The sequence below is a fragment of the Amycolatopsis antarctica genome (assembly GCF_002262875.1).
Lineage (GTDB): Bacteria > Actinomycetota > Actinomycetes > Mycobacteriales > Pseudonocardiaceae > Amycolatopsis > Amycolatopsis antarctica.
Map to the genome: position 1 here is coordinate 1 of NZ_NKYE01000008.1, position 57,671 is coordinate 57,671.

Sequence of the window (57,671 nt, forward strand, 5' to 3'; positions counted from 1 at the left end):
GACCTCGGCATCGCGCATCACCCGAAGAAGCCCCCGCGCCGACAACGAAGACAGTCGAACACCGGTCAGACCCCCGTGATCAACCCGCACCGTTTCCCGAGAATCCATATCAAGAATCGCAGCCAACTGAACCTCACCAGATCCCCCATCGATCATGAACCCATTCTACCGACACCCAGACACTATTCCCATCACACCATCGAGTAGACACGAATACGAATGTGCCATTCGTACGGACCTCGACAGTCGAGCAATGCACGATGCCATGAAAACCGTTCCACAGGCGGCGATGATCGCGGAGCAATGGTGGTATGCGCCGCCGTACCGGCCGTCGGTGACGACAATACCCATCCCTGTAAAGCAATGCCGAGCCGACGCTACAGTGCGGCGAGACCGCATGCCGGACACGTACCGCAATGCCCCCTACGCGACATAGCGCAGCGCCCCACCCATCCCATGCAGCCAGACACCCCCCGGCCCGGTCAGGAATCAGACAGCAATGCCGCCCGGAGCCACGCGCGGACGTTCAAAGTTGCCGAGAGGAAAGCGGACGCCACAACAGGGAACGACGCCAACCGCGACACGGCCGAGCGAACGCGACAACCAACCCGCACCGAAGAAAACGGGACCGAGAAACCCGTCCCGTGGGGAACTGGCGCTGGTAACCAGCAACGGCGAACGCCCCGAGGGCCGACAGTGTCACACGGCCCGCCGAAGGCATACCCGAAACCCGAGAACACCCCGATAATACGAAACCACCAGAGCGACGACCACCCCAACTGAAACCATCCAGCCAAGTCGACAAACCCCTCAACACGATCAATCCCCAACGCCACCAACGATGCCTTTCGCCACACACAGAACCGTGCCCCGAAGATCCGACACGAAGTACGGTATCCGCCTGTTACCGAAGAGAATCCGGCTCCGCGGCGCGGATTCCGTCACGCCGCCAGAATACCGCCAGAAGTCGTTCACGATCGTCCAAAACGAGTACGGCCGCGAGTACCGTGTAAGTGATCGCAAAGTATTTCACCATCGGGTAATCGAACGCAAAATCCATCAGGGTGATGTTCAACGAGACCGCGAACAACGCGAGTGCACCGAGCGTCGCGGTCCTGCGCGAGAGCAGCAGCAGCGCGGGAATCAACTCGAACAGACCGGTGAGCCGACCGTAGACCGGGGAATAGCCGTAGAACGCCCAGACCAGCGAAGTACCGTCGACGGTGTCCTTGTCCATCACCCAGTCGCCGTAGTTGTACTGCCCGCCGAGCAGCTTCACCCCACCGTAGAAGACGAACACGGCGGCCAGTACGAAACGAATGGTCGTCATGATCCGCGACACCACCCTGCCGGACCCGGACTTCGTCATCGTGATCGTTTCCCTTCGAACTCAGGCATGTCGGACGCCGTCAGTGTCGCCCGCTCGCGCATGCCCCCGGCTCATCCGCGCGGGCCGAACCGGTGGCCGAAGGCAGGAGGCTCCTCCTCCCCGGGTAGGAGGCCGGATACCCAGGGGTGGGTTAGGTTCGGCTGGTGCCGATGACCAGAGGGGTACCGCGTCCGCACGCCGCCGGATACGGCTGGCTGCGACTGCTTCCGGTGCTCGCGGCCATCGGCTACGTCGGCCTGCTGCACACCCCGGAGATCGAACCGTCCATCTGGGACTGGGGAATCGCGCTCGCCTCCGGCTCACTCGTCGTCGCCGGGGGCCGCTACCCCCTGACGGTGACCGCCGTCCAGAGCGGCATGCTCGCTCTCGCCGTCGCCGTCGCCCCCATGGCACCGGGAATGGTGCAGATCCTGGCGGGGGTGGCCCTCGCCGAACTGGCGTTCCGCCGTTCCGGCCTGCCGGTGTACGTGGGTACGACACTGCTCCTCGCGGCGAGCGCCTGGAATCACTTTCCCGGCTACACCCTCGCCGCCAATGTGATGATCACCGTTCTGGAGGTGGCGCTGCCGCTGTTACTGGGCTCGTATCTGCGCTCGGCCCGGGAGCTGGCGCGCGCGGCCGAGCAGCGGGCGGTGGACGCGGAGTTGAGCCGCGAACGGGAGGCCACGGCGGCGCGTGCCACGGAGCGGGCGGCGGTGGCCCGGGAACTGCACGATGTGGTGGCCCATCACGTCGCCGCCATAGTGCTGCGGGTAGGGGTCGTGCGGCACGTGGTGCCCAGCGCCGACGCCCGGATCACCGAGGCGCTGGAGGATGTGCACGCCATCGGCGGCCAGGCGCTGGACGATCTGCGCGGGCTCGTCACCGCCCTGCGCGATCCGGGGTCGGTCGGTGCGCACGGGTTGCTCACCGGTTCCGATCTGTCGGCGGCACTGGACATGGTGGTGGCGCGGACCCGGCAGGCCGGTGTGGAGGTGGCCGCGAAGGTCGAACCCGGCGCGGTCGAGGGACTCGGGACCGCGCACCGGCACGCCGTGTTGCGCCTGGTACAGGAAGGACTGACCAACGTGCTCAAGCACGCCGGGCCCGGGGCGAGTGCGACCGTGGACATCGGCCGGGAACCGGGCAGCCTCCGGGTCGCGATCTCGGACGGCGGTGGCGCCACGGTCCCGGCCGCCGGGTCCGGTGGGCACGGCCTGCTCGTGATGCGGGAGCGGGTGGAGCTGCTGGACGGCTCGCTGCGGGCGGGGCCGTCCGGTTCCGGCTGGGCGCTGCGCGCGGACCTGCCGCAGGAGACCGCGGTGGCGGAGCCGGCATGGTGATCCGCACGCTCCTCGTCGACGACCAGCACCTCGTCCGGGCGGGCCTTCGGATGCTCTGCTCGGCCGCCCCCGACATCGAAGTGGTGGGCGAGGCGGAGACCGGCGGGCAGGCGGTCGCCGTCGCGGGCAGGCTGCTGCCCGATGTCGTGCTGATGGACCTGCACATGCCGGGTGTGGACGGCATCACCGCGACGCGGCGAATCCTCGCCGCACGCCCCGCCGTCCGCGTCCTCGTACTGACCACCTTCGACGACGACGAGCACCTGTTTCCAGCGCTGGAAGCGGGTGCGTGCGGCTTCCTGGCGAAGGACACCGCACCGGAGAAGCTGCTGGACGGAGTGCGCGCGGCGGCGGGCGGGGAGAGCCCGTTCAGTCCGGACGTTCTGCGGCGTGTGGTCCGGCAGGCCGTGACGGCACACGCCCCGCCGCGGACCGCGGCGGACCCGGTGCCGCTGACCGGGCGGGAACGTGAGGTGCTCACCCTCGTCGCGGCCGGGCGCTCGAACGCGGAGATCGCCGAGGAGTTGCATATCGGGATCACCACGGTCAAGACGCACGTCACGAACCTGATGGCGAAGACGGCCAGCCGGAACCGGGTGCACCTGGCCGTCAGCTACGGCCGGTTCGGGGTGCCTCCGGCGGGCTGAGCCGGTTCACTCCGCCGGTGCGAACAGCTCCAGCGCGATGTTGTCCGGGTCGCGGAATTCCAGCAGGTGCCCGGCTCCGATGTCCTTGACGGGTTCGTGGGCGACGCCGAGACCGTCCAGTCGCTCGGCCGCGGCGTCGAGGTCGGCTCGGGCGGGCACGGCGAAGCTCAGATGGTCCAGGCCTGCCCGGTCCTCGTCGAACCGGTCGTCGCCGGGCGCGACGGGCCGCAGCCCGAACAGTCCGCCGGGGACCTGGTAGATCACGCCGCCGTAGAGGAAGGCGAGCTGTTCCCGGGTGGCCTCGTCGGCGCCCTCGGGCATTTCGAAGGCGATGTCGAATCCGAAGACCTGGTCGTAGAAGGCCCGGGAGCGGGCGATGTCGCTGACGGTGAGGCGGACGTGTGCGTATCCGGTGACGGGGATTGCCATATGCAGATCGTCGCATCGGTACCACCCGGCCGCAGGACGGCGACATCGGGGGTGGGTCAGTTCAGCGGCCGGGTGCCCTCCGGGAGAGCGCCGCCGCCGATGACGTCGGTGGCGAAGTCGGCGAGTGCGGTGAGTGCGACGCGCTGGCTCCACGGGCCGTAGGACACGCGGGCGACACCGAGGTCCCGCAGGGTCGCGAGCGGGAGGCTGCCGGGCACGCCGATCAGCGTCACCCGCTGCGGGCCGAGCGCGTCGACGAGCGCGGTGACGGTCGCCAGGTCCGGTTTGCCGGGGAAGAACACGACGGGCGCGCCCGCTTCGAGGTATGCCTTGCCGCGCTCGATCGCGTCGGCCAGGACATCGGAGGGGTCGCGGTCACCGGCCTTGAGGAAAGCGTCGGTGCGCGCGTTCAGCACGAACGGAACCCCCTCTGCCTCACCGGCGCGCACGACGGCCTCGACGGCGGCGACGGCCTCGGGCAGTGGCTTCATCTGGTCCTCGAGGTTCGCCCCGACGATGCCGGCGCCGATGGCCTTCCGGGTCGTCTCGCCCGGATCGCCGTAGCCCGCCTCGAGGTCGGCGCTGACCGGCAAGTCGGTGGCGGCGGCGATCCGGCCCACCGCCTCGATCATCAGGTCGACGGGGATCTGTTCGCCGTCCTGGTAGCCGTAGGAGGCGGCGATGGAGTGGCTGGCCGTGGCGAGCGCGGTGGTGCCGTCGAGGTCGGCGATCACTTTCGCGCTGATCACGTCCCAGACGTTCACCACGGTCAGCAGTTCACGGGCGAAGTGCAGGTCACGGAGGACGGCGGCCTTGCCGGGATTCGGGCTCATAAGCTCACTGTAGGCGGACCGGCCGACCACCGCCGGACCGGAAAACGGCGGCACACGGCCGTTCCCGGGGATCAGTCGCCGGAACCGGTGGCCGTGGCGCCCTCCCGTCCGTGCGCGACCGCGAACACCAGCAGCAGCGCCAGCAGCACGCCGCCCGCGACGTACGGCGCGAGCGGATCCACCTCGTACAGCGCCGTGGCGGCGAGTGGCCCCAGCACGAACGCCACCCCGTCCGCCGAGGCGAGGTAGCCGGCAACGGTCCCCTGCGCCTCGGCGGGGACGAGCAGCGTCGGTGCCGACATGAACCCCGAGGACGCGAGTCCGATCCCGGCACCGGAGACGGTGAGCGCGACGAACATGGACGGAAGGTCGTCCAGCAGCACCAGTGCGGTGAACGCGAGCAGACCGGCCAGGGTGCCGGTCCAGATCAGCCTTCGCGGCCGCCAGCCGAGGCGGGGAACGACGACGAGCTGCATCAGCACCAGGCCGCCGCCCATCGCCATCAACAGCAGTCCGGTGCGCGCGGCGGCGGCCTCCGGGGCGAGCCCCAGCCTGTCCTGCAACAGAAACCCCAGGGTCACCTGGGAGACGGTGAGGGTGAGGAAGGTGACGAACGCGAACAGCAGATAGGGCCACACCCGCCGGTCGAACGGGCTCAGTCTCGCCGGCTCGCGGGCCTGTTCCGTCAGCCGTTCGGGGCGCAGTACCGCGGCGAGCAGCAGACCGGCCGCCAGCACGAGCACCGCGGGCACGTACAGCGGGACGCGCAGGTCGATCCCGGCGAGCAGCCCGCCCAGCGACGGCCCGGCGACGACGCCGATGCCGACACAGGCGCCCAGACCCGCGATGCCGCGAACCCGGTCGCGTTCGCCCTGGGTCATCGCGGACACGTACGACTGCGCGACGACGGGGACCGCGGAGCAGGTGACCCCGAACACCACGCCGCGGGTGGCGACGAGCAGCACCAGGCAGGTCGTCGCGCCCAGCACGCCCGCCAGTCCGGCTCCCGCGGCGAGGGCGAAGGCGAGCAGCGCGAGACCGGAACCGAGCACGGAGCCGACCATCATCCGTTTGAGACCCCAGCGCTGGCAGTACCGGCCCCACACGGGACTGAGCACGACGCCGAGCACCGCCGCGGTGGAGACGACCACGCCGACCGCGAACGGGGCCAGCCCGAGTTCCCGGGCCAGAGCGGGCAGCAGCGGGGTGAGCAACTGCTGCCCGGTGAACACGGCGGCGACCCCGGCGTAGACGGGGACGAGCCGCGAGCGCGTGCTGCGGGCCGGTGCCGTACCGACGGCGGTCACCGCGGCCCACCCCACTCCACGGCCACGGGGTCCTCGGCCAGCGCCGCGTAGCCGCCGAGCACCTCGAACCAGCGGTCGGCGAGTTCGGCTATCCGGCCGTCCGGGAACAGTCTGCTCGGCCAGAACCAGCGGGCCGCGAGTGTCGGTCCGTCCTCCCGGTCCTCCACCGCGACGGTGAGCATCAGGCTGCGGTGGAAGGACATCGCCTCGTCGGCGCCGCCGCCCATGGCCGCTCCCGCTTCACCGGTGGGTTCCCAGCAGGCCGTGCGGTCGCCGACGGGGAACCGGCCGAGGTAGTTGACCGCGATTCTCGGGTCGCCCAGTTCCGCGAGCACCGGAGCCGTGCGCGGGTTCAGGTAGCGCAGCAGGCCGTAGCCGATCCCGTTGCCGGGCAGGGAGGCCACCTGGCTCGCGACCCGGCGCGCCGCCTCGATCAGCCACGGCCCGTCCGCTCTCCCGGCAGCGGGCCGGCCCCCACCGGGATCCAGCACCAGCGGGAACTGGGCGGTGAACCAGCCGACGGTCGATGAGGGTTCGATCCCGGCGGCCAGCGGTTCCCGTCCGTGTGCCTGAAGGTCGACGAGGACGTCCTCGCGTCCGTTACCGCGCCATTCGGCGAAAGCGACCGCGAACGCGGCGTAGAGCACGTCGCGCAGGTCCACTCCGAACAGTGCCGGTACCCGCAGCAGTGCGGCGGTCCGGTCCCGCGGCAGGTCCTTCGGAAGGGCGCCCGCGGCCGAGAGCGTGTCGGCCGCCCGGTTCAGCGGCGGTGTCCCGGGCAGCGAGTCCGGGCCGTCGAACATCCCGGTCCACAGGTCCAGTTCCTTCTCCCGTAACGGTTCCATGGCCTCGGTCAGCAGGTGTTCGGCCCAGCGGCGGTACGGGGTGCCCGATCGTGGCAGTTCCGGTGTGCGCCCGGACGCCGCGGCCTCGTACGCGCGGGCGAGATCGGGCAGCAGGATTCGCCAGGACACCCCGTCGACGACCAGGTGGTGCAAGAGGACGAGCAGCCTGCCCTGCTGACGCGGGCCCGCGTCGAGCCAGACGACACTGAGCACCCGGCCCGCGTCGGGGTCGAGTTCCTCCTGCCGCCGCACCGATTCCCTTGCCAGCACGTCGATCCACTCCTCGCTGGTCGCCGCCCCGGACGGGACGCGGGCGAAGTGGTCGCTCGCGCGCACCGAGCCCGGTTCGCCGATGGTCAGCGACCATTCGCCCCCGTTGCGGTCGAGCCGCATGCGCAGGGCGTCGTGCCGGTCGGTCACCGACTGCAGGGCCGCGACGATGTGGTCCGGCTCCGCCTGGGCAGGGACCCGTACCGCCATCGACAGGTGGTAGGCGCCGATCGGGCCCCCGTCGTCGCGCATCCGCTCGATGATCGGGGTGGCGGGAAGATCGCCCCAGCCCTCCTCGGACTCGAGCTCGGGGGCGGCACCGGTGGTGGCGGTGACGACCTCGGCGAGCGCGGCCACGGTGCGCCGTTCCAGTACGTCGCGAGGGCGGAGGGCGAGGCCGTTGCGGCGGACGAGTTCGACGAATCGGATGGAGACGATGCTGTCGCCGCCCATGGCGAAGAAGTCGTCCTCCACGCCGATCTCCGGTAGCGCGAGGATCTCGGCCATCATCGAGCAGAGCGCCGCCTCGGTAGGTGTGCGCGGCGCGGCCGCCGAGGACAGTGCGCCGAAGTCGGGCGCGGGCAGCGCCGCGCGATCGAGTTTTCCGTTGGTGGTCAACGGGAACGCCGCGAGCGCAACGTACGCGGCGGGCACCATGTGCGCGGGCAGATCCGCCGCGGCCCGTTCGGCGGCGGCAGCGGTGTCCGCGTCCGCGGGGGCGAGGTAGGCGACGAGGCGTTGCGCGCCCGGACGGTCCTCGCGGACCACGACCACGGCCTGCGCCACACCCGGTGCGGAGGCGAGCACCGACTCGATCTCACCTGGTTCGATCCGGAACCCGCGCAGTTTGACCTGCTGGTCCGCCCGGCCCTGGTACTCCGGTTCGCCGCGCGGCCCGTGCCGGACGATGTCCCCGGTGCGGTACATCCGCTGCCCGGGGGCTCCGAAGGGGTCGGCGACGAAGCGGCCGGCGGTCAGCGCCGTCCGGCCCAGGTACCCGCGGGCGAGACCGGGTCCGGAGACGTACAACTCCCCCGCGGCACCGGGCGGCACCGGCCGCAGGAACCCGTCCAGTACGTGCGTGCGCAGGTCCGCGATGGGCGGCCCGATCCTGCTGCCGGTGGCGCCGCGGGTGTCGGCCGCGGTGAGTTCGGTGTGGGTGACGTGCACGGTGGTCTCGGTGATGCCGTACATGTTGACCAGCCGCGGTGCGTCCTGCTCGTGCCGCGTGTACCAGTCGCGAAGTCTGCCGAAGTCGAGCCGCTCCCCGCCGAACACGACGTAGCGCAGGCTCAGCCGGGACCCGAGTAGCGGGTCGGCGGCGTCCGCCCTGGCGAGTTGCTCGAACGCGGACGGCGTCTGGTTGAGCACGGTGACCCGCTCGCGGACCAGCAGCCGGAGGAACTCCTCGGTGTCCCTGGTGACCGCGTGCGGGACGACGACGAGCGTGCCGCCGTGCAGCAGTGGTCCCCAGATCTCCCAGACGGAGAAGTCGAACGCGTAGCTGTGGAACAGCGTCCAGACGTCCTCGTGGCCGAAGTCGAACAGGTGGGCGGTGGCGTCGAACAGGCGCAGCACGTTGCCGTGCGGGACGACGACACCCTTGGGCCTGCCGGTCGACCCGGAGGTGTAGATGATGTAGGCCCCGTTGTCCGTGCCGAGCGGGCCTGCCCGGTCGGCGTCGGTGAGGTCGGTGCCGGGGAACGTGTCGGCCGCGGGGCCGGCGGGGTCGAGGACGGGGACGCCGGTGCCGGCGGGCATGGCTCCGGTGGCGAGCACGCACACCGGGGCGGAGTCCCGCAGGACGAACCGGATCCGCTCGGCCGGGTAGCCGGGGTCGACCGGCAGGTAGGTCGCCCCGCTCTTCAGTGTGGCCAGCACGGCGACGACGAGTTCGGCGCGCCGCCCCACGGCGAGGGCGACCACCCGCTCCGGGCCGGCGCCGTGGCTGACGAGCAACCGGGCGAGCCGGTTCGCGCGGGCGTTGAGCTCGGCGTAGGTCAGCTCGCGGTCACCGTCCACCACCGCGACGGCGTCCGGAGTGGACAGTGCCAGTGCCTCGAACCGGGCGGTGATCGTGCCGGTGTCCGGCCGGGCAGCCGGCACGGGCGCCGCGGCGGGGAGCAACCGTCCCACCGGGGTGTCGCCGTGTGACGCGATGTCGCCAAGCACCCGGTGCAGTGCGTCGGCCGCCGGTTGGACGAGCCGTCCGGGAACGCTCTCCGGGCGGTACCGGAGCCTGATCTCCAGTCGTTCGCCGGGGATGACGACCACGGTGAGGGGGTAGTGGCTGTCGTCGCCTCCGTGCAGGCCGGTGACGGTCAGTTCGCCGGAGGCGGAGCGCAGCGCGTCCTCGTCGAGCGGGTAGTTCTCGTAGACGTAGAGCGTGTCGAACAGCTCGCCCGCTCCCACCTCGCGCTGGATGTCCGCGAGTGCGATGTGCTGGTGGTCCAGCAGTTCCGCCTGTTCGTTCTGGAGCCGGGTGACGAGGCGGGCCAGGGACTCACCCGGGTCGATCCGTGCCCGGACCGGAACGGTGTTGATGAACAACCCCACGGTCTCGTCCGCGCCGGGCAGTTCCGGTGGGCGGCCGGAAACGGTGGTGCCGAAGACGACGTCGCTCCGGCCGGCCAGCCAGCCCAGCACCACCGACCACACCGCCCGCACGGCCGAGTTGACCGTCACTCCCCTGCCACGAGCCCATTCCACCAGCGACGAGGTGACTCCGGCCGGCAGCACCACGGACTCCTGCACCGCCTCCCCCGAAGGTTCTCCCTGAGCGAGGATCGTCGATCCGTCCACATCGGACAGTGCGGCGGACCACGCGGCGAGCCCGGCCGTGGTGTCGCGTGTGGACAACCAGCGGAGGAAGTCACCGAACGAGGGTGCGGGCGCGGTGGCCGCTCCGTCGTGGGCGGCCAGCAGGTCGCGCACCAGCAGAGGCATCGACCAGCCGTCGGCGAGCAGATGGTGCACGGTCAGCACCAGCCGGGATCGTCCTGAGTCGAGCCGCACCAGGGCGCATCGCGCCAGTGGTGCCGATCCCACGTCGAACCGGTCCGCACGGTCCGCGGCCAGCAGTTCGTCCAGCGCACGGTCCGGATCGTCCACATCGGACAGATCTCGTTCCTCCCACGGCACCGGGACGCGGGCCGAGACAACCTGTACCGGATCGGCGTCCCCGTTTCGCACGAAGGACACCCGCAGCGCGGCATGCCGGGCGAACAGCGCACGCACGGCCGAGCGCAGCCGGGCACCGTCCACCCGCCCGGCCAGGTCCACCCCGAGCTGCACCAGGTAGTCGCCGCCGGGTTCGCCCGCCAGTGCGTGGTAGAGCAGGCCGCGCTGCAAGGGCGTCACCGGCCACACGTCGGCCAGGTCCGGGTTCGCCGCCTCCAGTTCCTCCACCCGCGGGATCGTCAGCGGGACGAGGGGGAAGTCGGACGGAGTCCGCCCGCCCCCCGCCGTACGGGCGTGTGCCACCAGTCCGGTCAGTGCCGCGAACCAGCCCTCCGCGAGTTCGCGCACGGCGTCGTCCGGCAGCACGTCCCCGGCCCAGGTCCAGCGGGCGGTCAGCACGGGGCCGTCCGCGTGGTCCTCGGTCATCGCGTTGACCGCGACGGGGTACGCCAGGGGCATCGCGGCGTCGGATCCGCCGGCGAGCGGGCCGAACGCCGGGTCCGGCATCCAGTCCGCGGCCTCCGGCATCGGGAACCGGCCCAGGTAGTTGAAGCCGATCCGGGGGCGGGGGCGGGCGGCCAGCTCGGGCGCGGTGTCCTCGTTGAGATGGCGCAGCAGCCCGAATCCGAGGCCGTTGTCCGGTATCGCGGCCAGTTGCTCCTTGACCCTCTTGATCGCCCTGCCCAGCACGGCCGCACCGGATTCGACCTCGGCGGGAGTGACCGTGCCCGGTGCGAGCCGGACCGGGAACTGGGTGGTGAACCAGCCGACGGTGCCGCTGAGGTCCAGTTCCCCGGTGACGTCCTCGCGCCCGTGGCCTTCCAGCTCCACCAGCACCTCGTCCCGGCCGATACCGCGGGTGCGCCGCCACTCGGCTATGGCGAGAGCGAGGCCGGTGAGCAGGATGTCGTTGACGCCCGCGTGGTACGCGGCGGGCAGGGTGGTCAGCAGCGCGCGGGTGTTCTCGGCGGGCAGGCTCACCGAAAGCGTGCGCGAGGAACCGACGGTGTCCCGCCGGGGGTCGAGCGGCCGCACGCCCGGTTCCGGGTCGGGACCGTCGAGGATCGCCTTCCACAGCGGGAGTTCCCGCACCCTGGCCGCCTCGTACGCCTGATCGGTGAGAGCGCTCGCCCAGTGCCGCAACGAGGTGGCGGGCGGCGGGGTGCCGATCGCGCCGGTGGCCCAGGCGTCGGCGAGTTCCGGCAGCAGCACCCGCCAGGAGACACCGTCCACGGCGAGGTGGTGCACCATGAGCAGCAGCCTGCCCTGCCGGTCGGCGCCCGCGTCGAACCACACCGCTCGCAGCATCACTCCCGCCGCCGGGTCGAGCCCGTTCGCGGTGGCGGCCGCGGTCTCGTCGACCAGTGCGCGCCAGGCCTCGTCGTTATCGGCGACGGCGTGGGCCCGCACCGTGGTCAGGCAGCCGGCGGCGCGGATGCTGCCACGCGGGCGCGCGTCGAGCCGCCAGCCGTCATCGTGAACCAGGCGCAGTCGCAGGGCGGCATGCCGGTCCAGCAGGGCGTCGAGCGCCGTGGTGAGTGCGCCGGCACCGGCCGCGGCGGGCACACGCAGTACCACCGACTGGTGGAACCCGGGGATCGCGTCCGGCCCGAGTCCGGTCAGCCAGCTCACGATCGGGGTCAGCGGCACGGGGCCGTCCTCGGCGGGGCCCCTATCAGGCCGGGGGCCGGTCCCGTCCCGCGCGACGCGGGCGAGCGCGGTGACCGTGCGGTGCTCGAACACCTCCCGCGCGGTGATGATCAGACCGGCCTCGCGGGCACGGCCGACGACCTGTATCGACAGCACGCTGTCACCGCCAAGGGCGAAGAAGTCGTCCGTGGCACCGACCTCGGCCCGGCCCAGTACCGAGGCGACGGCGTCGGCGAGCACACGTTCGACCGGGGTGCCCGGCTCGGTGCCGCCGGACGTCTTCTCCCCGGCCGGGGCCGGAAGCGCGGCGCGGTCGATCTTCCCGTTGCGGGACAGCGGAAACCGGTCGATCAGCACGAAGACGGCGGGGACCATGTACTCGGGCAGAACCGCAGCGGCGTGCGCCCGCAGCGCCTCGGATCCGGGCACAGCGCCCGGTGCGGGCACAACGTGGGCGACGATCCGCGCGACTCCCGGCACGTCCTCGCGCACCGTGACGCAGGAGGCGGCCACGGTGGCGGCCTCGTTCAGCGCGGCCTCGACCTCGCCGGGTTCGATCCGGTATCCGCGGACCTTCACCTGCTGGTCGGACCGGCCGAGATACTCCAGGTCCCCGCCGGGTGCACGGCGGACCACGTCGCCGGTGCGGTACATCCGGGTGCCCGCCGGGCCGAACGGGTCCGCGGTGAAACGGTCCGCGGTGAGCTCGGGTCTGCCCAGGTAGCCGAGGGCGAGCTGGTCTCCCGCGAGGTAGAGCTCCCCAGCCACCTCGTCCGCCACCGGGCGCAGGAACGGATCGAGCACGTAGCAGCGCGTGTTCCACACCGGCGTGCCGATCGGCGGGACGAGCGCCGGGGCCGGCAGTGAGCCAGGCGGCGGTGTCCAGGCGGTCACGTCGACGGCCGCCTCGGTGGGGCCGTACAGGTTCCACAGCCGGGCGGGGAAGTTCTCCTGGAACCGGGCGGCGAGGTCCGCGGGCAGCGCTTCACCGCTGCAGATGACCGTGCGCAGGGTGTGGGCGCAGTCCGCCGCCGCCGGCTCGGCGAGGAAGGCCCGCAGCATCGAAGGGACGAAGTGCGCGACCGTGACCCGCTCGCCGGTGATCAGCCCGGCGAGGTAGGCGGGGTCCTGGTGGCCGTGGTGTTCGGCGACGACCATCGTCGCCCCGCAGGCGAACGGGCCGAAGATCTCCCAGACGGAGACGTCGAAGGTGGCCGGGGTCTTGTGCAGTACCCGGTCGCCGGGCCGGATGTGGTCGTGGGAGCGCATCCACAGCAGCCGGTTGAGCAGGGCCCCGTGGGTCACCACCACGCCCTTCGGCCTGCCGGTGGAGCCCGAGGTGTAGATGACGTACGCCGGGGTCGCGCCGGTGATGGGCGCGCCGCGTTCCGCGGCGCCGAGGTCGTGGCCGGGTCGCGCGCGGATCGCGGCCGCGGTGTCCTCCTCGTCGAGGCGCAGCAGTCGGTCCGGTGACCCGGCGGCCACAGCGGGTCCACCGGTCACCACCAGCGCGGGCGCCGCCTCGGCGAGGATCCCGGCGAGCCGGTCGGCCGGGAACTCCGGAGCGAGCGGCAGGTAGGCGGCACCGGCCTTGACGGTGGCGAGTGCGCTCACCACGAACCGCGCGGACCGTTCGATCAGCAGGGCGACGGTGTCCCCGGGGCCGACACCGCGCGCCAGCATCGCCCTGGCCAGCCGGTTCGCCCGCGTATTGAGCTCCGTGTAGGACAGCCGCAGGTCGCCGTCGACGATGGCCTGCCGGTCGCCGCCGGTGGCGGCGTGCTCTTCGAACAGCGCGGTGACGGTGGTGTCCGGCAGTGCGGTGACCGTGGACGGGTGCGGGTGCGCGGACTGCCCGAGGTCCAGTGCCGCGACCGGCCGATCCGCGGTACGCGGCAGACCGTCCAGCACGCGCAGCAGTGCGCCGACGGCGCGCGCCGCGATACCGGACGGCACCGCGTCCGGCCGGTGGGTGACGCGGATGCGCACCGTCTCTCCGGGCATGACGACGATGCTGAGCGGGTAGTGATTGACGTCGTGGCCGTCCACCCCGGTCACGGTGAAGTCCGCGGTGGCGCCCCAGCCGTCCGGGCCGACGGGGTAGTTCTCGTAGACGTACAGCGTGTCGAACAGCTCGCCCGAGCCCACCTCACGCTGGATGTCGGCCAAGCCGACATGCTGGTGGCCGAGCATTTCCGTCTGCTCGCCGTGCGACCGGGTCACCAGCTCACCGAGCGATTCGGCCGGGTCGAGCCGGACCCGCACCGGGACCGTGTTCACGAACAGGCCCACGATGTCGTCCACGCCTGGCAGTTCCGGCGGCCTGCCCGAGACGGTGGTGCCGAACACGACGTCCGATCGGCCCGACAGCCATCCCAGCACGACCGACCAGGCGGTCCGCATGACGGCGTTCACCGTGACCCCCTGCCCTCGCGCCCACTCCGTGACGGCGGCGGCCGTCGCGGCGGGCAGCACCAGGGTGTCCTGCCGCGCCGGAGCGCCGGGCGTCCCGTTCCCCAGCAGCGTCGGTCCGTCCACATCGGACAGTTTCGCCGCCCACCCGGCGAGATGTCGTGCGGTGTCCTGCTCCCCCAGCCAGGACACGAAGTCGGCGAACGAGCCTGCGGGGTCGAGGGCTCGCCCTTCATACGAGGCCAGCACGTCGCGCAGCAGCAGTGGAAGGGACCAGCCGTCGAACACGAGGTGGTGCATGGTGAACACGAGCCGGGCACGGCCGGGGGCCGATCGCAGCAGCACGCACCGGGCCAGCGGTGCCGTTGCCACATCGAGCCGTACCTCGCGGTCGGCGGCCAGTACGGTTTCCATCGCGGCATCCGGGTCGTCCATTTCGGACAGATCCCGTTCGGTCCACGGAACCGAGACCTCCTCCGCCACCACCTGCACCGGTTCCCGGTCGCCCTCCAGCACGAAGGACGCCCGCAGTCCCGGGTGCCGCGCGAACACGGCCTGCACGGCCGAGCGCAGGCGTGCGCCGTCCACCTCACCCGCGAAGTCCACGCCGAACTGCACCAGGTAGTCGTCCGCGGCGGACTCGTCGAACAGCGAGTGGAACAGCAGACCGCGCTGCAACGGCGTCACCGGCCACACCTGAACTCCGTCCCGCCTGCGGGCGGGCCCGCGAGCCGGACGTCGCGCGGGCGCGGCGGGCCCGGCACCGGCCACCGGTCCCTCCGGCACCGCCACGGCGGCCTCGGCCAGCGCGGCCACCGTGCGCGCGGTGAAGATCTGCTGGGTGGTCACCTTCAGCCCGTGCTCCCGCAACCGTCCGGCAAGGCGCAGGGACAGGATGCTGTCCCCGCCGAGCGCGAAGAAGCTGTCGTCCGCACCCACCGTGTCCAGGCCGAGCAGTTCGGCGAACAGAGACCGGACGAGCCGTTCACGCTCGGACCCCGGCGCCCGGTAGGGCGAGTCACCACCGGGGCGTGGGCGTGGCAGCCGGGCCCGGTCGAGCTTGCCGTTGGGGGTCACCGGCACGCGGTCGAGCAGGGTGATCGTGCCCGGCACCATGTACTCGGGCAGGCTGCGCGCGGCCCGTTCCGCGAGCTCCGCCACCTCGACCGTGCCCGCGGTGCGCGTGGGAACCACATAACCGAGCAGCCGGGTGGGACCCGACTCCGGCTCGTCGACGATGACCACGGCGTGCGCGACGTCGGGATGCCCGCCGAGCGCGGCCTCGATCTCACCGAGTTCGATCCGCCTGCCGCGGATCTTGACCTGGCCGTCGTCACGGCCGATGAACTCCAGCATTCCGTCCTCACGCCAGTGCACGATGTCGCCGGTCCGGTACAGCCGGGACCCCGGCGTGCCGAACGGGTTGGCGACGAAGGCCGCCGCGGTCCCGCCGAGACGGTTCAGGTACCCGCGGGCCAGTCCGTGCCCGCCGATGTACAGCTCGCCGCGAACCCCGACCGGGACGGGACGCAGCGCGGTGTCCAGCACGTACACGGCCCCGTTGGCGATCGGCAGTCCGATCGGCGGGGTGCCGGTCCCGGTGAGCGCACCGCTCGTCGTCGCGAAGATCGTCGTCTCGGTAGGGCCGTACCCGTTGTGCAGTTCGACCCGCGAGACCCAGCGCTGAGCCAGCTCGGCCGGGCATTCCTCACCGCCGACCATGATCGTCATCCCGGACGGCAGCTCGGCGGGTTCGACGGTGGTCAGCACCACCGGTGGCACCGTCACGTGCGTCACGCCGTACCGGTGCACCAGCCGGGGCAGCTCCGGGCCGGCCGGTGGCGGCCCGCCCGCACCCACCACCGCGGCCGCGCCGGTGAGCAGCGCCGAGACGAACTCGGACACCGACATGTCGAAACTCGGCGTGGTGAACTGCAGCACCCGCGAGCCTGCCTCGATGCCGAACCGCACCACGTGGGTGTGCACCACCGACGGCAGCCCGGCGTGGGTCACCAGCACGCCCTTCGGCCTGCCGGTGGAACCGGAGGTGTAGATGATGTAGGCGGGGTTGCCGGGGTCGAGCGGTCCGGGTAGTTCCTTCCGGGTCAGGTTCGTCCCGGAGTGGGTGGCGAGCTCGGCCGCCTGCGCGGGGTCGTCGACCAGCAGCCGATCGGCGGGCAGGGAGGGCGTGGCAGCGGCGATCGCGGTGGTCGTCAGCGTCACCGCGGGCGCGGCGTCGGCGAGCATGTACTCCACCCGGGCGGCCGGATAGGCCGGGTCCACCGGCAGGTAGGCCGCGCCGGTTTTCCAGGTCGCCAGCACGGCGACGATGAACTCGGCCGACCGATGCAGGGCGAGGGCCACCACGGTCTCCGGGCCGGCGCCGCGTTGCACGAGCAGCCGGGCGAGCCGGTTGGCCCTGGCGTTCAGCTCGGCGTAGGTCAGGTCCCCGGTCGCGGTGACGACCGCGGGGCGCGCCGCGTGCAGCAGCACCTGCCGTTCGAACAGCTCGCTCGCCGTGCCACCCGGAAGCTTTACGGCGGTGTCGGCGGCGGCGTCGAGGAACTCGTGTTCGGCATCCGAGAGCAGTGGCAGCCCCGCGACGGTGGTCCCGGCTCCGGTGGCCGCGACATCCTCGAACAGGCCGGTGATCCGGCCGGCGTGCCCGGCGACCTCGTCACCGGTGTAGGCGGCGTCGTCGGCGTCGACGTCGATGCGCAGGCCGTGACCGTCGGATCGGTCGTAGAACGACAGGGCGATGTCGTCCACGACTCCGGTCGACAGGTTGTGCGCCGTGGCCGGGCACGGGCCGAACCGCAGGTCGTAGTCGAACGCCATGATGTTGACGATCGCCGAGCAGAGCGGGCCGGGGTGCTCGCCGGACGAGGCCGCCCTGCGCATGTCCTCCATCCGGAACCGCTGATGCCGCAGGGCGGAACCGATCGCCGTCCCGGCACGGGCCGCGAGGGCGGCCACATCCATCCCCGGCTCCACCCGGACGCGGATCGGCAGCACGTTGGACAACATGCCGGGGGTAGCGCGGGACTCCGGCGCCTGCCGCGCGGCCACCACGAGGCCGATCACCTGGTCCGGTGTTCCGGTGCAGCGGTAGAGGTAGGCCGCGGTGAGCGCGACGATCATCGACGAACGGCGCACGCCGGCACCCGCGCACACCCGGTCGAGGGCATCGCGCTGCCGCGGCGGCAACCCGTTGGTCACCCGGCGGAATCCACCCTGCCCGGAGGGTCGCCTGCTCAGCGACACCGGTTCCGGCAGCGCCGCCAGCTCGCGCGTCCAGAAGTCACGATCGGCGTCGAGACCGCCGGTCCCGGCGTAGTCGCGCTCGGCATCATCGAGGGCACGCATGGTGCCGAACGGGCACGGCGGCACCCCGGTGCCTTCGGCGAGCGCCGTGTACACCCTCGCCACCCGGCGGGCGATCAGTGAGACGCTGACACCGTCGACGACGAGGTGGTGGTACCGGCTGAACCAGAGGTGCCGGTCGTCGGCCACCCGGAGCAGCGCGAAGCCGAACAGCGAGTCGCCGGTGAGGTCGGCGGGCACGGCGTACTCGTCGCGCATCCATCCCCGGGCCGCCGACATCGGATCCGCCTCACCCCGCAGGTCGGCCACGGTCAGCGGAAACCCGGAACGGTCCCGGTCGACGCGGACCGGCTCGCCTCCGGACAGGGCGAACCCCGCGTTCAACGTGCCGCATTCCGCCACCGTCCTGCGCAACGCACGCTCGAAGAGCGTGGGGTCGAACTCCCCCTCGATGTCCAGGTACTCACCGACGTTGTAGCCGGGGCTGTCCGGGCGGATCGACTGCGCGAGCCAGATCTCCCTGGCCGCTGGGTACAGGGGTCGTGCGGCGGAGTCCCGAGTGGGCACGGTGGATCGGCCTCCCTGGTCGCCGGTCGCCGGCGGGATCGGAGCGAGTGGAATGTCTGCGTCGACGGCCCGCGGAACGCGGAAACGGGGTGCCGATTTCTCGCGTCACCGGGCGCGTCACTGCGAAATGGGACACCACCACGAAGAGAAGATCCGGAACGACACGGATCGACGGGCAGGAAACCGATCCGACGACCTCACCACGTTCTGGAAGTGGTATCGGACGACTCCCATTTGCTCTGCCACACCAGGGATTTTCGGGCAGATCCCAACCTCAGGCAATCATCCCGCGGCAATTCGGCTAATTCTGACCATCCCGGACCGAACGGGGATCATCATTTTTGATGACATTCTCCTCGCGGCCTCACCCTGGCCAGGCCGGAGGCTCGGACAGGAAGTGCGGTTCGATGGGATTCCGCGAGCGGGAATCACCATTCCCGCGAATCCGCACACACGCCACCACCCCCGTCAGGTGGCCCGCGCGGTCCTGGCACACCGGGCGTGGCCACCTCGACGGGCTGGGCGTCGGTGATGACACCGTGCGTGCAGGAGGCGCTCCGGACTTTGCCGGCCACCCTGGCCGGGCCCGGTCATGAGCGCATCCGCAGGCGGCGGGCATCCGCGCCACTCATACCGTCCACAGTGGACTTTCGCCGGGCAGGATCCGGGCGGTGAACGCCGCGTGGGCACGCCGTCGGCTGGTACGGCGCACCCACGCGGCAGCGCAGGGGCGCGGGGGTCGCTCAGGCGCTCTCGTCCAGCCCGTTGACCGCCGCCATGCGCACCGATTTGTGCATACCCGGGCGGCTGATCAGGGACAGGTTGAGAGCGTTGCACACGGCCGCGGTGCGGTTGTCCGCGTTCAGCTTTCGCAGCACGTTGGCGACATGGGTGTTCACCGTCCCGGTGCTGATGTGCAGGGACCTCCCGATGGCCGCGTTCGACTTGCCGTCGGCCATCAGGGTGAGCACGATCTGTTCGCGTTTGGTGAGTATGTCCACGTTCTGCGCGCGAACGGTGAGCAGGTCCAGCACGCCGTGGTCGAGCCGGCGCAGCAGGGTCGGCGAGACGAACAGCTCACGGCGGGCGGCCGCGTGCACGGCGGCACCGATGTCGAAGACCGTGTCCTCGGGCAGGGTGATCCCGCAGGCCCCGCCTCGGACCGCTTCGGACACCTGATCGGTGTCGGCCTCGCACATCACCACGAACGGCACCGGCGGGCGCCCGTCCTCGGCCGCGAGCCGGTCCCAGTCGACCGCGCTCGCCCCGCCGAACCGGATCAGCCAGACGTCGATCCGCTTGCTGTCCGGATCGGACAGCGCCTGCGCCGCGGAACGCGCCTTGACGATGAGCCTGATGTTGAAACGTTCCAGAGCGAGGCCGAACAGGTGGTTGTCGTCCTTCTCGTCCCTGGAGACGAGTCCTACCGAAAGCATGTCAGTACCGCCTCGTAGCCGTCGTCGCGTACCTCGTCGCCTCTACCCTGGCGGAACCTGCCATGGCGGAACCTGCCCTGGCAGAATCCACCGTCGCGTCATTCGCGGCCGGCGTGGCGAGGCGGCACCGGGCCCGCGCTGTCCCGCCGCGCCTCGGATCGCGGACTCCCGCGGCTCCCGGGTGCGGCGGTGGGGCACATCGCCTCGCGTCGGCGGGTCTCGCGCGGCGGCCCGCGAGCTCGGGCGTCATGGACGTTCGTGGCGCACGGGACCGAGGAGCGGTCCCCCGGAACGCCGGGGCGGGCTCTGGCCGGTGACCAGCAATGGCTGGCATCTTCGCCACCTCTCTTTACGCTCACACGAGCGAATTGAGATTAATCCCTCACGAAGTAGGTACCCACATTGAAGAACTTCGTCCCATTGCACGTCAACTTTTTGGGTGATTTTGCCCATAAACTGCTCGAATGAGCGGGCCTCTGTGTATTCGGCTGGACGGCCCACTCCGCGCACGCTTCCACCCGAGCCTCCTCCGCGACTCCAGCGTTACCAGCGCAAACTCCGCGACGCGGCCGCGAACCGAACGTGAGCACCGTCGACGATGCGCTGATTTGGTCACACAGAACGATTCCAGCCAACCGGAGCGGGCTCCCGCCCGCCCGGCCGGACAGCCGGACGTGAACCCGCCAACATGTGTCGACCAGACCTGGACTCTGGTGCCCGAGGCGCGCTCACCTGTGCACGCCAATCATCGCGAGCCTGTCGCCACAGCCTGCCAGGCCGGAGAGTGCAGGTCCGCGCGCATTCCCGGCAGCGCACACTCGCCTTTAGGAACATGCGACAAGACGGCTTGATCGTCCCAGGTAATCCCAGTTCACAGCGTGACGATCAACCGAAGTCGGAAGAATCGCGCAGACCGTCGACGGACCACGGCTCGGTGGATAAGTACAACCCGTATGGCAATCGGCGCCGGGAAGGCTCGAATGAGCGAAACGGGGGCGGTTGCCGCTCATTCGCCCGGGGGCGCGCGGCTAGCGCCGGGCAATCATGACCGGTGCGCTCACCGTGTTCGCCGCGAGGGCTACGCGCGCGCCGGTATCGACGCCATCGCCGGGGAAGCCGGCGTGTCGACCCGCACCATCTACAACCACTTCCTGGACAAGGCGCAGTTGTTCCGAACAGTCATCCAGGAGAGCACCGTCCACGTCGCCGAGGCGAAGATCGCCATCATCTCGCGCTGCCTGGACGAGGTCACCGATTTCGAGGCGGACCTGATCGATCTCGGCCAGGCACTCTCGCAACCGATGTCCCGCTACGCGGAGCACTTCTCCCTTGTCCGCCAGGTGAACGCCGATTCCGGTCACATCCCCCGCGAGGCGATCGAAGCGTGGCAGGAGGCCGGTCCCGCACGGGTACGCCGGGAACTTGCCGCCCGGTTCCGGAAGCTGTCCGCATGCGGCCTGATGCACACCGAGGACCCCGACTGGTCCGCCCCGCACTTCATGACCATGACCTCGGCGGCGCATCCCGCCTTCCAGTGCCACGCGCCGACCGTGGACGAGCTGCCCGACCTCGTCGCCGCGGGTGTCCGTACCTTCCTGCACGGTCACCTGAACCGAGAGGCCCGGCTCGATCCGTCCTGAGTGGACCGAGCGCGTCCGTCCACTCAGGACACGGATGGCCCGGGTGCCGAAACACGTCCTGCGGAGCGGACGGCCCCGATACCGGCGACGACGACCAGCGCTGTACCGGCGGCCTCGGCCACGCGCAGCGGCTGTCCCAGTACGACCAGTCCCGCGAGGGCCGCCATGGCGGGGGCGAGGCTCATCAGCACAGCGAACGTCGCGGCCGGGATCCTGCGCAGCGAGGCCATTTCCAGGCTGTAGGGCAGTGCGGACGAGAGCAGCGCGACGGCCGCACCGAGCCCGAGGACGGACGGATCCAGCAGCGCCTGCCCCGCCCCGGCGATGCCGCCGGGCAGCACGAGTACCGCCGCCACCGTCAGGGACAACGCCAGCCCGTCGGTTCTCGGGAAGCGCCTGGCCGTCCGCGCGCTCAGCACGATGTAAGCGGCCCAGCTCGCACCCGCGCCCAGTGCGAACAGCACGCCGGCCGGGTTCAGCGTGCCGAGGCCCCCGTGGCCGAGCAGAGCGACGCCGGCCAGCGCGAGCACCGCCCACAGCCACGCACTCGCCCGGCGCGCGGACACCACCGACAGGGTGAGCGGGCCGAGCACCTCCAGCGTCACCGCCGCACCCAGCGGGATTCGGTCGATCGCTTGGTAGAGCATCGTGTTCATCGAGGCCAGCGCCGTCCCGAAGGCGAGCACCAGTCCCCATTCCGCACGGCCGTAGCCGCGCAGCCGGGGCCTGCACAGCAGGAGCAGAACCACCGCGGCGAGCCCCAGTCGTAACGCGACCACCCCCAGTGAGCCCGCGGGCACGAACAGCAGCACGGCGATCGCGGCGCCGCACTGCATGGAGAACTGGCCACCCAGCACCAGGCCGGCGCCGACCAGATCGTCCGTGGGCAGGGGTTGCCGGACCACGGGAGCGGGGCGAGTGGGCACGGAGCGAGCGGGGGCGGCCATGGCGGTGACGCTATGCGCGCACGCGACTGCGGAGAAATGCCGTTTCACCCCGGTCTATGCTTGGCGGGCATGACGGTAGAGCTGCGTCACCTGCGGAGCTTCCTCGCGATCGCCGAGGAACGGAACGTCACCAGGGCCGCGGCCCGGTTGCACGTCGGACAGCCCGCGCTGTCGCGGACGCTCGCCCAACTCGAACGGCACCTCGGCGTCCGCCTCGTCGACCGTTCCACCCGGCATCTCGAACTGACGCCCGCGGGCCTGGCTTTCCGGGAGCGGGCGGCAGCGGCCGTCACCTCCGTGGACCGGGCGCTCGATCCTGTCCTACTGGGACGACTGCCCCTGCGGCTGGGACACGCCTGGGCGGCTCTCGGCAGGGACACCGTCGCGCTTCAGCGGAGCTGGGAGCGAGAGCATCCGGACATACCGCTGCGGCTGCTGCGGATCGACGAGCGCGCCGCCGGACTGACCACCGGCGAGGTAGACGTAGCCCTGCTGCGTGGTGCGCACCCGGAACATCCCGGGGTGCGCAGGGAAACGCTGACCAGCGAGCCGCGCATGGCCGTGCTCGCCGCCGATCACGCGCTGGCCGAGCGGGACGAACTGGAGCTGGCGGACCTGCGCACCCAGGCGATCGCCATGAACACCGTGGCGGGCAGCACCGAACTCGGTCTCTGGCCCGCCGAATCGCGTCCCGTCCGTACGGTGCCGGTAACCAACACCGACGACTGGCTGGCCGCGATCGCCGCCGGCCACGCCGTCGGGGTGACCAGCAGTGCCACCGCGGACATCCATCCACATCCCGGCGTCGTCTACCGGCCGATCGTCGACGCGCCCCCGCTGCCCGTACTACTGGCCTGGACCGACCCTCCCGGGCACCCCGCCGTCGCGGAACTGCGCGCGCTCGCCCACCGAACCGTCCACTCGGGACACCCGCGCTGATCCGCCGCCGTCGCGGACGATTCTTGTAGGGTCACGAGGTGCGGAGCCCCCTCGTCCACCGAACGCGCCGACCTCGGGCCGGCGCATGGTGACGCCGTTGCGGTGGCTGCCCGCGAAGGACCGTCCTGGAAAGCAGGCCTGGCTCGGGCCGGTGGCGCTGGCGCTGGCGGTGATCAGCTGGATCACGCCGGTGGCGGGTCCCGTGGTGGCCGGTGTCGCGATCGCCTGTGCGGGATGGTCGATGTTCACGGCGAGGGAGTACCAAGTCGACTGGACCGCGGCGGTCGGCGCGGTCGTCGGACTCGGACAACTCGGATTCGCCGCGGTGCTGTTCGCCCTGTCGGTCACCGGGCACTGAGCCATCCGCGACCCGGGCCCGTTCGTACCCGGGCCATCCGATCAGGCGAAGTTGAACCGGTAGACCTGTTCCGCCTTCGTGTCGTCGGTGAAGTCGAGCACCACGAGGCCGAGCGAAGCGACCGGGTCCACGGCGTCGAGATACCCGGTGACCTTGGGCCAGATCGCCTCGTGCGCGGACCGCGGCCACAGCGCCCACCCCGAGGAGGAGGTGAACGTGAGGTACAGCTTCTCCGGGTCGCCGACGGGATACGCCCGCGCGGCGTCGAGGTGCTCGGCCACACCGGGCCACTTTCGCTTCTCCAGGTCCTCGATGGTGCCGATGTCGTAGTCGTCGGAGATGTCGAGCAGGTCGCTGCCCCAGCCGATGCCCGGTACCCCGCCGTTGTCGGCCAGCACCACGACCCGGCCGGCGGCCTCGCCAAGACGCGGGATGCGGGATTCGGTGTGCAGCAGGTCCGGCCACCGCCGGGCGTAGTCGGCGAAGATCGTGCCGAACTCGTCGTCGGGCACTGTCGAGTACTCCTGTTTGACGCGCATCAGCACGGTTTCCGAGGGATGCGCGGCGAGGAACGCCTGGCAGTCGTTGAGCACGTCGCCGAACATGATCTCCTGGAAGAACGCCCCGTGGTGAATGGCGAAGGAACCGTCGATCGCGCGGCAGCGCACGTCGAGAAAGCGGATCCCGGCGTCGAGCTGCGGCGCGATCCCGACGTCCTGGCACTGCACCAGTCCCCCGCCGTGCAGCGCACCGGAGTCGTGGGTCCCGGGGATGGCGAGCCGGGACAGGAACGTGGCGGAGTCGAGTTCGCCCATCCAGTCGGCCGGGCCGGGGGCGGCGGGACGGGCCGCGGACACGCCCGCGCCCACGGCGAGCCCGGCGCCGAGCACGCCGGCACCGGCCGTGGCGCGCAGGAACGACCTCCTGCTGAGCGAACGCATCGATCTGCCACCTTCCCGGCACGGAATGAAAGTCCTCCACATCGTGGCCGAGCGGGAGGTACGACGTAAACCGACGGAAGTGGGCTCCGCGCGGCGATACACTCGCCCGGGCCGCACAACGGGAGGCACCCGGAGGTTCGATGATCCGCCTGGCGACCGAGGACGACCTCGCGGCGTTGCCGGACATCGAACGGGCGGCGGGCCGCTGCTTCGCCGAGATCGGCATGGACGCGGTGGCCGCGGACGAACCCCCGGCCCCGGCCACCCTGGCCGGCCACGTACGGCGGGGACACGCCTGGGTGCACACCGCTGAGCGGAACGCACCGGTCGCCTACCTGCTCCTCGCGATCGTCGACGGCTGCGCCCACGTCGAGCAGGTCTCGGTGCACCCGGACCACGCGGGCAGACGCATCGGACGCGGACTGCTCGAGCGCGCGATGGGCTGGGCCCGGCGGCACCGCTACCCGGCAGTGACGCTGACGACCTTCACCGCGGTCCCCTGGAACGGGCCCTACTACCGGCGCCGCGGGTTCCGGTACCTGGACCGCTCCGAAGAAACCCCTGGCCTGCGCCGGATCCGCGCGCAGGAGGCCGCACACGGGCTCGACAGGTGGCCGCGTGCCTGCATGCGCCGGGATCTTTGAGCCCGACCGCTCACCTGAGCGTTTCCGGACAGTCCTCGCCGACCAAGGGGCCTGTTTCGTTGACACGCACCGGATCGGCCGGGATTCTCGGGGTGGCGACCGCGCCGGGGCGGCGGCACCGAAACGGCGCCGTCACCGCAACGGTCTGGGTGCCGCGACGCCCGTGGCGCGTTCGCGGTCGCGCACCGACAGGCTCCGCGACGGCACGGTCGGCGTCAGACTCATCCGCGACAGCGAAGGAACGCGCTCATGGAGCAGGTCGTACTCCTCGACGAATCCGGCCGCAGCACCGGCACCCAGGCGAAGGCAAGCGTGCACCACGCCGACACCCCCCTGCACCTGGCGTTCTCCTGCTACCTGTTCGACGAGGACGGCCGCTTCCTGCTCACTCGCCGCGCCGAGTCGAAGCGGACCTGGCCAGGTGTCTGGACCAACTCGTGCTGTGGGCATCCCGCGCCCGGCGAGGAGCTCGCGCCCGCGGTTCGCCGCAGGCTGGGCCAGGAGCTCGGCCTCGACGCCACCGCGTTCACCGTCGTCCTGCCCGCGTTCCGCTACCAGGCGAGGATGGCTGACGGAACACTGGAGAACGAGATGTGCCCGGTGTTCCGGGCCTACACCACCGGCTCCCCCGCTCCGGACCCGGCGGAGGTGGCCGAGACGAGCTGGGTCGACTGGGCGGATTTCCGCGATCAGGTGCTGGCCGGCGAGCGGGACGTCTCGCCGTGGTGCGCCATGCAGGTCGCCGAACTCGACCGGCTGGGACCGGACGTCGCACGCTGGCCGGAGGCCGACGCGGCCCTTCTGCCACCGGCTATCGCGCCCGCCCGCTGACCGGTCGACCACGCTCAGTTCCGGATCACGCGCACGGCCGCTCATCTGAGCAGTGCCACCAGCACGGTCAGTTATTTTCCACTGGGCCATCCGGGCTCGTGACACCGCCGTACGGGCCGCTGCGTCACGCCCGCGGTCGCAGTGCGCTCGGTCCGGCCGAGGACAACGGCCTTCGCATCCGGCGAATCGCCGAACTTGTGAATTAATTGTCGATCGTCACCGCTCGTGCACATGGCACCGGTGACGATTTCGAGCGTTCCACTGTCTGGTTAGAGCGTGTTACGGTCGAATACGAAACGCCGATCCGCTGGTATGCGCCGACTCGGCAGACCATTTCCATGACGAGGTACGCGACGAATTGCCTATTCCCCGTCCCGCGACGATGCCCGCCGACTCGAACGCTGCCGCCCGGAAGGCCCACCGGTGAACCTCCGCCACCAACTCTCGCTCAACGAGAACTTCGCACCCCTGTTGCCGGGCGTCCGCGAGGCACTGGAGTGGTCGATCGACGACTCCAACCTCACACTTGACGCCCTGGCCAGCGGACTCTCCGGCAGGATCGCCGAAAGCCTCGACGTGGCGCCGGAGAACGTGGTCGCCGGCGCCGGATCCGCGGCGCTGCTCCAGCAGTTCGTGTCCGCGCACGCGGGGCCGGGCGACGAGGTCGTCCACCCGTGGCCGTCCTTCGAGATGTACCCACTGCTCGCCCGCAACTGCGGCGCGGAAGCCGTGGCCGTGCCACTTCGCGGGTACGACCAGGACCTCGAAGCGATTGCCGCGGCGATCACCGATCGAACACGGATCGTACTTCTCTGCAACCCGAACAATCCGACAGGAAGTTTAGTAGAACAGGCAGAGCTGGAATCATTTCTGGACAATATCCCCGACCATGTGCTTGTTCTGGTGGACGAGGCGTATCGCGAGTTCGCCGACCCCGGGACACTGGCGGAGGCACTCGATCTGAGCCGCACAGATGAGCGGGTCGCGGTGGTCCGGACGTTCTCCAAGTCCCACGGCCTGCTCGGCCTGCGGGTGGGCTATCTGGTCGCCGCACCCTCGGTGACCGCGCCGCTGCGGACGACCGTGCCGTTCTTCCGCGTCGGCACCGCCGCGCAGGCCGCCGCCCTGGCCGCGATCGAGGCGGACGAGGTGATGCGCAGGCAGTGCGCCGATGTCGCCCGCGAACGCGAGCGGACCCGCGAGGCACTGCTCGGGCTCGGTTGGGAGGTTCCGCCCAGTGCGGGCAATTTCCTCTGGCTGCCGCTCGGCGAACGCAACGACTCCTTCGTGGACTTCCTCGCCGAGCGTGGTGTCGCGGTGCGGGCGATCGCCGGTGCCGGGGTGCGGGTGACCATCGGACCGCCCGAGGCGAACGACGCCGTGATCATGCTGGCGAAGGAGTTCGGCGGGTGACCGGCGCCGAGCAGCTCATCCGCGAGATCACCACGTCCTCGCTCGCCGACGAGGTCCGTGACGCGCTCGCCCGGCGGTGGCAGCCGGGAGACGGGCGGATCCACGAGATCTCCCGGTACGCCCTGCTGGCTCCGGGCAAGCTGCTGCGGCCGTTGCTGCTCGCCGCGACCGCGGAGACCTGCGGCGCTCCCCGCGAGCAGGTGCTTCCCGCCGCGCTGGCCGTGGAGTACCTGCACGTCGCCTCGCTCGTGCACGACGACATCATCGACGGCGACGACCTTCGGCGCGGGCGGGCCTCGGTGCACGCGCGCTTCGGCATGTCCGACGCGATCGTCACCGGCGACGCCCTGCTGTTCCAGGTCTTCGCCTCGCTCGCCGAGTGCGCGGACCGCGGTGCCTCCGATCGTGCCGTGCTCGCCGCCATCGGTGTACTCGCCAAGGCTGGGGTCGATCTCTGCGAGGGGCAGGCCCAGGAGGCCCGCCTCGCCGCCGCCGCGGACGGGACCGTCGCCGAGTACCTCCGGGTGGCGGAACTGAAGACGGGTGCACTTTTCCGCGGTGCGTGCCGCGCGGGGGCGTTGCTCGCCGGGGCGGAGCCCGCGACGGCCGACGGGATCACCCGCTACGCCGAGCACGCCGGGCTGGCCTTCCAGCTCCGTGACGACGTCCTCCCCTACGTGGGTGACGCCGCCGTGGTCGGCAAGCCGGACACCAGCGACGCCGCCAATCTCCGGCTGACGATGCCCGTACTGCTGGCGCGGGAGGTGGCGGGGCCCCAGGATCGCGCCGCCCTCGACCGGGCGCTCACCGCGGACCTGACGGCGCGGGAACGATTCGCAGTCCTGACCGAGGTTCTGGACCGCACCGGGGCGCTCGAGAAAACCCAGCAGCGCGCCGAGGCCGAGGCCGCGCTGGCCGAGGCCGAACTCGAATCGCTGTCTCCTTCGGAGGGCCGGGACCTGCTGAGCGCGCTGGCGCGACTGTCGACCAGCCGGGACCGCTGAGTCGTGCACGGCTACCGGTGGCGGACCGTCCGGGCGCACGTGCAGACCTGGCGGCCGTACACCCTGGCCTACCCGGCATTGATCGGGGTGGCGGGCGCCGCGCTGGCCGGTGCCGCGAACCGGCCGGGGTTGCTCGTCCTGGCCGCGGTGGTGCCCGCACTGGGCTGGCTCTCCGGCCACTATCTCGGCGACTGGTTCGATCGCGGGCTGGACGCCATCGAGAAGCCGCAGCGGCCGATACCCTCCGGCAGACTGTCCCAGGACGCCGCGCTGGCCTGCGGCATCCTCTGCGCCCTGACCTCGGCGATTCTCGCGACGGCGGCGAACTGGCGCATCCTGCCGGTGTTCGTGGTGACGATCGCGGGCGTGATCGGCTACAGCGCGGTGTTCAAGGCCCGCGGGCTGGCGGGCAATCTCGTGCGCGGCGCCCTGACCGCACTGGCCCTGGTGATCGGCGCGATGCTCACCGGCGGCACGCCTCCGTGGGTGCTGCTCCCGGTCGCGCTCGCGTTCCTGTTGCACGACGCCGCCTCCAACCTGGTCGGTGCGATCCGCGACGTCGACGGCGACCGGCAGGGCGGGTATGCCTCCGTGCCGGTGCTGCGCGGGGTACCGCACGCCGTACGGACGGCGCTGGGCCTGTATCTCCTCGCCGTCGCGGTGCTGGGTACCGCCGCCGCGGGCGCGCCGGATCCCGGGGCGCAGCTCGGCTTGACCGCCGCGGCCGCCCTCGCCGGTGCCGCCGCGTTCCGCGTGCTCGCCCGGCACGTCACGGAGCTGACCCGGCCACGGGCGCTGCGGGCACACGAGATCCTGGTCGCGGAACGGCTGGTGCTCACCTGTTCGGTCATCGCCGGTGCCGCGGGCCGTTGGCTGGCGCTCGGGTTGCTGGTTCCCGCACTGGCGGTCAGTCTCGCCGCGCAGGCCGCGATGCGGTCCCGGCACGAGTTCGCGACACCGATGACCCTGGAGAAGAGGGCGTGACACACGTGAAATCCCTGGCAGCCGCCGAGGTGTCCGAGGCGATCGGACTCGGTGCGGAATCGCTGTTCTCCGCCCAGCGCGAGGACGGTGTCTTCGACTACGGCGGGCACTCGCTGGTCTCCACGCTCGGCACGGTCGGGGCGGTCAGCGCCCTGCACTTCGCCGACCCGGACGGCTCTGCCGACCTCATCGCCCGCGGCGTCGACTGGCTGCGCCGGACGCAGGGTGCCGACGGTGGCTGGAGCATGGTGCCGGGCGGGCCGTCCGAGGCCGGAACCACCGCGGTGGCAGCGGCGACGCTGTCCGTGGTCGCCCCGGCCGAGGCCGGGAACGAGGTGGCCGCCGGACGCCGGTGGATGGCGGATTTCGGTGGCCTGGAAGCGATCCCGCACGCGGAGGTGGTCGCCTGGTGCCGCCAGTTCTACGCCTACGCGGGCTGGCTGGACGTTCGGGACATGCGGCGTTTTCCGCTGGAGCTCGCGCTCGTCCCCGGCCTGTACCGGAGGCTGTTCGACATCCGGGTGCCGATGGTGTCGGCGCTGGCGCTCGCCCAGCTCCGGCACAAGCCGATCAGCCGTTTCCACCGGGCGCTGGCGAAAGCGGCCGCGCCGAAGGCGCTCACCGCGATCCGCCAGGTGTACGAGCACGAGGGCAGCACCGGTGGCTGGTGCGAGGACGCCTGGGTGACCGGGCTGATCTGCGCCGGCCTTGCCCGCGGCGACCAGGGACGGGACATGGTCGACGGCGCGGTGCGCTGGTTCCGCGGGACGGTCACCGAGGACGGTGCCTGGAGCAGCGGCCCGCTCGACCTGACCTGGTCGATGTACGCGGCGGGCGGGTTGGTCGCGGCGGGGTACGCCGACGACCCGCGTCTCGGCTCCACCAAGGAGCTCTTCCTTCGCCTGCAACAGAATGTGCCGTTCCTGTCGTTCGGCTGCCCGCCGGGTTTCTGGGGCTGGTCGGGAACCCGCGGCTGGCCCGCGTCGCTGGAGACCGGGGAGATCGTCTCCGTGCTGCGCCATCTGCCCGGAAACGACCAGGACGACGCGGTGCGCCGCGGCGTGAGCTGGCTGACGTTGCAGCAGGACAGCCGTGGTTCCTGGGGGCTCTGCGTGCGCAACACCAAGGTCGCGAACAGCGGCCCGTGCCCGCACATGACCGTGCAGGCGCTGGACGCGCTGCTCGACGCCGGTGTCCCGCCGGAGGATCCGCGGATCGGCAAGGCGCTGCGGTGGCTGGAGGGTGTGCAGAACACGGACGGCAGTTTCGGGTCGGTGTGGTACCGGATGCACACCTCCGGCACCGCCGCCGTCCTGCGCACGCTCGCCAGGGCGGGCCGGGCGGAGGGCACCCCCGCCCGGCGGGCACGGGCCTGGCTGGAGTCCGCCCGGCTCGCCGACGGCTCGTGGGGCGACGGTACTCCCGGTGGCCCCGGCACGGTCGAGGAGACGGCGTGGGCGGTGGACGCACTGCTGACCGCGGGCGCCGCGCACGATTCCCCCGCGGTGGCCGAGGGCGTACGCAGCCTGCTCGCCGCCCGCACCGGCCCCACCGGCGGATGGCCCGCGGCCCCGGTCAACGAGTACGTCCGCTTCGTCTCCCGTTACACCAACCCGGCGCTCGCGCACGGCCTCGCGCTTCGCGCGCTCGCCGGTTACCGCGAACGGGCCGGACGATGAGCGTCGACGCCGTCGTGTGCGGCGCGGGGGTGGGCGGTCTCGCCGCGGCACGCGCCCTGGACACCCTGGGCATGCGGGTACTGCTCGTGGACAAGCAGCAGCGGCCGATGCCGGTGGCGAAGGGCGAGGTGTTCCAGCCCGGCGCACTGCGGGTACTGCAGTCGTGGGGTGTGGCGCAGCGGCTCGCCGAGGACGGTGCGCTGCGGCTGGGCAGGCTGGTCGCCCGCGACCCGGCGGGCGAGGCACTGATGTCACTGGACTACGGGACGCTGCCGGAGCCGCACCGGTGGCTGCTGGCGCACGACTACCCGTCGATCCTCGACGCGCTCACCGCCGGACTCGGGTCCGATGTGGACATTCGAAGGGGGGTGCTGGTGCGGGGCCTGCTGCGCGACTCCGACGGCAGGGTCACCGGCGTCCGGCTGGACGGCTCCGGGGGCGAGGTGAATGTCCGCGCGCCACTGGTGGTTGCCGCGGACGGCATGTCGTCCCGGCTGCGCCGCGAGGCCGGGATCGAGATCGAACGGGCGGAGTACCCGCATCGGCTGGTGGCGCTGGAACTGGCCGGGACACCGGGGGTCGAGCCGGACTTCTCCGCCTACGTGACCCCGAGGGGCCTGCGCCTGCGGTACCCCCTGCCCGGCGGCCGCGTCCGGCTATACGTGCAGGTGCGCCCGGACGAACTGCGCGGACTCTCCGCCGACGGACTCGAGGCCTGGGTCGCCCGGCTGGTGGCCGAGACGCCGGCGCTGGCCGCGCTGGAGCCCGCGATCAGGACGAGCCTGCCGACGCGCCAGGTGCTGCCGGTGGGCCGTTTCCTGGCACCCGCGCTGACCGTGCCCGGGTTGGCACTGACCGGGGAGACCGGGCATGCCGTGCACCCGATGGCCGCACAGGGCATGAACAGCGCGATCGCTGACGCGGACTGCCTTGCCGCCGTGCTCGCCGAGCACGGCGGGGTGGCGGACCCGGCCGCAGTGGACCGGGCGCTGACCGCCTACCAGCAACGGCGCCTTCCCGATCTCGCGCACATCGGCCAGGTCAGCCACAACGCGGCCCGGATGATCACCGACCTGTCCCGGCCCGGCCTGCTGGTCGGCAGGCGCGCGCTGCGCTACACCGGGGCGAACCGCAGGCTGCGCTACATGGTCATGCACAACATGTCCGGGCTCGGCGCGCACCCGCTGAGCCTGCTCGACCGCGTGCACCAGATCGGGCTGCTGCCCGATCCGCGTGCGGGACGGCTGCCCGCATGGGCGTGACCCGGTCAGCCGGACGGCGCGCAGTCGACGAACACCAGGCCGCCAGGTCCGGTCCTGGTGGAGAGCACCTCCAGTCCCGCGTGCCCGGCCAGGGTGTGGAAGTCCTCGACGCTGCGTTCCTGACCGCCGAGCAGCGTCAGCGACTGCAGGTCGAAGGACGAGTTGTTGCGCGCGTGCTCGGCCCCGGCGAGCACCTCGACGATGACCACCCGCGCACCAGGGCGCGCGGCGTCGGCGCAGCGGAGCAGGATCTTGGTGGCGTCCTCGTCGTTCCAGTCGGTGAGCACCCGCGAGACCAGGTAGACGTCGAACCCGGTGGGCAGGGCGTCGAAGAAGCTTCCCGGCAGGAATTCGGCGCGCTCGGCCAGTCCCGCCTCGCGCAGCGTCTCGGTGGCCTCCGGTTCGACGGGCGGCAGGTCCAGCACGGCACCGCTCAGCGCCGGGTTCTCCCGCAGCACGTGGGACAGCAGGGCACCGATACCGCCGCCGACGTCGATCACCCGCCGCGCGTCGGCCCAGTCGTAGCCGGTGGCGACGGCGGGCCCGGTCTGCCAGGCGTGCGCGGCCATGATGCCGCCGAAGAACAGTCGCAGCGGTTCGTCACGCTGGTAGTCGGTCCAGAACGGGGTGCCGTGCACGGCGTCGTAGGCCGATCGGCCGGTGCGCACCGAGTGCAGCATGCCGCTGTAGGCCAGGTCCATCTTGGCACCGGGGCCGTCGAGGTCGAGCCATTTCCGTTGCCACGCAACGTCTTCGCTGAGCAGCTCAGTGGACAGCGGGGTGAGCGCGTACACCCCCGGTGCGGGCTCGGCGAACAGTCCTATCGCGACGAGATGACGCAGCAGGCGGGCAAGGGCGGCCTCGTCGGCATCCGCCGCCGCGGCCAGCGCCCCGAGCGCGCTCGTGCCGTCCCGCACCAGTTCCGGCAGCCGCAGGGTGACCGCGGCCCGGACGGCGTAGGGCGTGGCCAGATCGATCAGCCGGGCGAGTTCCGCGCCCGCGTCCTGACCGGGCGTCTGCGCACCGTCACCGGAACTCGCCATCGATACACACATCCAATCGAGAGAAAGGGAATACCGCCGCCGGATCGATGCGGTTCGGTATTTCCCACCCTGTCCCGGAAGCACGGGGCAAGTCAAGCGAAAACACGATTCCTCCGACGAGATCCGGTGTCTCGAGAAATTGTGATTCCTCCTGCCCGGACGACGGAGGATTCACCGAAAGGACGTGTCACACGATGAACGAGGACAACGGCACACGTTTCGACGTGCGCCCCGTGTCGGGCGCGCTGGGCGCCGAGGTGCACGGCGTGCGGATCGGCGAGCTGGACGACGCGGCATTCGCCGAGATCCGCGCCCTGCTGCTGCGTCACCTGGTCCTGTTCTTCCCGGACGCGGCAGGACTGGATCCGTTGGCACACAAGGAGTTCGGCCGGCGGTTCGGCGAACTGGAGGTCCACCCCTTCCTGCCGAAACTCGACGGCCACGACGAGATCGTGGTGCTCGACTCCGAACAGGGCGCGAAGGCCGACGTCTGGCACACCGATGTCACGTTCTCCGCCTCTCCCCCGCTGGCCTCGATCCTGCAGATCATCGAATGCCCGCCGGCCGGCGGCGACACGATGTGGAGCAATCAGTACCTCGCCTACGAATCCCTCTCCGAGCCGTTGCGGGAATTGCTCGACGGGCTCACCGCTGTGCACGTTTTCGCCCATCCCGCCGGGACGTTCCGCAGTGAGGCGGAGCATCCCGTCGTCCGGATCCATCCGGAGACGGGGCGCCGATCGCTGTACGTGAACCGGATGTTCACCACGCGGATCCCGCAGCTCGCCCCGGCCGAGAGCGAGGTGCTGCTGCGGCACCTGTTCGAGGTGGGCGAGAGCCCGCAGCGCACCTGCCGGTTCCGCTGGGTTCCCGGCGCCATCGCGCTCTGGGACAACCGCGCCACACAGCACTACGCGGTCAACGACTACACCGGGCGAAGGGTGGGGCAGCGGGTGACCGTGCTCGGCGACCACCCGGAGGGCGGAGCGCCCCGCTGGGAGCACCACAGCGCATCGGCACTGAGCGCGGCGAGCAGCCGCTGACGCCGGGTCGCCCGGCGGGCCTCAACCGCCCCCGGGCGCCCGGACCGCCGGGACCCCCACCTCGATCGGAACGAGTTCACCGAGATCCCGATCGGACAGTTCCCGCGCGGCCGCGAGCACGGTCTCCTGCTGCGCGGTGATCCGCTCGTCCACCAGCACGCTGAGGGCGTACGCGACCCGGCCGGTCTGCCGGACCGTGGTGTCGTCCACCAGCGGGCGCATCGCCGAGGTGATCACGAGGCCGGTGACCTCACCGCCGGGGGCCTGGGCGGCGCCCACGGAGAAGGTCTCCCGCGGATTGGCCGCGCCCTCGACGGCCAGTTCCCGCAGCCTGCCGAGCAGTTCGTGCCACTGCGTGACCTCGCCTTCCAGCGTCGTCGCGGCGAGGTCGTCGGCGGTCAGGCCCATGCCGCGTTCGCCGGGCCCGAAACAACGGACGTAGGAGGTCAGTGCCGCTGTCCAGAGCGCGTCGACGACCACCTCGTCGACGCTCTCACGGCCGGGTTCCGGTTCGCGCGCCAGCTCGGCGACCAGCCGTTCGCAGCAGCGGAGCACGAACTGCAGTTCGTCGAAGATGGCGGCGAGGTCCGCCAGTGCCATCGCCGCGGGGCTGCGCAGTCGTCGTGCGGTGGTGGGCGGTGCCGCCCCCTGCTGCTCGGACATCCCGGACGCTCCCGTCCCCGCCGCCGGACCACTGGAGCACGATCGCACCACGACCGCACGGGCCGCGGGGTCTCAGTTTGCGACAGGGACGGCTTCGTGAACCAGGATCGCCGGCCTCAGATTCCGGGTACCGGCACGACGGGGAGTTCCCGGTGGCCGTTGGCGATGAAGGACTCCATCGGCGACAGCTCCCCCGCGGGCACCGCCAGCGCGGCGTGCGGAAGACGCTCGAACAGCGCGGGCAGCGCCACCGAGGCCTCCAGCCGGGCGAGCGGCGCGCCGAGGCAGTAGTGCACGCCGTGACCGAACGCCAGGTGGTCCCGGACCTCGCGGTCCACGCGGAACTCGTGCGCGTCGCCGCCGAAGTGCCCGGGATCGCGGTTGGCCGCCGCGTAGGCGGCCAGGATCGGCGCGCCGCGCGGAATCCGGGTGCCGTCGGCGAGCGTCAGGTCCTCCACGGCGTAGCGCAACGGAAGATTCGCGATGGACGGCTGCCAGCGCAGGGTCTCCTCGATGACGTCGGACCACCCGGCGCGCCCGGCACGCACCAGTGCGAGCTGGTCCGGGTGGCTCAGCAGGGCCGCGATCGCCTGCGTCAGCAGGTTCACCGTGGTCTCGTGGCCCGCACCGAGCATCAGGATCAGCGTGTCGGCGAGTTCGTCCTCGCCCAGTGGGCGGTCCTGCTCGGCCGACGCGGAGAGCAGCACGCTGGTGAGGTCGTCGGCGGGCTCGGAACGCTTGCGTGCCACCAGATCCGCGAGGAAGCGGGCCATCTTCTGGTGGTTGGCCATCGCCTCCTCCGGCGTCGACGAAGTGCGGAAGACACCGTCCACGATGGACCGCAGGTCGGCCCGCGCCTCGTCGGGTACGCCGAAGAGGTCGCTGATCACCTCGATCGGCAGCGGATGGGCGAACCGGGCACGCAGGTCCACCACCTCACCGGGCGCGCAGGCCGCCAGTGAGTCGAGCAGGCCCGCGGTGATCTCGGCGATGCGCGGCCGCAACCCGTCCACCCGCCGTGCGGTGAACGCGCTCGCGAGCGGCCCGCGCAGCCGCCGGTGCTCCTCGCCGTAGGCGGTGAACATGTTGTTGACCGCGACCCAGCTCAGCAGTGGCCAGTCGCCGGGGACCTCGCCGTCGCGCCACTGCGGCCAGTGCTGACGCGGGTCCTTCGACACCCGCGGGTCGCGCAGCAGGGACCTGAGTTCCCGGTGGTCGGTGACCGCCCAGGCACGGATCCCACCGGGCAGTTCCACCTCGGCGGCGGCTCCGCGGGCACGCAGCGCGGTCGCCTCGCCGTGCAGGTCGCGCCCGGCCGGGTCGAGGGTCAGCGGGCAGTGCTGCGGTGCGGACATTCGGTGTCTCCTGCGCTCGGATCGGGGGTCTGCGACGGCGGTGGGAACTGCACGGGGAGCGCGGTGAGCGCACGGTGGAACGGGCCGGGGCGCCACTGGAGGGCCGTGCCGTCGGCGAGCGACATGCCGGGAAGGTGGTCGAGCACCGTCTCCAGCGCGATGGTGGCGATCAGCCGCGCGGGATCGCGGGCGGGACAGGTGTGCGGGCCAGCGCTGAACGCGAGGTGCGCCCGGTTTCCGGTGGGCACCTCGCCCATGCGGGACGCGACGTCGGTGTTGGCGGCGGCGATGCTGATCACCACCGGCATGTCCGCCGGGAGGCGGACGCCGCCGAGGCGCACGGCCCGCGTCGGATAGGTGACCGCGTAGTTGGCCAGCGGCGGATAGCGCCACAGCACCTCGTCCAGCGCCTCGTCGATGCTGACGCTGCCGTTCACCAGCGAGTCGGCGAACCGGTCCTCCGTCAGCAACAGCAGCAACGCGTTCGCGATCCAGTTGCTCACCGGCTCCACGCCCGCGCCCATCATCACGACGAGCTGGTGCAGGAGTTCGTCGTCGTCGAGGCCGTGCCGGTGCTCCAGCAGCCGGGTCGTCACGTCGTCGCCGGGCTCCCGGCGCTTGTACTCCACGAGTTCACGGACACAGCGTTCGAAGGCCGCGTTCGCCTCCTGCACGTCGGTGCCGTCCCACAGCGCCTTCAGCGAGTCGACCATCCGGGCGCTGATGTCCGGCGGGCAGCCGAAGACCTGGTGCAGCACCAGCAACGGCAGCGGCGCCGCGTACTCGGTGAGCACGTCGGCGGAGGTACGCCCGGTGAACCCCTGGATGAGGGTCAGCGCGCTGCGGTGCACGAAGTCACGCAGTTCCGCGGGGTCGACCGCGCGCAGGCTCTCGGTGACCGGTGGGCGCAGTCGCGCGTGCGCCTCCCCGTCGGCGAACAGGGTGTTCGGCCGCCAGGACATCATCGGCATGATCGGCGAGTCCGCCGGTGCGTGCACCTGCCAGCGCCGGGAGTCCTTGCGGAACACGTGTGGCGAGCGGAGAACCTGCAGGGCGGTGGCGTAGTCGGTGACGAGCATCGCCTGCACCCCCTCGGCGAGCTGGACCGGCGCGATGGGGCCCTGGGCGCGCAGGGCCCGGTACGTCCGCTCCGGGTCCGCGGCGAAGTCCTCGCCGTAGAGCGGGGTCCCGGTGGTCTGCCCCAGCCGCGCCGGGGTGATGGCAGGCAGGGGCCGGGTGGATTCGGCGCTGGACTCGGTGGTCGTCACAGGAGGGCTCCGCGGGGTCCGGACGTGGTGAGCAGGTACTGCATGAGGGTGATCAGGGCGTGCGTGCAGGACGAGTGGTCCCTGGCGTCGCAGGTGACCAGTGGCGTCTCCGGGGTGAGGTCCAGCGCTTCACGGAGCTCGGACTCGGGATGGCGCGCGGCCCCGTCGAACTGGTTGATACCCACCGCGTAGCGCAGTCCGAGACCCTCGACGACGTCCACCGCGGCGAAAGAGGCGTCCAGGCGGCGGGTGTCGGCGAGGACGAGCGCGCCGAGCGCACCGCGGGCGAGGTCCCGCCAGAGGTACTCGAAGCGTCCCTGGCCGGGCGTGCCGAACAGGTACATGACGAGCTGGTCGTTGAGGGTGCGCCTGCCGAAGTCCAGCGCCACCGTGGTGGTCGTCTTGCCCGGGGTGGCGTCGAGATCGTCCACCGGTTCGCTGGCCGCGGTCATGCTCTCCTCGGTGTAGAGCGGCCGGATCTCGGACATGGTGGAGACGAACGTGGTCTTGCCGACCGCGAACGGCCCCACGACGAGGATCTTCACCGAGCGCGTCACGCTCCCCGGCAGATACGCCTCAGACGGCAAGGTTGCGGAGACCATCCAGCACCTCCTGCATCAGTTCGACGCTCGGCAACTCGGTCGGCCGGGAGGTCGCCCGCGCGGCGAGCTGACCGCCGGCGATCAGGTCCCCGACCACGATGAGCGCCGCGGTCATCGGCAGCCGGGCGTGCCCGGCGATCTCCGCGACGGACAGGCCGCCGCCCCGGCACATGTCGAGCACCCTGCGCTGATCCGGGTCGAGACCGGGAGCCGATCCGATCACCGCGGCCTCGACGAGCGTGGCCGGGTCGAGGGCGGCACCCTCCGGGCGGGTGCGGCCACCCGTGACGACGTACGACCGCACCAGGGCGGACTCCCGACGCGGCCGCCCCGTCGTCACTGCGGTCCCGTGGCCCTGCGTGCCGGGCTCACCAGCTCCTTGCCGAGGCGCTGGGTCACCTCCTGCATCCGGACCGCGACGACACCGAGGTCCGCGTCCGGTCCGGTGGCCACCACGAGGTACGCGCCGTTCGCGGCCTCCTGCACGAGCTGGTAACCCTGCTCGTGCTCGACCACCGTGCGGCGGAATCCGGCCGCCGGATAGCCGACGGGTTCCATGCCGTTGCGGGCGCAGGACTGCAGCACCGCGGACGCGGCCGCCCAGCGTTCCGCGTCGTCGCGCGGGAGGCCCTTCTCGTGGGCGATCAGCATGCCGTCCCCGGAAGCGACGACGGCGGTGCGGATGGCGGGCATCCGCACCAGCTCGTCCAGGATCCAGCCCTTGTCCTCAGCCATCGTTGCCCTGCCTGCCTTCCGCGGCCATCCGGGTGCCCTGCTGGAACGCACGGAGGTTGTCGGCGGTCGTGTCGGTACTGCGCGGGGACGGTGAGGGCGCGGGAGTCGGAGTGGGCGCGCTGTACGCGGGCTGCTGCGCCGGCAGCGCGCTGCGACGGCGTTTCGGCAGGCCGCCTGCGGTGGTGTCGTTGACGGGCACGGCTTCCTCCTCCTGCGGCCAGGACGTCGCGGCGGGCACGGGGACGGGCTCGAGTTCGGCCTCGTCGGTGTCGACCGTGGTCAGCAGCGCGGTGGGCAGGAACAGGGTGGCGCGCAACCCACCGCGCGAGGACCCGGAGTCCAGGCTGACCCGGAACCCGTACCGGGCGGCGAGCACGCCGCAGACGGCGAACCCGGTCTTCGGGGGATTGCCCAGCTCGGTCAGGTCGGCCTCGCGCTGCCCCCGGTAGAGCAGCGTCGTCGCGTGGGCCAGTTCCTCGCGGGTCATGCCGACACCGCCGTCCACCACGGAGACGGAGACACCGTGGTAGTCGGTGTCGAACACGACGTCGACGGCCGAACTCGGCGGCGAGGACCTGGTCGCGTTGTCCAGCAGCTCCGCGAGCGCCATTCCGACCGGCTCCACGACGCGACCGGTCAGGGCCGTCTTCTCGTCCGGGGCGGCGGCGCGGACGCGGCCGTAGTCGTGGATGCGGGACTGTGCCCCGCGAACGACGTCGGCCAGTTCGGCCGAACCGCGCTGCTGGCCCGGCCAGGAGCCGCACATGACGGCCAGCACCTGGAGCCTGCGCTGCATCTGGGCGACGACGTGGTCGACCGGGAGCAGCGCCTGGAACACGTCGGGTCCGTGCGCGTGCAGGACACCCTGGATTCGGTCACCGGCCTCGTTGCCCAGCGCCTGCATCCGGCGGACGGTGCCGTTCACGGCCTCCTGCGCGGAACGGACCTGGCGCCTGCGCTCGGCCTCGGCACCGTCGTCGGTGACCGGGGGCGGCGGGGGCGGGACCCGCTGCAGTTCGTTCTGCTGATGCTCGGCCCGCCGTTCCACCGCGGCGAGGCGTTCACGCAGGTGCGCGGTCGCCCCTTGCTCGCGGCGCAGCAGCACGCCGAGCCCGGCGGCCACGGCCACCAGTACGACGCAGACCGTCACCCATATCGCCAGTTCCATGCGTCCTCACGACCCGCTCGACCCGTTGCCCGACCAAGCGGGCACCAACGACTTCCGAGTCACGGAAAGGTGCTGGTCACCGGCCGAGCAGGACCGAACGCCCTCCGCAATCGACGCCCACCGTATCGAATGGACGTCCCACGATCGAGCCTGCACCGAGAACTGCGTGTCTGCGTGTCGCCCGGCGGGCGTCCGACCGCCGGGCATCACTCGTCCGGACCACTTCCGTGTCGGGGCTCCAGCGGCCGGTCACCGTCGGATGCGCTCCATCGCCGGGTCGAACAACGGCTCCGCGGCGACCGTCGCCGCGATCCGCCGGCCGAAGTACTCGATCTCCACCGCCGTGCCCACATCCGCCGAGGCGGGCAGCCAGGCGTAGGCGATGGGCCTGCCGATGGTGTGCCCGAAGGCGGCACTGGTGACGTACCCGGCGGTCACCCCGCCGAGCAGCACCGGTTCCTTGCCCAGTACCACCGACTCGCCGTCGTCGACAGTGAGGCAGCGCAGGCGGCGGGTGGCCGTCTCCTCGGACCTGCCCTCCAGCGCCGCGCGGCCGGCGAACTCACCCTTGGCGGGCCGGACCGCGAAGCCCACCCCCGCCTCGTAAGGATCGTGCTCGGTGGTCATGTCCGTGCCCCACTGGCGGTAACCCTTCTCCAGCCGCAGGCTGTTGAAGGCGGCCCTGCCCGCCGCGATGACGCCGTGCTCCTGCCCGGCCTCCCACAGCGCGTCCCACAGGCGCAGCCCGTTGTCGGCCGAGGTGTAGATCTCCCAGCCGAGTTCGCCGACGTACGACAGCCGCATCGCGGTCACCGGAACGCCCGCGATGTGCGCGCGCCGGGACCGGAAGTACTTCAGTCCCGCGTGCGAGAAGTCGTCCTCGCTCAGCGGCTGCACCAGATCGCGGGCCGCCGGGCCCCAGACGCCGACGCAGCAGGTGCCCCCGGTGATGTCGCGCAGGTACACGCTCCCGTCCTCCGGCAGGTGGGCGCGCAGGTGCTCCAGGTCGAGGTTGCCGTTCGCCCCCACCTGGAAGGTCTCCGGGCCGAGCCGGGCCACAGTGAGGTCGCTGCGCACCCCGCCCGCCTCGTCCAGCGCCAGGGAGTAGGTGACCGCGCCGACGGACTTGTCGAGCTGGTTGCTGGTCAGCCGCTGCAGCAGGGACAGCGCGCCGGGACCACTGACCTCGAGCCGCTTGAGCGGGGTCATGTCGTAGAGCGCCACGGCGGTGCGGGTCCGCCACGCCTCGGCGGCGGCGATCGACGAGTGGAACCGTGCCGACCACGGATCCCGGGCGGGCGGGCGCCACTCCGGCGGGAGCTGGTCGACCAGCGGGGCGTTCGCCTCGAACCAGTGCGGCCGCTCCCAGCCGCCTGCCTCCAGGAAGAACGCGCCCAGTTCCCGTTGCCGCACATGGAAAGGGGTCACCCGCAGATCGCGCGGCGACTCGCGGGGCTGAAGCGGGTGCAGCACGTCGTAGATCTCCACGAAGTTCTGCTGCGAGGTCTCCGCGACGTATGTGCTGGACCGCTGCACCTCCTCGAAGCGGTTCACGTCCACCTCGTGCAGGTCGGTCTCGGAGCGGCCGTCGACGAGTTGCTGGGCGACCGCCTTCGCGATCCCCGCCGAGTGCGTGACCCAGACCGCCTCGGCTACCCAGAAACCGCGCACCTGCGGGGATTCGCCGACCAGCGAGTGCCCGTCGGGGGTGAACGAGAAGACGCCGTTGAAGCCCTCCTCCACCTTGGCCTGCCGCAGCGCGGGCAGCAGCAGCCTGCTCTCCTCCCACTGCGGCGCGAAGTCCTCCTCGGTGAACGGGAGCATGGAGGGCATCGAGGAGTCGCTGATGCCGCCGTCACCGTCGTCGAGCGCGTCGAGGTCGACCGGCATCGGCCGGTGGGCGTAGGAGCCGATGCCCATCCGGTCGTTGTGCTCGCGGTAGTACAGGTCCTGGTCCTGGTGCCGCAGGATCGGCAGACCCGCCTCGGATTCCTCGGTGTTGCGACCGACGAGCTCGGCGAGCTGGCCGGTCTTCGCGTACTGGTGCGCCAGCGGCAGCAGCGGCACCGCCATGCCGACCATCTCGCCGACCTTCGGCCCCCAGAATCCCGCACAGGACACCACGATGTCGGCCGGGAAGACGTCCTCGCCCGCCCGTACCCCGGTGACCCGCCCGCCGGACTGGTCGATGCCGGTGACCCTGGTGGAGCCGACGAAGCGGGCGCCACGAGCCTCGGCCCGGCGGGCGAGCGCGATCACCGCCCTGGACGCCTTCGCCAGCCCGTCGCTCGGTACGTACAGCGCGCCCAGCACCCGGTCCGCGTCGAGCAGCGGGTACCTCCTGGCGCACTCCCCGGCGTCGATGAGGGTGCCGTCCACACCCCACGAGGTCGCCCAGCCGTGCTTGCGCTTGAGGTCCTCCCAGCGCTCCGGGGTGGTCGCGACTTCCATGCCGCCCACCGGGTTGAAGCACCAGGCACCATCCACGTCGAGCGAGGAGAACTTCTCGACGGTGTACCGCGCGAACTCGGTCATCGTCTTGGAGGCGTTGGTCTGGAAGACCAGTCCCGGCGCGTGCGAGGTGGAACCGCCGGTCAGCGGCAGCGGGCCCTGGTCGAGGACGGTGACGTCGGACCAGCCGCGGACGGTCAGCTCGTCCGCGAGGTTGGCGCCCACGATGCCGGCGCCGATGATCACTACACGGGGCGAGGTGGCCATGGGAGTTCTCCCTGCGAATAGGTGGCGGTGAAGTTTCTGCGGAGATCGGTCAGCGGAAGACGACGGTGCTGTTGCCGTTGAGCAGGACGCGGCGTTCGCAGTGCCAGCGCACCGCCCTGGACAGGGCGAGCGCCTCGGCGTCCCGGCCCACGGTGACCAGCGCGCGGGGGCCGTGGGTGTGGTCCACCCGCTGTACCTCCTGCTCGATGATGGGTCCCTCGTCCAGGTCCGGGGTCACGTAGTGGGCGGTCGCGCCGACGTACTTGACCCCGCGGTCGTAGGCCTGGTGGTACGGCTTGGCGCCCTTGAAACCTGGCAGGAACGAGTGGTGGATGTTGATGGCCCTGCCCTGGAGCTTGAGGCACAGGTCGTCGGAGAGCACCTGCATGTAGCGGGCGAGCACCACCAGATCCGCCTGGTACTCCTCGACGAGTTCGAGCAGCCGCCGCTCCGCCTCCGGCTTGGTCTCCGGTGTCACCGGGACACAGACGAACGGCAGGCCGGCGGCCTCGGCCATCGGCCGCAGGTCCTCGTGGTTGGACACCACGACGGCGATGTCCGCTCCGAGACTTCCCGCGCGCCAGCGGAACAACAGGTCGTTGAGGCAGTGCCCGAACCTCGACACCATCACCATGATCCGTTCCGGCCGATCGCCGGTGACCCGGAACTCCATGTCGAACTCACGGGCCACCGTGGAGAACTCACGGGCGAGGTCGTCGGCGCCGGTGTCCGTTCCCGGGCAGGAGAACGCGGTCCGCAGGAACAGCGATCCGCGTACGTCGTCGTCGAACTGCTGGTGCTCCAGGATGTCGCAGCCGCGGCCGGCGAGAAACGTCGTGACGGCGTGCACGATTCCCGAGCGCTCCGGGCACCGGAGGGTCAGGGTGAAGGATTTCGCCACGGCGTGCTCCTCGGCTTTCGCGTCCTACTGTGATGATCTGTTGATATACCAATTGAGGCTAAGCGGCGTCCGCTACCCCGGTCAATGGCCGGTTTTCCTTCTGTAGCAACATATTTCGACACGATACGGGGACACGGCACGGTTCCGGAACGGACCGTCCACAACGGACTGACCGATCCTGCCCGCGAGCCCGCTCAGTCCGGGAGCGCGCGGTACTCCACACTCGCGTCGGCCAGCCAGTCGGCCAGGTACCGCGCGAACGAGGCCCGGACCAGCAGCACGAACTCGTCCTCGCCCCGGACCAGCAGCACGATCCCGGCACGTGCCAGCAGGGTCTGCACGCAGGTGCCCGACGGTGACACCGAGGGGTGCAGGTCGATCGCGCAGCCGTGCGCCAGCACATCGCGCGCGTACGGCCCGCTCAGCGTGACCGTGGTCCGCTGCGCGGACACGTCGACCACCGAACCCCGGCCGGCGAGCGCCTCGCCCAGGGCGTCCGTCAGCTCTGCGCCCAGGCCGGGCGCGGCCAGCACCAGGTACTCGTCCGGCCCCATCCAGAGCACGTCGATCCCTTGCCCGGCAACGGTTCCACTGGTGAAGGAGCACGGCGCCGCGGGCAACGGCACCCCGATCGCGGCACCGGCGCCGGTCACCGCGGCGGGATCGTCCACCCGCACCGTGAGCTGGGTCAGGTACGGCCGCTCGGCGGCGCGCGTGCCGGGGGCCAGTACCGCGGGTTCGCCTCCCCACACCTCACCCAGCGGGCTGTGCCGGAGTACGGACTCAACCGTCACGACGGGCTCCTTCCCTGTCGTAGAGCACGGATTCGGTCACGGTGACCGGAACGACCCGGTCCCCCACCGGCACGTGCAGTGTCTCGCCGATCCGTTCCCGGCCCGAGCGCACCACCGCCAGCGCGAAAGTCCGCTCCAGCGCGGCGCTGGTGTAGCTCGAGGTGACGTGGCCGAGCATGCGCACCGGCGGTTCCGGAAGGCGTTCGTGCTCGATGATCTGTGCCCCTTCGGGAAGCAGCACGCCCGGATCGACCGGCAACAGGCCGACGAGCTGCTTGCGGTCGGGCCGGTTGTTCTCCACCCGGGAGAACGAGCGCTTGCCCAGGAAATCGGTCTTCTTCTTCGACACCGCCCAGGACATGCCGAGGTCCTGTGGGGTGACGGTGGCGTCGGTCTCCTGCCCGATGATCGGGTAGCCCTTCTCCGCGCGCAGGACGTGCATCGTCTCGGTGCCGTAGGGCGTGATGCCGTACGGTTCGCCCGCCGCGATCAGCGCCTCCCACAGCGCGAGGCCGTACCAGGCCTCGACGTTGATCTCGTAGGCCAGCTCGCCGGAGAAACTGATCCGGCACACCCTGGCCGGGATCCCGGCGACCTCGGCGTCGCGCCACGCCATGAAGCCGAACGCCTCGTTGCCCGCGTCCAGTCCGGGCGCCAGTGCCGCGAGGACCTCGCGCGAGCGCGGGCCCACCAGCGGGACGGTGACCCAGTGCTCGGTGACGGAGGCGGCGTGCACGTCGAGGTGCGGCCATTCCGTCTGCAGCCACTCCTCCATCCAGTCCAGCACCATCGCCGCGTTACCGGTGGTGGTGGTGACCAGGAAGTGGTCCTCGGCGATCCGGATGACGGTGCCGTCGTCGATCACCATGCCGTCCACACCGCACATCACGCCGTAGCGGATCCGGCCGGGCTTCAGGCTGCTCATCATGTTCGTGTAGAGCATGTCGAGGAACCGGCCCGCGTCCGCGCCGCGCACGTCGATCTTGCCCAGCGTGGAACCGTCCATCAGCGCGACGCCCGAGCGTGCCGCCCGGCATTCGCGCAGGATCGCGGCGTGCATGTCCTCGCCCGCCAGCGGGTAGAACCACGGCCGCTTCCACTGCCCGACGTCCTCGAACTCCGCGCCGTGCGCCTCGTGCCAGGAGTGCAGTGCGGTGACCCGCACCGGATCGTGCAGTTCCCCGCGGTCCCGTCCGGCCAGTGCGGCGAAGGGGACGGCGGTGTACGGCGGCCGGTACGTCGTGGGCCGCTGCTCGGCGAGGTCCACGCCGAGCGCCTCGGCGACGATCGCCGAGGCGATCATGCCGGAGGTCTTGCCCTGGTCGTGTGCGGTGCCGATGGTCGTGTAGCGCTTGACGTGCTCCAGCGACCGCAGGCCGGCACCGGTCGCCCGCAGGATGTCGGACACGGTGGCGTCCCGTTGCAGGTCGACGAACCTGGTGTCCTCCGGTGCCGTGCCGGTGCCGGAATCGGAGCCGGGCGAGAGCCACAGCACTCGCGGGGGCACCTCGCCGGGCCGGGCGTCGGAGACGGGCAGGGCGACGTCCGCGGCCAGTGCGTACCCGGCGGCGAGTGTCGCCGCGCGGCCGGCGTCGCGGCCCTGCCGCACGCAGTCGGCGAACTCGCTGGCTCCGGCCGCCGCGCCCGCCACCCGCATCGCGGGCAGCGGGTCGCCGGGCAGGTAGGCGCCGAGCTCCGGGGCGTAGCGCAGCGCACCGCGTACCTGGCTGAACAGGTGGACGGTCGGGGTCCACCCGCCGGACACGAGCACGGTGTCGCAGGCGATCTCCGCCACCGATCCGCCGTCCACGGGTGCGACCCGGACGGATCGCACCCGCTCCTCGCCCTCGGCACCGGTGACCACCCGGCCGGCCAGCACCGCGATCCCGCGTGCCGTGCACTCGGTCGCCTGCCCGTGCGGCGGGGTCTCCCTCGCGTCGACGATCGCGGCGATCTCGACCCCGGCCTCGGCAAGGTCGATCGCGGCCGGGTACGCACTGTCGTTGGTGGTGAACACGACGGCACGGCGACCGGGCAGCACGCCGTACCGGTTGAGGTAGGTGCGTGCCGCCCCGGCGAGCATGATGCCGGGGAGATCGTTGCCCGCGAACACCACGGGACGTTCGTGTGCCCCGGCCGCGACGACGGTCTGTTTCGCCCTGATCCGCCAGATTCGCTGCCGTGCCGCGAAGTCCGGTGCCGCGGCGCCGAGGTGGTCGGTACGGCGCTGCACGGCGAGCACGAATCCGTCGTCGTAGGCGCCGAACGCCGTCGTGCGCTCCAGCAGTAGTACGTCCGGAGTCGCGCGGAGCTCGGCGACCACATCGGCGACCCAGGCCGCCGGGCAGCGGTCGTCCACGCACTCGTCCGAGCCGAGCAGCGCGCCGCCCGCCGTGCTCTGCTCGTCGACCAGTACCACCCGGGCACCCCCGCGGGCGGCGGTCAGCGCCGCGACCAGGCCCGCCGGGCCCGCTCCCACGACGAGCACGTCGCAGTGCGCGTGCTTCGCGTCGTAACGGGCCGGGTCGGGACGTTCCGCCAGGCGCCCCTGTCCGGGCAGGCCGTGCGCGACGAGGCCCTCGTACAGCTCGATGGCGGTCGCGCTGAGCATCGGTTCGGGGAACGGCTCGTCGACCTGCACCAGCGCGCTGGCCTCTTCGGTCCCGGCCGCCATGATGCCGCGCGGGCGGCCGTATCGGATGCTGGTCGCCACCTGGTGCACACCGTTGGCGAGCAGCGCAGAGGCGAGCGTGTCGCCGCGGTAGCCGGTCAGCTCTCGGCCGTCGAAGGTGAAGCGCAGCGGCGCGTCGCGGTCGATCAGGCCGCCGCGGGGCAGCCGGAACTCCGTGCTCATTCAGATCACCGGCCTGGGTTCGTCGTTGCGGTACACGGCGAGCAGTTCGTGCGTGCGGGTGTCGCGTACGGCGTTGAACCAACGGCGGCAGCCCGCCGAATGGCTCCACCGCTCGGCGAACGGGCCACTCGGGTTGTCGCGGTGGAAGACGAACTTCGCCCATTCCGCGTCCGACAGCGCCGCCGGGTCCCGCGGATACGCGATGTGCGCCTGTCCGCCGTAATGGAACTCGGTCTCCTCGCGCCGCCCGCACCACGGGCAGGTAATGAGTTGCATGGGGACTCCTGGAAAGTTCGGGCCGGGGCGGTGGCGCCGCCTGTGGTCAGTGGGCGACGGCCGCGGCGCCGTGCTCGTCGACGAGGGCGCCGGTGGTGAACCGTTCCAGCGTGAACGGCTCGTTGTACGGATGCGGCTTGTTCGTGGCGACGGTGTGCGCGAAGCAGTCGCCGACCCCGGGGGTCGCCTTGAACCCGCCGGTCCCCCAGCCACAGTTGAGATACAGCCCGTCGACGGGGGTCAGGCCGACGATCGGCGAGGCGTCCGGGCTGACGTCCACGATGCCCGCCCAGGACCGCAGCAGGTGCGCTCTGGCGAAGACGGGGAACAGTTCCAGCGCCGCGGCCATCTGGCGCTCGATGATGTGGAACGAGCCCCGCTGCCCGTATCCGTTGTAGGCGTCGATCCCGGCGCCCATCACGAGTTCACCCTTGTGCGCCTGGGAGACGTACACGTGGACCGCGTTCGACATGACGACCGTGGGGTGCACCGGTTCCAGCAACTCGGACACCAGCGCCTGCAGGGGATGCGAGACCACCGGGAGGTCGAGGCCCGCCATGACTCCCAGCACCGAGGAGTGGCCCGCGGCGCAGAGCGCGATCTTTCCGGTGGCGATCCGGCCCCGGGTGGTGCGCACGCCGGTGACCCTGCCGTGCTCGATGTCGAGTCCGGTCACCTCGCAGTTCTGGATAAGGTCGACGCCGAGCCGGGCGGCCGCGCGGGCGTAACCCCAGGCGACGTAGTCGTGCTTGGCGATGCCCGCGCGAGGCTGGAAAGTGGCACCCATGACGGGGTACCGCACGTCCGGCGAGATGTTGACGATCGGGCAGATCTCCTTGACCTGCTGGGGATCCACCCATTCCGCATCGATGCCGTTGAGCCGGTTGGCGTTGACCCTGCGCACGCTGTCACGTACGTCCTGCAGGCTGTGCGCCAGGTTCAGCACGCCCCGCTGGTCGAACAGGATCGGGTAGTCCAGTTCTTCTTCCAGTCCTTCCCACAGTTTCAGTGAGTGCTCGTAGATCCCGGAACTCTCGTCCCACAGGTAGTTGGACCGGATGATCGTCGTGTTGCGCGCCATGTTGCCGCCGGCCAGCCAGCCCTTCTCCAGGACGGCGACGCGGGTGATGCCGTGCACCTTCGCGAGGTAGTAGGCCGTCGCGAGTCCGTGGCCACCGCCGCCCACCACCACGACGTCGTAGGACGCCGCGGGATCCGGGTTGTCCCAGAGGAAGTCGGGATGTTCCGGCAGGTGCGCCCCGGGCGGTGTGGGTTCGGCGGGGGTCATGACGACGCCTCCTTCGCGAGCGGGCGAGACAACCGGTCAATCTGATCGACTGTTGGTATATCAGTTGTCGTTGTAGAGTAGGACGGGTGAGCACACAGGTCAACGCCACAATGCCGGGAAGCGCTCCCTCGCTCGCCGAACAGGCGTACGCCTCGATCCGCGACCGGCTGGTGATGCTGGAGATCAGACCGGGCGAACCGATCAACGAGGACTGGCTGAGCAACGATCTCGGCGTCGGCCGCACGCCGATCCGGGAAGCCCTGAAACGGCTGGAGAGCGAACGTCTGGTGGTCGCGTTCCCGCGCCGCGGCACCTTCGCCACCGACGTGCACATCTCCGATCTGGCACACATCTCGGAGGTCCGGCGCACCCTGGAGCCGGTGGCCACCGCCGCCGCCGCCGAACGGGCCACCGACGCTGAGCGGATCGCCCTCACCGCGCTGCGGGAGGACCTGGCCACGACCGGCGACCCCGGGGACAACGCCGGGCTGCTCCGCAAGGACCTCGGCCTGCACCGCGCGATCTACCGGTGCGTGCACAATCCGTTCCTTGAGGACACGCTCGTCCGCTACGACAACCTGGCCACCAGAATCTGGTGCGTGTTCGTCCCGCGCCTGTCCGGCATGGCGGGCCATGTGCACGAGCACGTCCCGCTGCTCTCCGCGATCATCGACGGGGACGCGGACACCGCGGCCGAGCTGACCCGCGAGCACGTGGCCGGGTTCGAGCGCGCCATCCGGGCCCTGATCTGACGGCCGGGCGGGCAGGCTCACCGGCCGCCGTCCGTCGCCGCGTCCGCGTCACCGACTCGGTCCCGCACCCAGTCGTGGAACTCGCCGATGTGGTGCTCGCTCGGCACGAGCACACCGCCCCCGGCGTAGGCACGTGAGTCCATCGCGAGCTGACAACGTTCGCAGGCCTCGAAGTCCTGCTGGTTGACCCGGTGGAACAGTTCGACCGACCGGGAGAGATCCCGGCCGGACTCCACCACCTCGGGCAGGTACAGCCAGTCGCAGTGAACCAGGGTGCGATCCGGGGCGAGCGGGAACATCCGGTGCACGATCACGTGGTCGGGCACCAGGTTCACGAACACCTGCGGCCGGACCGTGATCGCGTAGTACCGGCGATCCTGGTGCTCGCCCACTCCTGGCAGCCGGTCCACCCCCTCGCCGCCGTCCACCGTGAAGCCGGCGACGTCCTCGCCGAACTCGGCGCCGTGGCCGACGTAGTACTGCGCGGCGAAGCCGTCGGCGAACTCCGGCAGCACCTCGGTGAGTTCGGGGTGGATGGTCGCGCAGTGGTAGCACTCCATGAAGTTCTCGATGATCTGCTTCCAGTTCGCGCGCACGTCGTACTCGATGCGCCTGCCGAGGGCGAGCTCGCCGATGCGGTAGGCGTCAATCTCGTCCGGCCCGCCGAGACGCTCGGAGATGTCGGCCATCACCGTCTCCTCGAACGACGGCGGCTCCTCCGCCAGGCAGACCCACGCATACCCCAGCCACTCCCGCACCCACAGGCGGTGCAGTCCGTAGGCGGAGCGGTCGACGTCCGGCATCCCGGTGAGGTTGGGCGCGGCGATCAGTTTTCCGTCCAGGCCGTAGGTCCAGGCGTGGTACGGGCACTGGAACGACCGGCGGACGGCCCCGCTCTCCTCGGTGCACAACCGGGCACCGCGATGCCGGCACACGTTGAGAAAGGCGTTCAGCGCACCGTCGCGGCCTCGGGACACCAGGACGCTCTCGCGGCCGATCTGCACCGTCTGGAACGCTCCGGGCGCGGCCAGGTCACCCGCGCGCACCGCGCAGAACCACGCTTGCTCGAAGATCCGCTCCTGCTCCCGGGCGAAGATGGCGGGATCGGTGTAGTAGCGGCCGGGCAGGGTGACCATCAGGCTCTGCGGCAGGTCGGTGGTGGTCACGGGCACTGATCCTCTCGGTGGTGGACGGCCGGGGCCCGCCGTGTCGATCGCTCGGCCGCGCGAATCCGTTGTGGCACAGTCGTTCCCTCCCCCGCCGGGTCCTTGGATTCGATGAGTTCGGATGTGTGCTGCTCGGCACGGACAGGGCACGGATGCCATCGCGACGATGGACAGCCGCTACGTAGTTGCGTAATGCGCGTCACGTTGCCCTATAGGGAACACAATGCGGTTCGCGGCCGGTCGTGTCAAGACGCCTCGTCGGTGCTTTTCGGACTACCCGGCGGTAGCGAACGGCCGGTTCGCCCGGACGGGCGAGCCACACCCCGGGATCGTCCGAATTCGCTGCCCCGCCAGCAATTTCGTCCGAAGAACCTATTGACGGAGCCGGACACGTCCGGGACCGTGGGTTGCGCATGACGAACAGTGTTCCGTAATACGCAACAGGAGTTCAGATGATTCCAGTCTGCAGCGTCGACGAGCTCCCGGTCGGCGAGTCGATCCGGATCACCGCCGACGTCCCGGTCGCCATCTTCAACGCGGACGGGGAGATCTACGCGATCGACGACACCTGTAGCCACCAGGACGCCTCGCTCGCCGACGGCTTCCTCGAAGGCTGCTTCGTCGAATGCCCACTGCACGCCGCGCTCTTCGACCTGCGCACCGGCATGCCGAGCTGCCTGCCCGCCAAGAAACCTGTCCGCACCCACCCGGTCTTCGTCGAGGACGGGACGATCTACGTGCACGTGGCGGCCCAGCCCGTCGTGCAGCCCGCGGGACAGCCGGAGTTCGCGCTGTCACAGGAAAGTGTGGCCTGAACCGGCCAGAATCGCCCGTTCCGACATCGGCCGCCCGGCAAAGCTCGGGCACCACAGGCACTTCCGGAGGTTCGACATGATGCGCGCATGCACGGTGGACGAGCTGCCGCCCGGGGAGTCGGTGCGGATCGCCGCCGACGTCCCGATCGCGGTGTTCAACGCGGACGGGGAGATCTACGCGATCGACGACACTTGCAGCCACCAGGACGCCTCGCTCGCCGACGGCTTCCTCGAAGGCTGCTTCGTCGAATGCCCACTGCACGCCGCGCTCTTCGACCTGCGCACCGGCATGCCGAGCTGCCTGCCCGCCAAGAAACCCGTCCGCACCCACCCCGTGCTGATCGACTCCGGGGTCGTCTACGTCCGGGCGGCGGCGGCCGAGGAGGCGGCGTGAAGAGCGTCGCGATCGTCGGCGGTTCGCTGGCGGGTTCCCGTGCGGCACAGGAACTGCGTGCGCAGGGCTACGACGGCCTGCTGCTGATGATCGGCGAGGAGCGCCACCGCCCCTACGACCGGCCACCGCTGTCGAAGGACTTCCTCGCCGGCACCACCGGCCGGGACGAGCTCGACCTGCTCGACGCCGGTGAGGACACCGAACTGGATCTGCACCAGCGCACCGGGGTACGGGCCGAGCGACTCGACCCGGCCGCCGGCACGCTGACGCTGTCCGACGGCGCGGAACTGGCCGTCGACGGTGTCGTCATCGCCACCGGCGGGCGGGCCCGCAGGCTGCCGGGCACCGCGGGCATCACCGGAGTCCATGTGCTGCGCACGCTGGACGACGCGGTCGGCCTGCGGGCCGAGCTGACCGCGGGCTCCCCCCGCGTCGTCGTGGTCGGCGCGGGCTTCATCGGCGCCGAGGTCGCCTCGACCTGCCGCCGTCTCGGTCTCGAGGTCACCGTCCTCGAGGCGCTCGGCACTCCCCTGGCCCCCGTGCTGGGCGCCGACCTGGGCGGCATCTGCGCGGGACTGCACGCCGACCACGGCACCGAGCTGCGCTGCGGAACGGCCGTGGACCGGCTCAGCATCGCCGAGGACGGCGGCTCGCCACGGGTCACCGGTGTCCATCTCGCCGACGGCGGGTGGCTGCCCGCCGACGTGGTGGTCGTCGGCATCGGCATGACCCCGGAGACCGGCTGGCTGGCGGACTCCGGACTGATCCTCGACGACGGGGTACGCACCGACCACGGCCTCGTCACCGCGTTTCCCAACGTCGTCGCGATCGGCGACGTGGCCCGCTACGACGGACCGGAACGGCCGGTCCGGCACGAGCACTGGACGAACGCGTCCGACCAGGCCGGGGTGGCGGTGGCCAATCTGCTCGCCGGGCACACCGTCCGGCGGTACGTGCCGAGCGGTTACGTCTGGTCGGACCAGTACTCGTGCACCATCCAGCTCGCCGGCCATCCCCTGCCCACCGACGAACTGACCATTGTGGACGGTGACGTCGATGAGCGCCGATTCGTGGCGACCTACCTGCGCGAGGGCGCGACGGTCGCTGTGGCCGCGATGAACAACGCCAAGCTGTTCAACCGGATGCGCAGGCAACTACGGCGGGACGCCGAGCCGGCCGGGAACGCCGCGGTCACTGCGTGAAGTAGCCGAGCTGGTTGGAGAGTTCACCGGCACCGGCCCTGAGATCGTCCACCATCTGCCGGAGCCGCTTGCGGGACAGCCGGTAGGCGGGGCCGGACACACTGATCGCGGCGACCACGTCCTCGCCCTGGCCGTGCACCGGCACCGAGACGGCGTGCAGGCCCAGCTCGAGTTCCTCGAAGGAGGTCGCGTAACCGTCCTTGGCCACCAGCCGGAGCATGGTCCGCAGCTCGGCGGCGTCGGTCACGGTGCGCGGGGTGTACGGCGCCTGCGGCACGCCCAGGATGCGTTCGCGTTCCGACTCCTCGGCGCCTGCGAGCAGGACCTTGCCACTCGAGGTCGCGTGCAGCGGTGTCCGCTGGCCGGTCCAGTTCTGCGCCGCCACCGCGGCGGTGCCGCGGGCCTGGCTGATGTTGATCGCCACCGAGCCGTCGAGCACGGCGATGTTCACCGTCTCTCCGAGCTGTTCCGCCAGTGATTCGCACACCGGGGTACCGAGCCGCGCCAGGTCGAGTTGCGCGGTGGCGGCACCGGCCAGCCGGACGATGCCGAACCCGATGGTGAACTTCCCGCGTTCGCCCTCCTGCTCGACCATCCCCCGCGCCTCCAGCGCGCCGAGCAGCCGGGAGACCGTGGACTTGTGCACGCCCAGCTCACCGGCGATCTCGGTGATACCCGCTCCGCCCTTGCGTGCCAGCAGTTCCAGGACGCTGATCGCCCGATCGACAGACTGTACGAGTACAGGAGGCTTGCCGTCGTCGGAGTTTCCCATGGCGCAACAATAACGGTTCCGGCCGGACAGCCCGACAACCCGGGCGAACCGGAACGGCTCAAGGTCGCGGAGATCGTCTCCGGTGGGCGTCAGACGGCCCTGTGGCCACCTTCGGGGGTGGTCGTGGGACCCACCTCGTGACCGGGCTCGCCGGGCGTGCGGCGCTGCCGTTTGGCCAATGCCTCGGGCAGATGCCGCCTGCCGTTCGCGAGCCGGTCGCGGACCTGCCGTTCCAGGTCCCGGAACGGCAGGTAGTAGCAGTCCTCGTACTCCTCGACGACCTGGTAGGTCCACCGGCCGGGAAGGACGTCGCGGCCGACCATCTCCCGGTCGAGACGGCCGGCGAGCTCGGCGTGCCCGGCCGCGCCGAGCAGCGCGGCCGCCTCACCGACCGCGAGGTCGGCGTACCCGGTGAGCTGGTGGAAGGAGTAGAGGTGACCGCGGGCCCTTTCGGTCATCTCGACGGCCTCGACGAGCTTGCCGAGGGCACTGACGGTGGCCTCGTCGACCTGCGGTTCCGGGTCGAGCGGGTCGGTGGTGGTGTCGGGTCGCTGCGCGGCGGGTTCGGTCATGGCAGCGGACTACCCGCAGACGGCCCGGACGATGCCTGCCGCGCCCGCCGTCAGGTCCGCAGGCCCCGGCCGAACGCGGCGACGTCCCGGAGCAGTACGAGGCCCTCCCGCAACCTCCTGCCGACGGTGTCCGCGTCCACGCCGAGCACTCCGGCGATCTCGTCCCGGGTGCGCCCCTGGTAATAGGCCATCAGCAGGGAATCCCGCTGGGCCGCCGTGAGGATCTCCAACGCCCGCCGCAACCGTCCGTGCGCGTCCGCCGGGTGTGCGCGGTTGTTCCGCATCCCGTCGACCAGGTGGTCGCGCGGGACGAACGCCGCGCCGTGGTGCCGCTGCGCTCTCGCGTGCGTGACGGCGCGCCCGTGGGCCAAGGCCGTGACCCAGGTCAGGGCCGTGCCCTCGGTGGGTGTGTAGCGCGGGGCCGCGCGCCAGACGTCCACCCAGATCGCGCAGGCCAGCGTGCCGACCTCGGCTCTCGGCACCAGCTCCGCGATCAGGCCGCAGACCGGTGCCGCGGCGCGGTCGTAGAAGGCCCCGAAGGCCTCCTCGTCGCCCGCACCGGCCAGCAGGAGCAGGTCCTCGTCGGAGCAGGCGGAGTGGACGCGGGGGCCGGAGGAACGCCGGGACACCGGCCGGGCGGGCTGTGCGATCACGATCAGCTCTCAGACCTCACCGCGGCGCGTCCGGACGGGTGCGCGCCGACGGTGCAAGACGGGGCGGATCGTCGCTGTGCGGGGTCCGGACACGGACGACGTGGACCCGCACAGCGTAACCGGCCCGCCGCCGTACGGCTGCCCGGCCACTGCCGACGGGGTTTCACCGGACACATCCCCGGCTATCCCCGCCGCACAGCCGGTCGCGCCTTCCGCGGACGTGTCGAGGCGGCCGGCCACGCCGATCCGGAAGGCCGGTCCGATCATGATCTCCGTAGAGCAACTGGTTCCCGCTCCCGCCGAGGCGGTGTTCGCCGTGCTGTCCGATGGCTGGTCCTACGCGGGCTGGGTGGTGGGCAACTCGCATATCCGCGAGGTCGACCCGGACTGGCCGGTTCCCGGTTCCCGGATCCACCACAGCGCGGGCGTATGGCCCGCGCAGATCCGCGACACCACCCGGGTGCACGCCGTCGAACCGGGGCGTCTGCTGGAACTGCGGGCGAGCCTGTGGCTGTTCGGCGGCGCAGTCATCCGCTTCACGCTGACCCCCCGCCCGCCGGCGGGCACGCACGTGCTGATGGAGGAGGAAGCCGTCGACGGACCGTCCCGGCTGATCCCCGCGGCGGTACAGGCGCTGGCGCTGCGGCCGCGCAACCGCGAGGCCCTTGCCCGGCTGAGCGATCTGGCGGCGGGCAGGCACGCGACCGGCCGCCTCCGGCACGGTTCGGCGACGCGAGCACAGGATGGCCGGTAACCCCTGCGCCGGACCCCTCACTGGCCACAGTGGACGGTGACGGCGGATCAGCCCGCGGGCGCGCACACGGATTCGATCCGGTGGAAACGCCTGCCGTGATAGACGAGCCCGCCCGCGGACCGGCGTACACGGATCGCGGTGGGCCGCACGAACAGGACGCTGTGCGAGCCCATCTCGGTGCGCTCACCGATGGTGCCGACCACGGCGACCTGAGCCTCCCGCAGCACCGGCAGCTCCTCGGCGGGTTCCCAGATGTCCCAGGCGAACCGGTCCGCCATCGGGGTACCCGTCACCCCGGAGAAATGTCCCGCCAGCGCCTCGTCGTGCGCGCCGAGCACGTTGAGGCAGACCCTGCCGTTACCGCGGAAGACCTCGTGCGTCGCACTGCGGCGGTTGACGCAGACCAGCACCGTCGGCGGCGAGTCGGTGACCGAGCAGACCGCGCTCACCGTCAGGCCACAGCGCCCGCGCGGTCCGTCGGTGGTGAGCACGGTGACCGCGGCGGGCAGGTGCGCCATCGCCTCACGGAACACGGCCGGGGTCACCGCCCCGGCGGTTTCCTCGCTCGCTCGCCCGTCCACTCGCACTCCGTTCCTCGCTCCTGGTACCGCCGCCGGTGTATCGCCGCCCGCCTGCCCGCGGCCCGGTCACCGCATGAACAGGCCCCCGTTGGCGTCCCAGCAGGCGCCGGTCACCGAACCCGCGTGCTCGGCGGCGAGTAGCGCGACCATGTCGGCGACGAACCGGGGTGACCCCAGACCGCCGGTGGGGATGGCGCCGGTGATCGCCTCGAGCCGCTCCGGCGTGACGGTCTCGCGTACGACGGGCAGGTCGAGCGGGCCGGGCGCGACCGCGTTCACCGTCACACCCGCGGCGGCCAGTTCGCGGGCGAACACCTTCGTCACGGCCGCCACTCCGCCCTTCGCCGCGGCGTAGTGCGCGCCGGTGGCCGTCCCGCCGTTCTGCCCGGCCAGTGAGGCGATGTTGACGATCCGGCCGTGCCCCATGCCGGCGAAGTAGGCACCGAAGACCTGGCTGCCGAGGAAGGTCCCGTCGAGGTTGGTGGCGACGACGTCCGAGAAGCTCTCCGGCGTGATCTCCATCAGCGGCTCGATCCGGGACTCACCAGCGTTGTTGACGAGCACGTGCACCTCGGCCCAGCGGCTGGTCAACTCACGCAGCACCCGCTCGAACGAGGCCTTGTCCCGTACGTCCAGCGCCAGCCCGACGGCCGTGGCACCGGCCGGATCGAGCGCCCGCGCGGCACGCTCGGCCCGTTCACCGGACAGGTCGGTCAGCGCCACCCGGTGGCCGTTCTCATGCAGGACCTGGGAGATGACGCCGCCGAGCCCGCCGGCGGCACCGGTGACGAGCGCGACGCGGCCGGCCCGGCCCCTGGCGGGCGGTCGCGTGCCGGGTGTGCTCATCCCGCCTGTCCCGCGACGCTCGCCGGCATCGTCAGCGGACGTCCGATGCGCGCCTCGACGTGGGCGTAGCGCCACAGCGAGTACTCCCCGACCGGTGTGCTCCGGAACAGGTTGCAGGCGGCGGCGACCGTGGCCTGCGAGTCGACGTCGGCCAGGATGTAACAGGTCCACGGCCAGGACTGTGCGGGGCCGACCATGTGCT

The 57,671-nt window shown here is 71.3% G+C and carries 47 protein-coding genes (1 of these 47 running past the window's edge); 18 read left to right on the plus strand and 29 right to left on the minus strand.

All coding sequences use genetic code 11. The annotated features are described in order from the left end of the window. Nucleotides 1–904: 904 nt before the first annotated feature. A complete protein-coding gene (locus CFN78_RS14575; protein ID WP_094863343.1) occupies nucleotides 905–1,369 on the minus strand; it encodes a hypothetical protein in 465 nt (154 codons plus the stop codon). A gap of 170 nt (nucleotides 1,370–1,539) precedes the next feature. Between CFN78_RS14575 and CFN78_RS14580 the strand changes: the two genes are divergently transcribed. Both CFN78_RS14580 and CFN78_RS14585 read left to right on the plus strand, forming a co-directional pair. After that, complete coding sequence (locus CFN78_RS14580) at nucleotides 1,540–2,712, plus strand: sensor histidine kinase (protein ID WP_240519481.1); 1,173 nt, start codon at nucleotides 1,540–1,542, stop codon at nucleotides 2,710–2,712. After that, nucleotides 2,709–3,359: a response regulator gene (locus CFN78_RS14585; protein ID WP_094863578.1), complete on the plus strand. Its 651-nt coding sequence runs from the start codon at nucleotides 2,709–2,711 to the stop codon at nucleotides 3,357–3,359. The genes CFN78_RS14580 and CFN78_RS14585 overlap by 4 nt, the downstream gene beginning before the upstream one ends. Before the next feature lie 6 nt (nucleotides 3,360–3,365). Here the strand turns inward: CFN78_RS14585 and CFN78_RS14590 are convergent, their stop codons facing one another. The 5 genes from CFN78_RS14590 to CFN78_RS14610 all read right to left on the minus strand — a co-directional run bounded on the left by CFN78_RS14590 (nucleotide 3,366) and on the right by CFN78_RS14610 (nucleotide 19,612). Continuing rightward, nucleotides 3,366–3,788, minus strand: coding sequence for a VOC family protein (locus tag CFN78_RS14590; RefSeq protein WP_094863345.1), 423 nt, complete (start codon nucleotides 3,786–3,788; stop codon nucleotides 3,366–3,368). A 56-nt stretch (nucleotides 3,789–3,844) separates the two neighbouring features. Continuing rightward, nucleotides 3,845–4,621 carry an isocitrate lyase/PEP mutase family protein gene (locus tag CFN78_RS14595; protein WP_094863346.1) on the minus strand — a complete coding sequence of 259 codons (777 nt, stop codon included), beginning with the start codon at nucleotides 4,619–4,621 and terminating at the stop codon, nucleotides 3,845–3,847. A gap of 71 nt (nucleotides 4,622–4,692) precedes the next feature. Beyond that, nucleotides 4,693–5,928 (minus strand): MFS transporter, encoded by a 1,236-nt coding sequence (locus CFN78_RS14600; protein ID WP_165777562.1) that lies wholly within the window; start codon nucleotides 5,926–5,928, stop codon nucleotides 4,693–4,695. Beyond that, nucleotides 5,925–18,176, minus strand: coding sequence for a non-ribosomal peptide synthetase (locus CFN78_RS14605; protein ID WP_094863348.1), 12,252 nt, complete (start codon nucleotides 18,174–18,176; stop codon nucleotides 5,925–5,927). Before CFN78_RS14605 ends, CFN78_RS14600 begins: the two co-directional genes overlap by 4 nt. 743 nt (nucleotides 18,177–18,919) lie before the next feature. Then, on the minus strand, nucleotides 18,920–19,612 hold the full coding sequence (locus tag CFN78_RS14610; protein WP_094863349.1) for a response regulator transcription factor: 693 nt from the start codon (nucleotides 19,610–19,612) through the stop codon (nucleotides 18,920–18,922). A 980-nt stretch (nucleotides 19,613–20,592) separates the two neighbouring features. Between CFN78_RS14610 and CFN78_RS14615 the strand changes: the two genes are divergently transcribed. Next, nucleotides 20,593–21,252 carry a TetR/AcrR family transcriptional regulator gene (locus CFN78_RS14615; RefSeq protein WP_205660523.1) on the plus strand — a complete coding sequence of 220 codons (660 nt, stop codon included), beginning with the start codon at nucleotides 20,593–20,595 and terminating at the stop codon, nucleotides 21,250–21,252. A gap of 23 nt (nucleotides 21,253–21,275) precedes the next feature. Here the strand turns inward: CFN78_RS14615 and CFN78_RS14620 are convergent, their stop codons facing one another. After that, complete coding sequence (locus CFN78_RS14620; RefSeq protein ID WP_094863350.1) at nucleotides 21,276–22,199, minus strand: EamA family transporter; 924 nt, start codon at nucleotides 22,197–22,199, stop codon at nucleotides 21,276–21,278. A gap of 69 nt (nucleotides 22,200–22,268) precedes the next feature. On the opposite strand from CFN78_RS14620, the gene CFN78_RS14625 reads away from it, so the two are divergent. Further along, nucleotides 22,269–23,138 carry a LysR family transcriptional regulator gene (locus CFN78_RS14625; protein WP_094863351.1) on the plus strand — a complete coding sequence of 290 codons (870 nt, stop codon included), beginning with the start codon at nucleotides 22,269–22,271 and terminating at the stop codon, nucleotides 23,136–23,138. A gap of 85 nt (nucleotides 23,139–23,223) precedes the next feature. Continuing rightward, nucleotides 23,224–23,496, plus strand: a complete 273-nt coding sequence (locus CFN78_RS14630) for a hypothetical protein (RefSeq protein ID WP_094863352.1) — start codon at nucleotides 23,224–23,226, stop codon at nucleotides 23,494–23,496. Between the two features lie 41 nt (nucleotides 23,497–23,537). On the opposite strand, the gene CFN78_RS14635 is transcribed toward CFN78_RS14630, so the two are convergent. Next, complete coding sequence (locus tag CFN78_RS14635) at nucleotides 23,538–24,437, minus strand: phosphatidylinositol-specific phospholipase C (RefSeq protein ID WP_205660524.1); 900 nt, start codon at nucleotides 24,435–24,437, stop codon at nucleotides 23,538–23,540. A gap of 140 nt (nucleotides 24,438–24,577) precedes the next feature. On the opposite strand from CFN78_RS14635, the gene CFN78_RS14640 reads away from it, so the two are divergent. From CFN78_RS14640 to CFN78_RS14670, 7 genes are all read left to right on the plus strand, one after another. Then, entirely contained in the window at nucleotides 24,578–25,081 is a 504-nt protein-coding gene (locus CFN78_RS14640; protein WP_094863354.1) for a GNAT family N-acetyltransferase, read from the plus strand. 249 nt (nucleotides 25,082–25,330) lie between these two features. Beyond that, nucleotides 25,331–25,912 (plus strand): isopentenyl-diphosphate Delta-isomerase, encoded by a 582-nt coding sequence (gene idi / locus CFN78_RS14645; protein WP_094863355.1) that lies wholly within the window; start codon nucleotides 25,331–25,333, stop codon nucleotides 25,910–25,912. Nucleotides 25,913–26,335: 423 nt separating this feature from the next. Then, the gene (locus CFN78_RS14650) at nucleotides 26,336–27,325 is read left to right on the plus strand and encodes an aminotransferase class I/II-fold pyridoxal phosphate-dependent enzyme (protein WP_240519454.1); all 990 of its coding nucleotides are present in this window, start codon (nucleotides 26,336–26,338) and stop codon (nucleotides 27,323–27,325) included. Continuing rightward, nucleotides 27,322–28,329 carry a polyprenyl synthetase family protein gene (locus tag CFN78_RS14655; RefSeq protein WP_094863356.1) on the plus strand — a complete coding sequence of 336 codons (1,008 nt, stop codon included), beginning with the start codon at nucleotides 27,322–27,324 and terminating at the stop codon, nucleotides 28,327–28,329. The genes CFN78_RS14650 and CFN78_RS14655 overlap by 4 nt, the downstream gene beginning before the upstream one ends. Nucleotides 28,330–28,332: 3 nt before the next feature. Continuing rightward, complete coding sequence (locus CFN78_RS14660; RefSeq protein ID WP_240519455.1) at nucleotides 28,333–29,313, plus strand: UbiA family prenyltransferase; 981 nt, start codon at nucleotides 28,333–28,335, stop codon at nucleotides 29,311–29,313. Then, on the plus strand, nucleotides 29,310–30,992 hold the full coding sequence (locus tag CFN78_RS14665; protein WP_240519456.1) for a prenyltransferase/squalene oxidase repeat-containing protein: 1,683 nt from the start codon (nucleotides 29,310–29,312) through the stop codon (nucleotides 30,990–30,992). The genes CFN78_RS14660 and CFN78_RS14665 overlap by 4 nt, the downstream gene beginning before the upstream one ends. Further along, nucleotides 30,989–32,254, plus strand: a complete 1,266-nt coding sequence (locus CFN78_RS14670) for an FAD-dependent oxidoreductase (RefSeq protein ID WP_094863357.1) — start codon at nucleotides 30,989–30,991, stop codon at nucleotides 32,252–32,254. The genes CFN78_RS14665 and CFN78_RS14670 overlap by 4 nt, the downstream gene beginning before the upstream one ends. Nucleotides 32,255–32,259: 5 nt before the next feature. Here CFN78_RS14670 and CFN78_RS14675 read toward each other — a convergent pair whose 3' ends face one another. Beyond that, nucleotides 32,260–33,297 (minus strand): methyltransferase, encoded by a 1,038-nt coding sequence (locus CFN78_RS14675; protein ID WP_094863358.1) that lies wholly within the window; start codon nucleotides 33,295–33,297, stop codon nucleotides 32,260–32,262. Between the two features lie 194 nt (nucleotides 33,298–33,491). On the opposite strand from CFN78_RS14675, the gene CFN78_RS14680 reads away from it, so the two are divergent. Continuing rightward, on the plus strand, nucleotides 33,492–34,340 hold the full coding sequence (locus CFN78_RS14680) for a TauD/TfdA dioxygenase family protein (protein ID WP_094863359.1): 849 nt from the start codon (nucleotides 33,492–33,494) through the stop codon (nucleotides 34,338–34,340). 21 nt (nucleotides 34,341–34,361) lie between these two features. On the opposite strand, the gene CFN78_RS14685 is transcribed toward CFN78_RS14680, so the two are convergent. From CFN78_RS14685 to CFN78_RS14745, 13 genes are all read right to left on the minus strand, one after another. Then, on the minus strand, nucleotides 34,362–35,003 hold the full coding sequence (locus CFN78_RS14685) for a hypothetical protein (RefSeq protein WP_094863360.1): 642 nt from the start codon (nucleotides 35,001–35,003) through the stop codon (nucleotides 34,362–34,364). Nucleotides 35,004–35,119: 116 nt separating this feature from the next. Next, a complete protein-coding gene (locus CFN78_RS14690; RefSeq protein WP_094863361.1) occupies nucleotides 35,120–36,358 on the minus strand; it encodes a cytochrome P450 family protein in 1,239 nt (412 codons plus the stop codon). Next, entirely contained in the window at nucleotides 36,331–37,626 is a 1,296-nt protein-coding gene (locus CFN78_RS14695) for a cytochrome P450 family protein (protein ID WP_094863362.1), read from the minus strand. The genes CFN78_RS14690 and CFN78_RS14695 overlap by 28 nt, the downstream gene beginning before the upstream one ends. Continuing rightward, the gene (locus CFN78_RS14700; RefSeq protein ID WP_094863363.1) at nucleotides 37,623–38,228 is read right to left on the minus strand and encodes a GTP-binding protein; all 606 of its coding nucleotides are present in this window, start codon (nucleotides 38,226–38,228) and stop codon (nucleotides 37,623–37,625) included. The genes CFN78_RS14695 and CFN78_RS14700 overlap by 4 nt, the downstream gene beginning before the upstream one ends. Further along, the gene (locus tag CFN78_RS14705) at nucleotides 38,203–38,532 is read right to left on the minus strand and encodes a DUF742 domain-containing protein (protein WP_205660525.1); all 330 of its coding nucleotides are present in this window, start codon (nucleotides 38,530–38,532) and stop codon (nucleotides 38,203–38,205) included. The genes CFN78_RS14700 and CFN78_RS14705 overlap by 26 nt, the downstream gene beginning before the upstream one ends. A 32-nt stretch (nucleotides 38,533–38,564) precedes the next feature. Continuing rightward, entirely contained in the window at nucleotides 38,565–38,963 is a 399-nt protein-coding gene (locus CFN78_RS14710; protein WP_094863365.1) for a roadblock/LC7 domain-containing protein, read from the minus strand. After that, nucleotides 38,956–40,131 (minus strand): ATP-binding protein, encoded by a 1,176-nt coding sequence (locus CFN78_RS14715; RefSeq protein WP_094863366.1) that lies wholly within the window; start codon nucleotides 40,129–40,131, stop codon nucleotides 38,956–38,958. Before CFN78_RS14715 ends, CFN78_RS14710 begins: the two co-directional genes overlap by 8 nt. 249 nt (nucleotides 40,132–40,380) lie before the next feature. After that, the gene (locus tag CFN78_RS14720; protein ID WP_094863367.1) at nucleotides 40,381–42,849 is read right to left on the minus strand and encodes a GcvT family protein; all 2,469 of its coding nucleotides are present in this window, start codon (nucleotides 42,847–42,849) and stop codon (nucleotides 40,381–40,383) included. 49 nt (nucleotides 42,850–42,898) lie between these two features. Then, the gene (gene purU, locus CFN78_RS14725; protein WP_094863368.1) at nucleotides 42,899–43,750 is read right to left on the minus strand and encodes a formyltetrahydrofolate deformylase; all 852 of its coding nucleotides are present in this window, start codon (nucleotides 43,748–43,750) and stop codon (nucleotides 42,899–42,901) included. A 194-nt stretch (nucleotides 43,751–43,944) separates the two neighbouring features. Beyond that, a complete protein-coding gene (locus CFN78_RS14730) occupies nucleotides 43,945–44,544 on the minus strand; it encodes a sarcosine oxidase subunit gamma (RefSeq protein ID WP_094863369.1) in 600 nt (199 codons plus the stop codon). After that, entirely contained in the window at nucleotides 44,534–47,398 is a 2,865-nt protein-coding gene (locus CFN78_RS14735) for a 2Fe-2S iron-sulfur cluster-binding protein (RefSeq protein WP_094863370.1), read from the minus strand. Before CFN78_RS14735 ends, CFN78_RS14730 begins: the two co-directional genes overlap by 11 nt. Next, entirely contained in the window at nucleotides 47,399–47,674 is a 276-nt protein-coding gene (locus CFN78_RS14740; protein WP_094863371.1) for a sarcosine oxidase subunit delta, read from the minus strand. It abuts the gene before it with no gap. A 46-nt stretch (nucleotides 47,675–47,720) separates the two neighbouring features. Next, entirely contained in the window at nucleotides 47,721–48,962 is a 1,242-nt protein-coding gene (locus CFN78_RS14745) for a sarcosine oxidase subunit beta family protein (protein WP_094863372.1), read from the minus strand. A 110-nt stretch (nucleotides 48,963–49,072) separates the two neighbouring features. On the opposite strand from CFN78_RS14745, the gene CFN78_RS14750 reads away from it, so the two are divergent. Continuing rightward, nucleotides 49,073–49,714, plus strand: a complete 642-nt coding sequence (locus tag CFN78_RS14750; RefSeq protein WP_094863373.1) for a GntR family transcriptional regulator — start codon at nucleotides 49,073–49,075, stop codon at nucleotides 49,712–49,714. 17 nt (nucleotides 49,715–49,731) lie between these two features. Here CFN78_RS14750 and CFN78_RS14755 read toward each other — a convergent pair whose 3' ends face one another. Continuing rightward, nucleotides 49,732–50,880, minus strand: a complete 1,149-nt coding sequence (locus tag CFN78_RS14755; RefSeq protein ID WP_094863374.1) for an aromatic ring-hydroxylating oxygenase subunit alpha — start codon at nucleotides 50,878–50,880, stop codon at nucleotides 49,732–49,734. A 452-nt stretch (nucleotides 50,881–51,332) separates the two neighbouring features. Between CFN78_RS14755 and CFN78_RS14760 the strand changes: the two genes are divergently transcribed. The 3 genes from CFN78_RS14760 (at nucleotide 51,333) to CFN78_RS14770 (ending at nucleotide 53,291) form a co-directional block, all read left to right on the plus strand. Further along, nucleotides 51,333–51,695: a bifunctional 3-phenylpropionate/cinnamic acid dioxygenase ferredoxin subunit gene (locus CFN78_RS14760; RefSeq protein ID WP_094863375.1), complete on the plus strand. Its 363-nt coding sequence runs from the start codon at nucleotides 51,333–51,335 to the stop codon at nucleotides 51,693–51,695. Nucleotides 51,696–51,771: 76 nt separating this feature from the next. Then, nucleotides 51,772–52,089: a bifunctional 3-phenylpropionate/cinnamic acid dioxygenase ferredoxin subunit gene (locus CFN78_RS14765; protein WP_094863582.1), complete on the plus strand. Its 318-nt coding sequence runs from the start codon at nucleotides 51,772–51,774 to the stop codon at nucleotides 52,087–52,089. Further along, on the plus strand, nucleotides 52,086–53,291 hold the full coding sequence (locus CFN78_RS14770) for an NAD(P)/FAD-dependent oxidoreductase (protein ID WP_094863376.1): 1,206 nt from the start codon (nucleotides 52,086–52,088) through the stop codon (nucleotides 53,289–53,291). Before CFN78_RS14765 ends, CFN78_RS14770 begins: the two co-directional genes overlap by 4 nt. Here the strand turns inward: CFN78_RS14770 and CFN78_RS14775 are convergent. The 3 genes from CFN78_RS14775 to CFN78_RS14785 form a co-directional block, all read right to left on the minus strand. Further along, nucleotides 53,281–54,063, minus strand: a complete 783-nt coding sequence (locus CFN78_RS14775) for an IclR family transcriptional regulator (RefSeq protein ID WP_094863377.1) — start codon at nucleotides 54,061–54,063, stop codon at nucleotides 53,281–53,283. The genes CFN78_RS14770 and CFN78_RS14775 overlap by 11 nt on opposite strands. A gap of 89 nt (nucleotides 54,064–54,152) precedes the next feature. Further along, on the minus strand, nucleotides 54,153–54,635 hold the full coding sequence (locus CFN78_RS14780; protein WP_094863378.1) for a hypothetical protein: 483 nt from the start codon (nucleotides 54,633–54,635) through the stop codon (nucleotides 54,153–54,155). A gap of 50 nt (nucleotides 54,636–54,685) precedes the next feature. Then, a complete protein-coding gene (locus tag CFN78_RS14785; RefSeq protein WP_094863379.1) occupies nucleotides 54,686–55,288 on the minus strand; it encodes a sigma factor-like helix-turn-helix DNA-binding protein in 603 nt (200 codons plus the stop codon). Between the two features lie 265 nt (nucleotides 55,289–55,553). On the opposite strand from CFN78_RS14785, the gene CFN78_RS14790 reads away from it, so the two are divergent. Continuing rightward, complete coding sequence (locus CFN78_RS14790) at nucleotides 55,554–56,042, plus strand: SRPBCC family protein (protein ID WP_094863583.1); 489 nt, start codon at nucleotides 55,554–55,556, stop codon at nucleotides 56,040–56,042. Between the two features lie 47 nt (nucleotides 56,043–56,089). On the opposite strand, the gene CFN78_RS14795 is transcribed toward CFN78_RS14790, so the two are convergent. The 3 genes from CFN78_RS14795 to CFN78_RS14805 all read right to left on the minus strand — a co-directional run. Next, the gene (locus CFN78_RS14795) at nucleotides 56,090–56,623 is read right to left on the minus strand and encodes a flavin reductase (RefSeq protein ID WP_240519457.1); all 534 of its coding nucleotides are present in this window, start codon (nucleotides 56,621–56,623) and stop codon (nucleotides 56,090–56,092) included. A 66-nt stretch (nucleotides 56,624–56,689) separates the two neighbouring features. Next, nucleotides 56,690–57,469: an SDR family NAD(P)-dependent oxidoreductase gene (locus CFN78_RS14800; RefSeq protein ID WP_094863380.1), complete on the minus strand. Its 780-nt coding sequence runs from the start codon at nucleotides 57,467–57,469 to the stop codon at nucleotides 56,690–56,692. Beyond that, on the minus strand, nucleotides 57,466–57,671 hold the 3' portion of the coding sequence (locus tag CFN78_RS14805; protein ID WP_094863381.1) for a hypothetical protein. 175 nt of this gene lie beyond the right edge of the window; the window shows 206 of its 381 coding nt (coding positions 176–381); the start codon falls outside the window, past its right edge — the gene reads right to left on this strand; it ends in the stop codon at nucleotides 57,466–57,468. The genes CFN78_RS14800 and CFN78_RS14805 overlap by 4 nt, the downstream gene beginning before the upstream one ends.

What these genes read in the sequence shown, in the direction of transcription:
- CFN78_RS14575 (WP_094863343.1), bottom strand. Translation starts at nt 1,369, where the DNA reads ATGACGAAGTCCGGGTCCGGCAGGGTGGTGTCGCGGATCATGACGACC.
- CFN78_RS14580 (WP_240519481.1), top strand. Translation starts at nt 1,540, where the DNA reads ATGACCAGAGGGGTACCGCGTCCGCACGCCGCCGGATACGGCTGGCTG.
- CFN78_RS14590 (WP_094863345.1), bottom strand. Translation starts at nt 3,788, where the DNA reads ATGGCAATCCCCGTCACCGGATACGCACACGTCCGCCTCACCGTCAGC.
- CFN78_RS14595 (WP_094863346.1), bottom strand. Translation starts at nt 4,621, where the DNA reads ATGAGCCCGAATCCCGGCAAGGCCGCCGTCCTCCGTGACCTGCACTTC.
- CFN78_RS14610 (WP_094863349.1), bottom strand. Translation starts at nt 19,612, where the DNA reads ATGCTTTCGGTAGGACTCGTCTCCAGGGACGAGAAGGACGACAACCAC.
- CFN78_RS14615 (WP_205660523.1), top strand. Translation starts at nt 20,593, where the DNA reads ATGAGCGAAACGGGGGCGGTTGCCGCTCATTCGCCCGGGGGCGCGCGG.
- CFN78_RS14620 (WP_094863350.1), bottom strand. Translation starts at nt 22,199, where the DNA reads ATGGCCGCCCCCGCTCGCTCCGTGCCCACTCGCCCCGCTCCCGTGGTC.
- CFN78_RS14625 (WP_094863351.1), top strand. Translation starts at nt 22,269, where the DNA reads ATGACGGTAGAGCTGCGTCACCTGCGGAGCTTCCTCGCGATCGCCGAG.
- CFN78_RS14630 (WP_094863352.1), top strand. Translation starts at nt 23,224, where the DNA reads ATGGTGACGCCGTTGCGGTGGCTGCCCGCGAAGGACCGTCCTGGAAAG.
- CFN78_RS14635 (WP_205660524.1), bottom strand. Translation starts at nt 24,437, where the DNA reads ATGCGTTCGCTCAGCAGGAGGTCGTTCCTGCGCGCCACGGCCGGTGCC.
- CFN78_RS14640 (WP_094863354.1), top strand. Translation starts at nt 24,578, where the DNA reads ATGATCCGCCTGGCGACCGAGGACGACCTCGCGGCGTTGCCGGACATC.
- idi (WP_094863355.1), top strand. Translation starts at nt 25,331, where the DNA reads ATGGAGCAGGTCGTACTCCTCGACGAATCCGGCCGCAGCACCGGCACC.
- CFN78_RS14670 (WP_094863357.1), top strand. Translation starts at nt 30,989, where the DNA reads ATGAGCGTCGACGCCGTCGTGTGCGGCGCGGGGGTGGGCGGTCTCGCC.
- CFN78_RS14675 (WP_094863358.1), bottom strand. Translation starts at nt 33,297, where the DNA reads ATGGCGAGTTCCGGTGACGGTGCGCAGACGCCCGGTCAGGACGCGGGC.
- CFN78_RS14680 (WP_094863359.1), top strand. Translation starts at nt 33,492, where the DNA reads ATGAACGAGGACAACGGCACACGTTTCGACGTGCGCCCCGTGTCGGGC.
- CFN78_RS14685 (WP_094863360.1), bottom strand. Translation starts at nt 35,003, where the DNA reads ATGTCCGAGCAGCAGGGGGCGGCACCGCCCACCACCGCACGACGACTG.
- CFN78_RS14690 (WP_094863361.1), bottom strand. Translation starts at nt 36,358, where the DNA reads ATGTCCGCACCGCAGCACTGCCCGCTGACCCTCGACCCGGCCGGGCGC.
- CFN78_RS14700 (WP_094863363.1), bottom strand. Translation starts at nt 38,228, where the DNA reads ATGGTCTCCGCAACCTTGCCGTCTGAGGCGTATCTGCCGGGGAGCGTG.
- CFN78_RS14710 (WP_094863365.1), bottom strand. Translation starts at nt 38,963, where the DNA reads ATGGCTGAGGACAAGGGCTGGATCCTGGACGAGCTGGTGCGGATGCCC.
- CFN78_RS14715 (WP_094863366.1), bottom strand. Translation starts at nt 40,131, where the DNA reads ATGGAACTGGCGATATGGGTGACGGTCTGCGTCGTACTGGTGGCCGTG.
- CFN78_RS14720 (WP_094863367.1), bottom strand. Translation starts at nt 42,849, where the DNA reads ATGGCCACCTCGCCCCGTGTAGTGATCATCGGCGCCGGCATCGTGGGC.
- CFN78_RS14735 (WP_094863370.1), bottom strand. Translation starts at nt 47,398, where the DNA reads ATGAGCACGGAGTTCCGGCTGCCCCGCGGCGGCCTGATCGACCGCGAC.
- CFN78_RS14740 (WP_094863371.1), bottom strand. Translation starts at nt 47,674, where the DNA reads ATGCAACTCATTACCTGCCCGTGGTGCGGGCGGCGCGAGGAGACCGAG.
- CFN78_RS14745 (WP_094863372.1), bottom strand. Translation starts at nt 48,962, where the DNA reads ATGACCCCCGCCGAACCCACACCGCCCGGGGCGCACCTGCCGGAACAT.
- CFN78_RS14750 (WP_094863373.1), top strand. Translation starts at nt 49,073, where the DNA reads ATGCCGGGAAGCGCTCCCTCGCTCGCCGAACAGGCGTACGCCTCGATC.
- CFN78_RS14760 (WP_094863375.1), top strand. Translation starts at nt 51,333, where the DNA reads ATGATTCCAGTCTGCAGCGTCGACGAGCTCCCGGTCGGCGAGTCGATC.
- CFN78_RS14765 (WP_094863582.1), top strand. Translation starts at nt 51,772, where the DNA reads ATGATGCGCGCATGCACGGTGGACGAGCTGCCGCCCGGGGAGTCGGTG.
- CFN78_RS14775 (WP_094863377.1), bottom strand. Translation starts at nt 54,063, where the DNA reads ATGGGAAACTCCGACGACGGCAAGCCTCCTGTACTCGTACAGTCTGTC.
- CFN78_RS14780 (WP_094863378.1), bottom strand. Translation starts at nt 54,635, where the DNA reads ATGACCGAACCCGCCGCGCAGCGACCCGACACCACCACCGACCCGCTC.
- CFN78_RS14790 (WP_094863583.1), top strand. Translation starts at nt 55,554, where the DNA reads ATGATCTCCGTAGAGCAACTGGTTCCCGCTCCCGCCGAGGCGGTGTTC.
- CFN78_RS14800 (WP_094863380.1), bottom strand. Translation starts at nt 57,469, where the DNA reads ATGAGCACACCCGGCACGCGACCGCCCGCCAGGGGCCGGGCCGGCCGC.